The 40,824-nt window shown below is 68.7% G+C and carries 27 protein-coding genes (1 of these 27 only partly in view); 6 read left to right on the top strand and 21 right to left on the bottom strand.

What is annotated here, in order from left to right; translation table 11 throughout:
* The 6 genes from ACFVAV_RS19735 to ACFVAV_RS19710 all read right to left on the bottom strand — a co-directional run.
* Positions 1 to 17,654 (bottom strand): T3SS effector HopA1 family protein (locus tag ACFVAV_RS19735; protein WP_379036405.1); only part of this gene is annotated, 17,654 nt, incomplete at its 3' end.
* 15 nt (positions 17,655 to 17,669) lie between these two features.
* On the bottom strand, positions 17,670 to 18,149 hold the full coding sequence (locus ACFVAV_RS19730; protein WP_379036403.1) for a YbaB/EbfC family nucleoid-associated protein: 480 nt from the start codon (positions 18,147 to 18,149) through the stop codon (positions 17,670 to 17,672).
* A gap of 18 nt (positions 18,150 to 18,167) precedes the next feature.
* Positions 18,168 to 18,488, bottom strand: coding sequence for a hypothetical protein (locus ACFVAV_RS19725; protein ID WP_379036402.1), 321 nt, complete (start codon positions 18,486 to 18,488; stop codon positions 18,168 to 18,170).
* Positions 18,489 to 18,629: 141 nt separating this feature from the next.
* Entirely contained in the window at positions 18,630 to 19,169 is a 540-nt protein-coding gene (locus ACFVAV_RS19720) for a hypothetical protein (RefSeq protein WP_379036401.1), read from the bottom strand.
* Positions 19,166 to 19,864, bottom strand: coding sequence for a hypothetical protein (locus ACFVAV_RS19715; protein WP_379036399.1), 699 nt, complete (start codon positions 19,862 to 19,864; stop codon positions 19,166 to 19,168). Before ACFVAV_RS19715 ends, ACFVAV_RS19720 begins: the two co-directional genes overlap by 4 nt.
* Before the next feature lie 47 nt (positions 19,865 to 19,911).
* Positions 19,912 to 20,268 (bottom strand): hypothetical protein, encoded by a 357-nt coding sequence (locus ACFVAV_RS19710; protein ID WP_379036398.1) that lies wholly within the window; start codon positions 20,266 to 20,268, stop codon positions 19,912 to 19,914.
* A gap of 137 nt (positions 20,269 to 20,405) precedes the next feature.
* Here ACFVAV_RS19710 and ACFVAV_RS19705 point away from each other — a divergent pair, with 137 nt between their 5' ends.
* Genes ACFVAV_RS19705 through ACFVAV_RS19695 form a run of 3 tightly spaced genes read left to right on the top strand, consistent with a single transcriptional unit; the run spans position 20,406 to position 25,922 of the window.
* The gene (locus tag ACFVAV_RS19705) at positions 20,406 to 20,720 is read left to right on the top strand and encodes a hypothetical protein (RefSeq protein WP_379036397.1); all 315 of its coding nucleotides are present in this window, start codon (positions 20,406 to 20,408) and stop codon (positions 20,718 to 20,720) included.
* Positions 20,721 to 20,773: 53 nt separating this feature from the next.
* Positions 20,774 to 21,256 (top strand): YbaB/EbfC family nucleoid-associated protein, encoded by a 483-nt coding sequence (locus ACFVAV_RS19700; protein ID WP_379036396.1) that lies wholly within the window; start codon positions 20,774 to 20,776, stop codon positions 21,254 to 21,256.
* 22 nt (positions 21,257 to 21,278) lie between these two features.
* Positions 21,279 to 25,922 (top strand): hypothetical protein, encoded by a 4,644-nt coding sequence (locus ACFVAV_RS19695; protein WP_379036395.1) that lies wholly within the window; start codon positions 21,279 to 21,281, stop codon positions 25,920 to 25,922.
* On the opposite strand, the gene ACFVAV_RS19690 is transcribed toward ACFVAV_RS19695, so the two are convergent.
* Genes ACFVAV_RS19690 through ACFVAV_RS19680 form a run of 3 tightly spaced genes read right to left on the bottom strand, consistent with a single transcriptional unit; the run spans position 25,888 to position 29,811 of the window.
* Positions 25,888 to 27,102 (bottom strand): hypothetical protein, encoded by a 1,215-nt coding sequence (locus ACFVAV_RS19690; RefSeq protein ID WP_379036394.1) that lies wholly within the window; start codon positions 27,100 to 27,102, stop codon positions 25,888 to 25,890. The two genes, ACFVAV_RS19695 and ACFVAV_RS19690, sit on opposite strands and share 35 nt — an antisense overlap.
* Positions 27,095 to 27,892 (bottom strand): ESX secretion-associated protein EspG, encoded by a 798-nt coding sequence (locus ACFVAV_RS19685; protein ID WP_379036393.1) that lies wholly within the window; start codon positions 27,890 to 27,892, stop codon positions 27,095 to 27,097. The genes ACFVAV_RS19690 and ACFVAV_RS19685 overlap by 8 nt, the downstream gene beginning before the upstream one ends.
* A complete protein-coding gene (locus ACFVAV_RS19680; RefSeq protein ID WP_379036392.1) occupies positions 27,889 to 29,811 on the bottom strand; it encodes a hypothetical protein in 1,923 nt (640 codons plus the stop codon). The genes ACFVAV_RS19685 and ACFVAV_RS19680 overlap by 4 nt, the downstream gene beginning before the upstream one ends.
* A 242-nt stretch (positions 29,812 to 30,053) precedes the next feature.
* Here ACFVAV_RS19680 and ACFVAV_RS19675 point away from each other — a divergent pair, with 242 nt between their 5' ends.
* Both ACFVAV_RS19675 and dtd read left to right on the top strand, forming a co-directional pair.
* Entirely contained in the window at positions 30,054 to 31,553 is a 1,500-nt protein-coding gene (locus tag ACFVAV_RS19675) for a hypothetical protein (RefSeq protein ID WP_379036391.1), read from the top strand.
* A 32-nt stretch (positions 31,554 to 31,585) separates the two neighbouring features.
* The gene (gene dtd / locus ACFVAV_RS19670) at positions 31,586 to 32,029 is read left to right on the top strand and encodes a D-aminoacyl-tRNA deacylase (protein WP_379036390.1); all 444 of its coding nucleotides are present in this window, start codon (positions 31,586 to 31,588) and stop codon (positions 32,027 to 32,029) included.
* Positions 32,030 to 32,061: 32 nt separating this feature from the next.
* Here dtd and map read toward each other — a convergent pair whose 3' ends face one another.
* The 10 genes from map to ACFVAV_RS19620 form a co-directional block, all read right to left on the bottom strand.
* Positions 32,062 to 32,859: a type I methionyl aminopeptidase gene (gene map, locus ACFVAV_RS19665; RefSeq protein ID WP_379036389.1), complete on the bottom strand. Its 798-nt coding sequence runs from the start codon at positions 32,857 to 32,859 to the stop codon at positions 32,062 to 32,064.
* Entirely contained in the window at positions 32,859 to 33,404 is a 546-nt protein-coding gene (locus tag ACFVAV_RS19660; protein ID WP_379036388.1) for an adenylate kinase, read from the bottom strand. Before ACFVAV_RS19660 ends, map begins: the two co-directional genes overlap by 1 nt.
* On the bottom strand, positions 33,401 to 34,723 hold the full coding sequence (secY, locus tag ACFVAV_RS19655) for a preprotein translocase subunit SecY (RefSeq protein ID WP_379036387.1): 1,323 nt from the start codon (positions 34,721 to 34,723) through the stop codon (positions 33,401 to 33,403). The genes ACFVAV_RS19660 and secY overlap by 4 nt, the downstream gene beginning before the upstream one ends.
* A gap of 165 nt (positions 34,724 to 34,888) precedes the next feature.
* Positions 34,889 to 35,332 carry a 50S ribosomal protein L15 gene (gene rplO, locus ACFVAV_RS19650; protein WP_019045071.1) on the bottom strand — a complete coding sequence of 148 codons (444 nt, stop codon included), beginning with the start codon at positions 35,330 to 35,332 and terminating at the stop codon, positions 34,889 to 34,891.
* 1 nt (position 35,333) lies between these two features.
* Positions 35,334 to 35,513, bottom strand: coding sequence for a 50S ribosomal protein L30 (gene rpmD, locus ACFVAV_RS19645; protein ID WP_188829836.1), 180 nt, complete (start codon positions 35,511 to 35,513; stop codon positions 35,334 to 35,336).
* Position 35,514: 1 nt separating this feature from the next.
* A complete protein-coding gene (rpsE, locus tag ACFVAV_RS19640) occupies positions 35,515 to 36,162 on the bottom strand; it encodes a 30S ribosomal protein S5 (protein WP_378853423.1) in 648 nt (215 codons plus the stop codon).
* 31 nt (positions 36,163 to 36,193) lie between these two features.
* Positions 36,194 to 36,601, bottom strand: a complete 408-nt coding sequence (gene rplR, locus ACFVAV_RS19635; RefSeq protein ID WP_379036385.1) for a 50S ribosomal protein L18 — start codon at positions 36,599 to 36,601, stop codon at positions 36,194 to 36,196.
* A gap of 2 nt (positions 36,602 to 36,603) precedes the next feature.
* Positions 36,604 to 37,143: a 50S ribosomal protein L6 gene (gene rplF / locus ACFVAV_RS19630; RefSeq protein WP_378853427.1), complete on the bottom strand. Its 540-nt coding sequence runs from the start codon at positions 37,141 to 37,143 to the stop codon at positions 36,604 to 36,606.
* Positions 37,144 to 37,156: 13 nt separating this feature from the next.
* Complete coding sequence (gene rpsH, locus ACFVAV_RS19625; protein ID WP_014981717.1) at positions 37,157 to 37,555, bottom strand: 30S ribosomal protein S8; 399 nt, start codon at positions 37,553 to 37,555, stop codon at positions 37,157 to 37,159.
* Between the two features lie 219 nt (positions 37,556 to 37,774).
* A complete protein-coding gene (locus tag ACFVAV_RS19620) occupies positions 37,775 to 38,443 on the bottom strand; it encodes a YoaK family protein (protein ID WP_379036500.1) in 669 nt (222 codons plus the stop codon).
* Positions 38,444 to 38,839: 396 nt separating this feature from the next.
* On the opposite strand from ACFVAV_RS19620, the gene ACFVAV_RS19615 reads away from it, so the two are divergent.
* Positions 38,840 to 40,414, top strand: coding sequence for an alpha/beta hydrolase (locus tag ACFVAV_RS19615; protein WP_379036384.1), 1,575 nt, complete (start codon positions 38,840 to 38,842; stop codon positions 40,412 to 40,414).
* 18 nt (positions 40,415 to 40,432) lie between these two features.
* Here ACFVAV_RS19615 and ACFVAV_RS19610 read toward each other — a convergent pair whose 3' ends face one another.
* Both ACFVAV_RS19610 and ACFVAV_RS19605 read right to left on the bottom strand, forming a co-directional pair.
* Positions 40,433 to 40,645, bottom strand: a complete 213-nt coding sequence (locus ACFVAV_RS19610; protein ID WP_379036382.1) for a hypothetical protein — start codon at positions 40,643 to 40,645, stop codon at positions 40,433 to 40,435.
* A 162-nt stretch (positions 40,646 to 40,807) separates the two neighbouring features.
* Positions 40,808 to 40,824, bottom strand: the final stretch of a protein-coding gene (locus tag ACFVAV_RS19605) for a hypothetical protein (RefSeq protein ID WP_379036381.1). 235 nt of this gene lie beyond the right edge of the window; only the last 17 of its 252 coding nucleotides appear in the window; the start codon falls outside the window, past its right edge; it ends in the stop codon at positions 40,808 to 40,810.

Genomic DNA, 40,824 nt, shown 5'->3' with positions numbered 1-40,824 from the left:
AGATCCCGCACCGCCGCCACGTATTCGGCGTGGGTCGCGATATCCCCGTCGATCTGGTCCAGATCATCAGCGACCCGATCGTGCTCGGCCGCCGACTTCTCATCGGCGTCGGTGAACGCCTTGTCGAGCGCCGCTGACTCCCGTTCCAATGCCGCGTCGATCTGGGCCAACGGATCCGGCAGCTGGTTGTCCGGCTTCCGACTCGGCTGTGATTCGTCGGGCGCCTCGCCGGGAGGACGTTGATTTCCGCCATCGGCGGACGGATCGGTCGAGCCACTCGGATCGCTGTCCGGTCCCGAATCGGGCTCCTGCGGCGTCGGATCGGGGGCGCCCGGCAACTGGCCGGAGTCGTCTGTGGGCAGCCCCTCGGCACGCATGGCCGAGTCGAGTTCGGCGAGCAGGCGCTCGAGGGTGTCGATCTGGTCGGCGCGCAGACGGATCTCGCCGCGCAGGGCGGCGAGCTCGGCGACCAGCTGCTCGGGGCTCAGGCCCTCGTGCTTCTCGATCCGGCCGTCGCGGTACGCCTCGTACACCTTGCGGAAGGTGGCGTCGTCGGCGTCGGTGATGTCGACACCGACGATTCTGGCCCAGTCCCGGCTCGCGGTCGGGCGCCGCGACGGATCGCTCGGCAGCGGCCCACTGTCGGGCCGGGCCGCGGCCTCGGCCACCACCTGCGCGAAATCGGTGCCGTCCCGTCCACGCATGGCAGCGGCGACCACCTCGCGCAGGCTGTAGACCGCGTCGGGATCGTGCATGGGCAGCCTGCCGTCGACGACACGGGGATCGGCGGATTCGTCCCCGCGCGAGGCCGCCGAATACACGTCGACCTGGTGCAGCGCGGTCGCGTATTCGGTGAGGGCGTCGCGCAGCAGCGCGTGCTGCCCGTCGCGCTCCAGCATCCGGATCAGCTTGCGCAGCTTCTTGGCCGAGAGCTCGCTCTTGCTCACCGCGTAGACGCGCTTGCCGTCGGGAGCGTCGACGTAGCCCGGGGCCAGCAGCGCCATGATCCGGGGATCCATGTTCACGCGGGCGATGAACCGCTTCGGCACCAGTCTGCGGGCGGTGTCCTCGGAGACCAGTCGCAGGGCCAACTGGTCGCGGGCGGCGTCGACCGCGGCGGGGTTGATCTCGCGCAACTGCTTGGCGTAGGCGACAAGATCGGCGACCTGCTGCGTACGCAGCGCTCTCGCCGTCGAGGTGTCGGTGAGCGCGGCGGCCAGCGTGTCCGGTGTGAGCTCGGCCTGGGTGAGACCGAGCCGGGTGGCGAGGTGACTGCGCGCGTCACTGACGTCGTGGAAGGTCTGGATGTCGTTGGCTGAGCGGGTGAAATCGCTCAATGCCTCGATCTGGGTCGCGCGCACCGCGTTGTCGAGCCGCAGGTCTGGTATCAGCTCGGCGAGCTGATCCGGGTTCAGTGCGAGCGGGTTCAGGCCGAGGTCGCGCACTGCCTGCACCAGGTCGGTCAGCACGGCGGCGGGCGAGCGCGGCGGGGTGTCGGGATCGGCCTGCGGCGTGGGAGCGACCTCGTCGGCGTTGAGCACCGGGCGCCACGGCCCGTCGCCGTCGCGCAGCAGCGTGACGGCCAGTTCCCGCCCGTCGACGACCTCGCGCCGGAACCGCACCTCGGGCGTCTCGACCGGTTCGATCCGCACCTGACCGGACCAATCGGTCTGTGCCACACCGTAGTTGAGGACCAGCTCACCCCCGTCCAGCTGCCGAGCGAGGTCGGGATCGTCCGCGAGCAGACCAGCGAGCACGTGGTCGCGGGAGGACAGCCCGTCGACGATGATCAACCGCTCCGGACCGTTCGCGAACGGCACCCGCACCGCCTGATCGCCGAGCCTGGCGCCGGCCGGCGAACTCTCGTCGCTGTCCGGGAAGAACATTCGCTCGGCCATCGCCGCGAACTCGGCGACCCTGGCCGTTCGGGCGATGCTCTCGGCGCGCAGCCGCTCCAGGAGCGCATCGGCAGCCGCCCTCGTCGCCACCTCATCGATGCCGACATCGCGGCTGGCCGCCCACGTGGCCAGCTCGTCGCGCAGCTGATCGCGACGCAAAGCGTGCTCGAAAAACTTGCGCAGCCCGTCGTCCCGGCCGAGCTCGTCCGCGTCGCCGAACTCCGGCAGTGGCTCGGCGCCGTTACCGATCGGGACGGTGTTGAGCAGCCCGGGATCGTGGCCGAAGGCGCGAAGGAACTCGTCTCGGAGGCGGCCGAGCGGGTTCTGGTCGGTGAAGCTGACCGAGCCGCCGATCGGCACCGGCCGGCCAGTGGGGTCGGGATCGTCGTATCTGCCCGGCCGTCGCGTCGTCCCGGTGGAGTCCTCGTCGTCGAAATAGTCGTCGTCGTCGAGGAACTCGTCGTCACGACGACCGCCCGGCTCGTCGATGGCGGCGGGCTCCGGCCGCCCCGGCAGACCGTTCGAATCCGGTCTTTCGATGAAATCAACCCTGCCATACGGCATCGTCTGCTCTTCGATGAACCGCTGCACCGCGGCCGCGAGACCTTCGATCGAGCCGACCATCCGCATCGCGCGGTACTGCTGCTCGTCGATGACGCGCTGCACCGCGGGCAGCGACTCGTCGGTGAGCTCGATCCCGAGCAGCCGCTGAGCTGCCTCGGCCAGCGTCTCCCCTTCGGGCCGCGGCCCGGCGGGTTCGGGCAGCTGCGGCGTGGCCGGCGGTTCGTCGGCGAGCCGATCCGCGTCGTCGGGCGAGATCAGGTCGTGCTCGAGCAGCGCCTCGATGATCCGCTCCCGTTGTCCGCCATCGGCATTGGCGAAGGCGAGCAGCAGTGCTTCGCGCGCCTCGTCGGGTGTCGTACGGTCGACTTCGAGATCTCCGGTGACCTGGGTCCGGACATCGTCGGCGTTCACATCGGAGTACCAGGGCTGATACTCCGAGCCGTCCGGCAGGCGCATCGGCAGGTGTTCGCCCGCCGAGTCGCGCATCCGGGCGGAGAGCCTGCCGAGGAGCGGGATCTTCTCGCGGTTGGCGATCCAGATCGGCAGCTGCTGCGCGATCCGGAGGAAGGTGGGATCCGGTCCGCCCGCTTCCGGCGGAGCCTGGATCACCGGCGTATCCGGCGATGTCGGCGGCGTGGGGTTGACCGGCGCGGCGGGCGGAGCGCCGGACGACTCGACGAGATCGGTGACGCCGCCGATGCCGTCGGCGATCGCGGCCTGGCCCTTGCTGTCACCGACGGGCGAGCCGGACGGGTACTTGATCTGCTCCACGTGCTGGGGCCACGACTCGCGGATGAACTGCATTTCCCGGCGCAGCCGTGAGGTCGGCGCCGCGTCGGCCAGCGGCGCGTTCTCGTCGACGACCTCCCAGCGGTCATCGCCGTCCGGGCGCACGTTCAACGGCACCTGTTCGCCGTCGACATCGATGGTCACCCGCGGCGGGTGGCCGACGGCGGTCGGCTCGATCGGGTCGTCCGGGTCGCGGCCGGCCGTTTCGTCCGGCGACCGCGATGGCTCGCCCTGTGGCTTCTTCGCGCCACTGTCCGGGTCGGACTCGTCGCCGAGGCGATCGAACGGCGCTTCGGCGAGATCGCTTCGCACGTCAGGGTTACCGTCGCGGTTCCGGTCGGCGGACGTGGTCGGGTCGAGATCGGCGGCGGTGTCGAGTTCCGGGTTCTCGCGGTATTTCATCAGCAGGTCGTGCAGGGCGCGAACGGGCTTGCTCACGCCGTCGGTGCCCAGCATGACCGTCTGGGCGAACGCCTCCGCCAGTGCCTCGCCGGGATCGAGCATGCCGTCGTCGAGGCTGTAGTTGCTGAGCTGATCCAGCCAGTCGCCGTAACTCTGATCCGGGTCGAGCCTGCTCGATCGGAGCAGCTGCGCTTCGGCGACGAGCCTGGCTTTGAACTGGCCCGTGGCGTCGAGCACATGACCGAATTCGTGCACCGCGATGTAGTACACCGGCCGCGTCAGCGCGACCGGGTAGAAGTGTCCGCCGTCGACCGAATCGCGAACCTGCCCGTGGAAACCGCCGGCGCTGGTCGCCTGGTCGTAGTTGAGCATGACTTCACTGCTGTACCCGCCGGTGTCGAGCAGGCGGCTCTCGGTGCGGGCGAGAATGGTCCACGGCAGCGGCCTGATCGAGACCGTGCGCAGATCGACCTCGGGATGCAGGGTCGCCATATCCACCATGCTCCTGGCGAATTCCTGCACGATCTGCCAGTTGAGGCCCGGCAGGTCGAACCCGATCGTCTCCATGTCGGGGTAGTCGAGGATCCGGGCGAGTTCGTCGCGCAGGCGGGCGCCGACCTGGTCCGGGCTCAGCCCGGTCCATTCATCGCGGCCGGGTACCCCGAGCAACCGTTCGTTCTCGGCGTCGAAGGAGTCGACATCCTCGTCCGGCGGCCGCAGCTGGAATCCGTCGCCCATCCGATCGAAACCTGGTCCGCCCGCTTCCGGTTCGATCGCCGCGATCCGGTCGACGACGGGTTCGGCGCGATCGGGGGACGACCCGAACGGCAGCCGCTCGATGAACCTCCCGAAGCGTCCACGCGGCTGACTACGGTCGTTCAGATCGGCAGCCGGGTCCTCGAGCATCCGCGCTATGCGGTTGACGAGCTGCACCGGATCACCGTCGGTCAAACCCTGGAAACGGGTGGCGAGCACGTCGGCGACCGACGCGTCCCCGCGTGGGGCGGGCACGCGCCAGCGGCCATGACCGTCGGGCTCGAGCTGGACAGCCATCCGGACGGGGCCGACGGTGACCAGGTGCCGGCGGAAGTGCGGCGGATACTCCCCCGCCGACGGCAACAGCGGAATGCGGCGGGTGGCCAGGCGATGGGCCACCTCAGCCGGATGCGGCGGCGCGGGCACCGGACCGTCAGGCGTGGCGGCGGCACGAACACCGTCGTAGTACAAGTCTCCCCGGTAGCGCACGACCGAGTCGCGGTGCTCGGGCTGTGCCTGTCGGCGCCTACGGTCGGTCTGCTCCGGGTTGTCGAAATGCTGCGGACCGAGCTGATCGAACCAGTCGCCGAAGCCCAGGTTCGTCGAACCTTCCTGCCGGTACCGCAGATAGTGGCCGAGCATCTGCGCGAGGGCCTCGTCGCCCTCCGGGCGGCGGAGCGCGCCGAGGGCTTCGCTCTGGGGGATGTAGCGGAGCGCCGGTTCCCCACCTGGCCCCCGCTCCGGCACCGCGAATTGGGCCTCGTGGTCGAGATAGTTCCACACCGCGGTCGCGTACTCGGGCCTCGTCGCCGCCAGCTCGTGCAGTGCGTCCATATGCCCGCCGGGCTCGGCGACGACGTGCAGGCAGCGCCAGGTGAACAGACCTCGCTGGCGGAACTCGGCGACCTGGGGGGTGAGGCGCACACCGTCGGGATCGAGGTCCAGGTACCTGGCCAACGCGCGATCGGCGAATTCTCTGCTCGTGGTGTCGGTGTCGCGGACGCTCGGCGACTCCACCCGATCCGTCACCGCGGGCCTGCCCCAGTGCGGATTCGTGCTGTCCCCACCGGCACGCGCCACGTCGAGCACGATCTCGGCATGCTCGGGACCAACCCGATTCAGATACCGCCGCAACGCATCTCGGCCCGCCTCGGCCGCGACCCGCTCGGGCGGCGGCGCGTCGGCATCGCGCTGCTGCGCCCGCTCGGCCTTGGTGTGCGCCTTGTCGTAGGCATCGGTGTACGCGCGTTCGGCGGGGCTGACCGGAACGTAGTCGCCCATGTCCCGGATCGATCGCAGGGATTCGATCTCCATGGCGAGGAACGGTGCCCGCGCGTCCTTCCGTCCCGTCGGCGCCGGGGTGCGATCCGACGGGGCATCGACGGCCGGTTCAGGCGGCGTGATGCCGCGGGCACGATCCCATTCGGCGCCGAAGTGGTCGTGATAGTCGCGGCCACCGATGAACGGTCCCTGGTCGGCGAGTGCGGCGCGCACGGCCCGCACACCTGCTCGATGCGCGGCGGCGTGGAACAGGTCGTCGGTGGCGACCGTCCCGAGCTTGGCGTAGGCCTTCGTCGCCGTCCGCAGCCCGTCCCGGTAGGCCTCGTCGTAGACGCGCCGCAGCGGCGTCTCGTCCACCGTGGGGACGACCTCGCTACGATCGGCGTCGTAGCGGAACGACAGCGCGAGCGCGTCGGCCACCCGGTCCGCCATCCGATCGGCGTATTCGTCCCGGCTGAGGGTGAGCCACTCGGGCAGCCCATCGACGTCGGCCAGCAGGTCCGCCATTCTCGCGGCGAAGACCATCTGCTTGGCCTGCTGGTCTGTGGACGAGTCACGATCCAGCACCAGGGTGTTCGTCACCGGGTCGTACGGGGGAGCAGCGCCCCGGCCGGGACCCGACCCCGGCCTGGTCCGCAAACCGGGCTCGATGGTGAAACGCACCGACACACCGCGCGCGGCCACCTGCTCCGCCGCCCACCGGCCGAACCCCGCCAACGGCGTCACCGGCACCCAGCCGGTCAGTTCCCCGAACGGCTTCAGGTACAGGCGGTTGGCGTGGTCGACCAAGGCGGCATGGTCGGCTCTCGCCCGGGCGAGAGCTTCGCGAGTGAGGTCGGGATCGGACAACCAGGACGCGGGCGCGACGTCGACATTCGCCTCGGGACCGGTATCGGTGTCCCGGATGACGCGCAGTACACCGGATTCGTCACCGTGCACCTGGACCCGACCGATATCGACGGGCGCGTTCTCCTGCTGTGCGAGGTCGCGCCGGACGGTGTCGGCGATCTCGTCGACGAGGCGAGCGCGATCGACGGTTGCCCTGGTGTGCTGGGCGGTCAGCTCGTTGAGCAGCAGCGCGTTGTCCATGCCGTGCCAGATGTCGATGTCCATCGCGCGGCGCAGCAGCGTGTCGCTGATCTCGCGCCTGGTGCTCGGCAGTTCGTCGGCGGGCAGGTTGAAGCCGCGCACCAGGCGATGACAAACCCGGTCCCAATCGGCTTCGACGCGCATCAGTGCCCGCGAGGCCGCGGCCTGCTCGCGCATCAGGCGGTCGAGGTCACGGGCCGTGTCGCGGTTCGACGGCACGTACTCGTCGAGTCCGGCGCGCAGTGCCGGATCACGATGCGCGTCCCATTCCGCGGCGGCCTCGTCCCGGCGGCTGAAACCATCCGGAGTATCGAACAATTCGTGTTCGAGCAGCCGGGCGACACCCGCTTCCCTACCGATGCCGCGCAACTGCTCGGGGCTCGGCGCGGGATCCTGCCCGACGGCGGCGTCGACCGCCGCGTCGTAGGCCGCGAGGTAGGCCTCGTCCAGCGCCCGTCGCATCGCGGTATCCACCGGATCGCGGGTGGTGCCGCTGAGCGGATCGTGGCCCGCGGCGTCGACTTCGCGATGGAATTCGGCTTGCCTGCCGAATGCCTCGGCCTCGGCCCGCACGCGGGCGGTGATGTGGTCGTCCCGGTCGAGCGCACGGATCTGCGACGGCGTCGTCTCGACCCGGCCGGCGATCACCGCGTCGGCGAGCGCGCCCACCCGCACCACCGCGTCGGCCTGTGCGACGCGATCGTGGCCGTCGGCGCCGACGAATACGTCCATCGCCCGACCGTCGAACGAGGTGGGCGCCGGATCGTCGAGCTCACCGACCCGCAGCCTCGCGTCGACGGCGTCGAGCACGCCGAGCGCCTCGCCACCGATGACGGTGCGCGCGAGCAGATCTCGCACCTCGATGGTCGCCCGATCCGGCGCGCTGAGCAGCCAGCCGTACGGTTGCCCGTCTCGTGGCAGCGGAACCTCGTCGCCGGGGTCGCCGAGATAGTGGATGACCTCGTCGTCGGCGCCCATGGTGTCCAGCTGGGCGATAGGCAGTGGAACATCGGCGAGGATATTGACTCCGTCGCGCTCGAGCAGCAGCTCGGTCACCGTGACCTCACCGCGAGCAGACGCGTGCACCAGGTGGTATTCGACCCGCAGCGTCCCGTCGCGCTGCGCCTCGCGGAGCTCGCGCACCGCGTCGATCAGCGCCCGGCCCGCCTCGCTGTCCGGGTCGAGACCCCGCGCGGCCATCTCGGCCGGGGTCTCGTTGAGGATCACCCGCAGATTGCGGTCCATCTCCAGGGTCCGCCGCAGGTACTCCGGCGAACCCTGTTCCGCCCGGGCCTTCTTCGATCCACCCAGTGTCGAGCCGACACCCTTGGCCTCGACGACGACCAGCGTCGGCGGCTGACCGTCGACAGCGCGCACCATCGAGGCGATGTCGACGGTTCCCGCACCGTCGAAAGCGCCGACATACGGTGACAGCAGGACGGCGCCCGGCCGGACCTGCGGATCGAGCGCGAACGCCCGGCCCGCCAGCTCACCGAGTTGTTTGGACGCGTCGACCAGCTTCGGGCCGAGGTCGTTGTACTTGGTCGCCGCCGCTTCCAGGTCGGCGAGCTTGGTGAGCTTGTCGATCAGGTCTGCCTCGCTGAGCGTGGGATCGGCTTCGACCCTGGCCTGCTGGCGCTGGATCTCGGGGCCGAGGCGCTCGGCCGCCAGATCGGCGATGCGCTCGATGTCGAAGTCGGCCATGAGGCGTTTGACCGTGTCGCCGATCGGGTCCCGTTCGGCTTGCAGCTCCAGCCGGAGGATGGAGGCGTCGCGCAGTTGCTGGGCGAGGTCGGGATCGATGACCGTGTACTTGGCCGAGTCACCCTTCTGCACGTGGAACTCGTACTCCGCGGCACTGAGGTGATCACGCAGGAACCAGTGCGTGTCGGCATCGTGGTAGCCGAAGCCCTTGTCACGGTAGGTGTTCGGGGCGTCGTCGACCTGGTGCCAGGTGCCGTCGGGGTCGCGGTAGCTGTCCGGGCGATCGCCGGGACGATGCAACAGCCCGTCCTCGCCGCGGAACATCCCGGCGGGCACCGGATCCTGGTTCGGCACGGTTGGCGAGGTCGGGTCGGCGCCCGCATCCACCGAATCGTCGTCGCCCATCCGATCGAACGACGGCGGGGCGGCCGGTTCCCGCAACGCCTGGCCGGGCGCGGCCGGGGGCCGCGACGGCGGAGTCTCGGCGGGCACACCGCCGGTGGCCTCCGGTCCTTCTTCCCCCGGCTCGATCTGGTTCGGTCCCGGCTCGGAGACGAGGGGTCGTATCCCCGCGGAGTTGTCCGGCGTGCTCCGCAGCGGCGGTTCGTACCGGATGTCCGCGCGCCATTCGGTGAGCGGTCCCCGGTTGCCCTCCCAGTGGTCGCCCGGCAGCCGCGACACCTGGTTCTGGATCTCCTCCCAGGTGAGAATGTCGAACCGCCGCTGGTTGGCAGTGACGTCGTCGCTCTGCGGCCGCGATACCAAATCCTGGAACTCGTCCCAGGTGCGGGTGAAGTCGTTGGTCTCGTAGCTGGCGCGCAGCCGCTGCGACCACTCCCAGGCATCGCTGATCAGCAACAGATCGCCGGGCTCCGGCTCGCCGCGGGTCAATCGGTTCCAGGCCTCGGCGACGTGTGCGAGCCGATCCAGCGGGCGCCAGCGGCGTTGACCGGAATCCGGGTCGGTCATCAGCAACGAGTCCTGCATGAGCAGGCGCTTGATCTGCTGGATGTTCTCGGGTGTGAGCTCGGGCAGGCGGGACGTCATCTGGTCGGCGATCGAATCGGCGATGACGTGCGGGTGGACGCCCGAGTCGAGCCAGTCGAACACCTGCCGCACACGCTCGCGGCGGGCGTCGGCCTCCGCGTCGTTGCGGCTGAAGCGGACGTCGGGGTCGGCGAGGATCTCCTTGACCTGGTCGATCAGCCCGCGTCGGTGGGTATCGGCATCGCCGTCGCCGGGCAGTTGCGCGGCGGCCTCGTCCAGCGCGCGCTTGACGGCGTCGACCATCTCCCGCGCCCGGGTGCGCTGATCGTCGGCGCGCTGCTGACGCAGGGTGTCGGCGATCGCCGCGACGTCGCTGTCGTCGCGCAGGAACGTCTCGTACTGCTCGTCGGCCCAGCGCTGCACCCGGGTCCACTCGGCCCGGCGCTCGGCCTGCGCGTTCCACGTCCGCACGGCCTCGGCGGGATTCCGGCCGACGATGTCATCGCCGGCCGGCGGGTTGACGAACGGCTGCTGTTCCGCGGTGAACCGGCGGATGAGTCGTTTCGGTTTGAACCCGGGCTTGATCCGTTCGGGATTGCTGGGGTCCTGGAACAACGACCAGCCGGCGAACTTCATCACTTCCAGCGTGATCCGCAGCAGCATGGACGCCGCTTCGGGAACCGGGTCCGCGTGACTGTCCATGCCGGGATTCAGCGGCGACAGACCACCGGGAAGTTTCGGCAGGAACGCCTCGTTGATGCCGGGCCCGGACGAACCGCTGATCGCGTCGACGACGGCCGCCTGCGTCGGCGAGACACCGACACTGCTCACACCCTCCGGCAGTGGCCTGCCTTCGAAATGGGCGGGCGTGCGGTCGGAGCCGCGGCGGTTCTCCCATTGCGTGCGATCCGGATTGACGTCGTGCCACGTCCCGTCGGCGGAGCGCCAGCGCGCGATGTCGAGACGCACGTTGCCGCCGAAGTTGTCGGAGATCGTGTAATCGACTGTCCTGCGCTGGAACTGCAGGCCGTTGTCCGGCACGGGGTCGACCTGGAAGTTGCCTTCACGGTCGGCGGTGATCCGGCGGAACTCCACTGTCGCGTGGTCCCGGGTGAATGCCCTGACCACCGCGTCGGAGGTGGTCAGCGCGTGCCGCAGGGCGTGCTCGTGATCGGAGAGCCCGTCCTCGCGCGGCATGTAGCCGGGTTGATCGCGCGGTCCGTAGACGATGATCCGCGGCGGATCGCCGTTGGCGACACCGACATCCCTGGTCGCCATCCGACCGCCGTCGGCCTCGATGTCGGTCCTGGCGGCGCCTGCCGCTCGGGCCATCTCGTCCTGGAGGCGGCCGATCCGGTTGTGCGCCTCGTTCACCTCCCTGGCCGCGAGGGCGAGGGCGTCGATCTCCGCGGTGCGGCCGTCGGGATGGTCATTGCGCAGCTGATCGATCGTCGCGGCGAGGTTCTCCGGGGAGAGCGCGGCCTCGTCGATCACCCCGTCGTCGTCGATCAGCCCGAAACGGTCGGCCAGATCGTCGCGCATGCCACGGCGCGCCTTGATCCGCAACAGCTCGTTGGCCCGCTGACGCGCCAGCTTGTCCAGTTCGGCGGCGGCGTCGGCACTGGGCGGCCTGCCGTCGAGGGCGCCGCTGACCTCCAGTTCGGCGATCCGCCGATCGAGAGCCGCGAGGTCTTCGCGCATCTCGATGACCCGGCGCGCGGCCTCTTCCAGCTTGGCCGCAATCTCCCGCCGGTGGGCCGCGTCGGCCTGCGACCGTCGCTCATTGACCTGCCCGCCGGCCTCCTCGCCGATCGGCGCGACCCTGGTCGACTGCGAGGCCTCCTCGGACGCCAGGCGCCGCATCGTGTTCGCGAGGTCGGCGCGGGTACCGAGCGACTCTTCCGGGTCGACGATCCCCATCAACCGGTTGATCCGATCGTCACGCTTGGCGCGCCAGAACTCCATCTCCCGCGCCAACCGGTTGCGCTCTTCCATCATCCGGTCGTACTCGGCCTTGGCCCAGTCGTCGGCTGCCGAGAGATCGGGCCGCGGTCCCTGCGAGCCCGGATCCGGTTGCCCGGAATCGGCATCGCGATCCATCATCCAGGCGGCTCGCGGATCCGGTGTCGACGGATCAGGCTGCGAGGCAGGCGGATCCATCATCCAAGCCACGCGCGGATCAGGGCCAGAGGGCTCCGGCGAATTCGTCGGGCCCTCGGTCATCCACCCGACCCGCGGGTCCGGCGTCGTCGGATCAGGCTGCGAGGCAGGCGGATCCATCATCCAAGCGGCTCGGGGATCCGGGCCCGAAGGTTTCGGCGCTGCCTCAGGCCCGTCCGAGGCGGGCGTGACATGCAGATCCGAAATCGCCGAATCCGGCTGCGAAGTAGCCGGATCCATCATCCAACCAACGCGCGGGTCCGGGCCCGAAGGCTCGGGTGAAGTCGTAGGACCGTCGGTCGTGGGACCGCCCCGCCGATCCGAGGTCGAGGAATCCGACTGCGAGGCAGCGGGATCCATCATCCACGCCGCTCGCGGATCCGGGCTCGACGGATCCGGCGACGTCGTCGGAGCATCGGCCATCCAGCCGGCTCGCGGGTCCGGCGCCGACGGATCCGGGGTGACCGTGGGTCCTTCGGCCGTCGGACCGACCTGCGGGTCCGGTGTCGGCGCCAGGGCATCCGGGCGACCACCGGCGGAGGTCCACAGCAGGTCGGCGTCGGCTCTGAGCTGGCGGGTGTTCCAGTCGGCCTGCCAGGCGCGGCCGCGCGCGGAGTCGACCGACTCGCCTTCGCGGGCGATCGGGTCCGACTGGGCTACCGAATCGGCGAGCCCGTGCAGGAATTCCGCCCGGTTCGCTTCGACGTCGGCGCGCAGGTCGGCCAGTTCGGCGCGGATCCGGGCGGCCCGCTGGGCGGGGGTCTCGTCGTCGCCGCGGCCGGTGCGGTCGTCGGGCGGCGTCCGGCCCGAGTCGCCGTCATCGTCGGCGTCCGGTCGGGCGGGTTCGTCCTCGCCCATCCGATCGAAACCGTCGCGTCGATCCGGCCATGCCTGTTGCGGGGGTTCCGTGGCGCGCAGATGCGGAGTGTTCGGGTCGACGCCCGCGGCGGGCAGTTGGCGCTGAACTTCGGCCAGGAAGTCGGCGAAGTCCCCGCCGTTGGCTTGTACCGCGTCCAGCGCCCTCTGGATCGCGACCGCCCGCACGTGGCCGAAGCTCTTGCCCTTGGGGTGGGCACCGACACCGACGCCCTCCATCACCTGCTGCGTCATCGGTGGCGCGTCGAAGAGGAAGACGTCACCGGCCCGGTCGCGATAGTCGCTCAGCCATCGGGTCACCTGCTGCACGTCGTCGAGATCGCGCACGTAGACCACGATCGCGTCGGACCGTTCCGCCGTCGGCGTCGTGATCTTCGCCGTGCGAACACCGGGGAAAGCGTCGGGACGGTCGATGATGTCGTGCACCAGATCTCGCATCAACGCGGGCGCGGCATCGATCCTGGGGTTCACGTACACCCGGTACCCGACCTCGATGGTGCCCGCGTCGCCCGTGCGCTGGAAGTGCACGAAGTGCCACGGAAGCAACCCGAGCGCGTCGCTTTGGCCCGGCTCCATCGGAAAGCTGCTGGCGGCCTGCAGCATCGCCTTGCGGGCCTCCGACGGCGTGTCCACGATGTCGCCGACCGCGCGGGTGTACGCGGCGGGATCGCTCGCGACATTGGGTTCCGGGGCCCCCGAGTAGAGGTTGTAGACATCCATGGGGTCGTGCACCGAGTCACGGTTGGCCCAGACTTCGCGCAGGAGATTGTCGAGGCTCTCCCGCGACAGCGGTGGCGGCTCGATCCCCGCATCCCGATACGACGCGTCGCGCAGGTCGAGCAGATCGTCGAACGTCAGATCTGGATCCGCGCGGCGCAACTCTTCGAGCGTGCGCGGCGGCCCCGCACCGTCCGGCAGGTTGAGGGGCCCGTCGGCATCGACCGCAGGCCCGAACGGCGCGTCACGCTCCAGGTCGGGATTGCGACCCGTCTCGTAGGCGTCGACGGGATCGTAGAACCGGATCGGTGGCTCGGCGATGTCCGTTGAGTCGTTGCGCGCCAACGGCTCCCATGCGCTGTGGTCACGCACGGTGCCCTGGATCGCGTCCCGTACGGCATCGGGCGAGGTCCGCGCGAGGAGCTGGTCGACCGCGTCGGCGATGATCGCCCGGCGGGTCGTGGCATCGGTCGGCGCGAGCCGGTCGCCGAGCTCGCCGTCGAGCCGGGCGATCAGCCCGTCCACCTGGTTGCGTAGACTCGCCAGGTCACCGCGCGGATCGATCGCACCGGGCTCGGACAGCGTCCGGCGGATGTGGTCGACGACGTCACCCGCCCGATTCGACTGTTCGGCCATGCGTCGCGGATCAGTTTGCTGCGCAGGCGCTTCCGCGCGGTTGCGCGGATCTGGAGCCGAGTCGCCGGGCCGAAGCCCGTCACCGGCAACCTGCTCCGGAGACCTACCCAGTGCGTACGCCTCGTCGGGGTCGAGCAGCCGGACACCATCACGGTCGGCACCCGCCACCGGATCACCGCGGTCAGCGCCCGCCACCGGACCGCTCTGGTCGGCCGCCGACACCGGACCATTGCGGTCGGCGGCGAGCAGCAATCGCGGGTCGGCGGCCGGGGACCGAGGGTCGCTCGGCGCAGCGGACTGATCGGGCGCAACCGGGGACCGCGGGTCGCCGGGCCCAGCCGACTGATCGGGCGCAACCGGGGCCTGCGGCGCCGCATCCCGGTCGGCACCCCACGACTGTCGCGGGTCCGCGCCGCGCGGTGGCACCGCATTGCCCTGGGAATCCATCAGGACCGCCGAAACGGTGTGCAGATCACGCGGTGTCGGCATCGGATACGGATGGCGCGTGCCGGTGTTCGGGTCGAGGATGTCGACGCGATGCTGCCCGGTCGCGGGATCGAGCCCGACGACCATGGCGTAGGGCTTGCCACCGACGACCAGTCCCTGACCGGGGCTCACGAACTGGTCGACGACGAAGGCACGTGGACCGGCGCCACGGGCGATGTCGCGTGGGTCCGTATCCCTGGCCATGTGCATCAGCTCGTCGACGATCCCCTGGTGGCGGGGCAGGTCGCCGCCGGGGTCAGGGAATTCATGCAGCGGGCCACCGAGTGCTGCCTCCAGGTCGGCTCGCGACCTGCCCTGCTCACCCATCAGGTCGTTGTCGACGAGATCACCGAAATCTCTCGGCGGCCAGGCGGAATCAGCCGAATTCGGCACACCGTCACTTGCGGCGATCCCGGCGGCGCCCTCGACCAGTCCGAAGGTCTCCCATTTACCGCCGACCAGTTGCGCGGGCTGGTCGGGGAGGTTCGTCGTGCCGACTTCCCGGGTCGGTGCCTGCACCGGCGCGCCGATCAGATCGGACAGTTGCTTTGCCCAGCTGCCGTCGGCACCGGCGTGGCAGGATATCAGCCGGATGGGGGTACCGGGCACGTAGTCGGGATTATCCCGGATCGCCTGGGCGATCACCTCCGGATCGACGCGGTCGCTGCGGCCAGGGATCGGATGCCCCGACCTGCTGCCGTGCACGATGACGTCGTGTGCGCCCTCGTTGCGAAGGTTGTTGCGGACATTGTGGGTACTGGTGTCGTTACCGATGGACGTGGCGGTCGGCGTGTAGACAACGCCCTGACCGTTCGGCAGGAAGTGGTCGTAATCCGGTGTGCTGCGGTCTGTTCCGGCATCGGAGTCAGAGCTCTGATCAGCGCGTCCGGTGCCGCGATCGGCGTCGCCGGCACCGACCGGGCCCGGATCGTTGAGCGGGACACCCGCCCGCCGCCGGGGCCGGTGCGGCGGCGCGCCCTCACCCACGCCGACCGGCAGAACCGGCGCCACAGCGCCGTCGAGATCGCCCGTAACCGGCTCGGCGCCACGGGTTTCCCCGGCCTGGGCGACGTCGCGGGCGCTCGCCGCCTCGCTGTCGGCATGCTCGGCGCGCACCGTCGGCTGACTGTCCGCGCCGGCCCGGCCCGCGTCGGCGAGACCTGCGCGGCTGTCACCGGCAGACGGCGCGACGGCGTCGGCCGTACCAGCACGTGACGATTCGGCCGAGGACTCATCGGTTGCATCGACGGTCGCATCAGAGGTCGAGTCCGCCGCAGAGTCCCTCGCGGAGTCCGTGGTCGAGTCTGCGGCAGAGTCGGCCACCGAGTCGATGACACCATCGCCGGACGGCAGCGCCGAGGACATGTCCGGCCCTACAGCTTGTCGCAAGTCTGGGGTGACACCACGCGTGGCACCGGAAGCGGCTGGGGCACCACGTGTTTCGCCACCCACCGGGGCATTCGTCGCGGGCGCAGGATTGGCGGCCGCTGGAGCCGCGTGCGCGACAACCGGCGCCGCACCAGCGGCCGCGGCATTGGTCGCGTCGCTGTCCGCGACAGCCGACACCGGCGCGCCGGTATCCGCGCTCCCCCGGACACCGAGGTCGGCGCCCTGCAACCCATCGGCACCGAGCGGAACCCCCGCCCGCTGGCCGCCATTCGCGTCGCCCCGCGCCAACGGCGAATCTGCCGCTCCATCAGCACGATTCGCTGCTGGCGATTCGTCGGCGGATCGGCCGCCGTTGTCCGCCCGCACGCCGTCAGCGCTCGAATCATCGGTGCGCGAATCCTCGCCGGTGCGCTGGGAGCCCGCGGCGTCGTTCGCCCGCCCGCCATCGGTCGCGTCGTCGCCCTCGGCAGTGGCCTGCTGGTTCCCGCCGTCACCGGCCTCGCTGCGTCCCGACCCGGAATCACCACCGGCCCCACTCGCGGAAGCCGGCCGCATCGCCGACCCGTCGCTACCACCGGAACCGAGCCCCGCGCCACCGGCTCGGGTCGACCCCTCGTTACGGGAGTCGGTGGAGGTGCTCTCACCATCCCGCGTTCCGTCACCGGCGCGGCTCTCGCCCTGCCCAGCCTCGTCGCCGGACCGGGTGCCCGCACCCTCCCCCGCGCCATCGTCGGTGCGTGTCGCCCCGCCCTCACCAGTACCTTCCCCCGCACCGTCGTCGGTCCGGGTGCCCCTGCCCTCTCCAGCGCCGTCGTCGGTCCGAGTGCCCCCGCCGTCCCCTTCACCCTCACCGCCGTCGGGCCGGTTGATGCCGACGATCGCATCGATCTGCTCGCTCAGGCTCGGGGCACTCATCGTGTCGACGCCCGGCGTGGTGATCCCGCGGTTCTTGAACGCGTGCGCGCCGGTTCCGCTCAAGCTGGACAGCAGGCCGTTGGAGGCGCCCGCGGTGAACATCAGCGGATCGTGATTGCCGAGGCTCTTCGTCGCGTTGTCCCACGCCTTGTCGAAACCCTGGTCGTGCAGGTCGATTCCGAACTGGGTGCCGATCGCGGCCAGGTTGCCCGCCTCGGCGCCCATCAACCCGGCGGCGGGCCCGGTGATGGCGGCCTTGAGCCACTTGTTCATCCGGTCTTTGATGATCCGGTCGCCGAGCAGACCGGCGAACGGCCCCGCCGCCGCACCACCCGCGGCCGAACTGATCATGGTGACCAGCAGCTGCCGGTGATTGATCTGGTCGCGGTGGCCCTGGCCGACCTGCCAGGCCTGCGTACCGAGCTCCTGCAGGGTGCCGAGGGTGAGGTCGATGGCCACGTGCCTGGCCAGGAACTTCAGGATCGTCTTGATGACGGCCTGGCGGGCGATGCGGACGAGGGCTCGCGTCAACGTCTGCCCGAGGAGCCGAACCGCGACGCGGGTCATCGCGATCGCGAAGGCCTGCAACCCCGGTGACGCGGGCGTCGGCGGTATCCAGCACAGCGCGATCTCGGCCGCCAGCAGCGCCAGCGACGAGACGAACATGATCTTCGTGTATTCGATCTCGGTGCCGGCGTCGTAGGCAGACTTGCCGACCGCCTCGAAGTATTCGGCCAGCTTCTCCAGCGACTGATCTTTCTCCGACCCGTCGCCGCTGCGCATGGAGTCGAAGCCCTTGATCATCTCCTCGACGCCCTTGCCGACCGGATACGCGGTCAGCGAGGCGGCTTTCGCCGCATCGATGTCGTCGAGGATCTCGCGCAGCTCGGCGGCCGCCTGCTTCCAGTCGCCGGCCAGCCCCCACAGCTGCTCTTCTTCACCCTCGGGCCACTCCATGCCCGCGGGATACTTCAGCCAGGCGAGTTCTGCAGGAAGTTCTGCCATGCGTGATTACTCGAGTCACCAGCTCGAGTCGGTCGCCGCACCGGGTCGATGCGCTGGGGGGTACTGCGGTTCGGTGGCCGAATCTTCCAGCCGCTCGGGCGCGTTCGGGGCAGCCAGCGAGGCCTCCACCGCTTCCGGAATGCGGAGGTCGGGCATGTCACCGACCAGGTCGTCGAGCTTCGGTAGCCGGGCGTGGTTCTGCTGGATCGGCGACATCATCACCGCGGTCTGCCGCGCGACCTCCGCGCAGGCCTGCTGCGCCGCTTCGGTCACCGCCCTGGCGATCTCGGGGTAGGTGAGGTCGTCGATATCGGTGCTGAACTTGGTCTCGATGACCTTGTAGTCGGCGTTCACCGACACGGTGACGCGCTTGCGAACCGTCGCGGTGGCAACAATTTTCGCGCGTTCCTGCTGCACGTGTGCGATGGCACGCATCTGCTCCTGCACACCCTCGAGGATGTCGGCGAGCTGTGCCTTGGCATGTTCGTTCGTCATGCGAGAGCGGGCTCCTGATCAGTGCATGCCGTCATAGTTGCCCTTTTCCATCTTCTCCAGCAACTGCGCGCTCTCGATCTGCCCGGTGGAGAACGAGTTCATGTTCTCCGCCATGGCGCGGGCGCTGTCGGTGGTGTTCGCCTTGGAGGTCTTGTAGCCGTTGTCGGCGTCACCGTTGTAGAAGTTGTTGCCGAACGTGTCGTTGCCCCAGCAGGTGCCACGCGCGTTCGTCGCCGCCTCCAGCCGATTGATCACACCGTTGATCTGGTCACGCACCGAACCGGTCTTGGCGGCAGCCCGCCGGAAGAGCAGCGGCTCGTACTGGAACTTCTCCGCCATCGCGCTCCCCATTCCTCCGCCGTCGGTGCACCGACCACACCACAACTCGTTTGCCTGCGCAACAGAATGGCAGTGGTGAGCGAATCCCTCGTTACGACAACATGAATGGTGAGTATTCGACGCCGCCGCGACGACGTCGGCTCACCGTCGCGCGAGCTGCTCGCTGTAGTGCGTGCGCACGGCTTCGAGCCGGTCACGGTCGAAACTGCCTGGTTCGGCGGCGAATATCGCCTGTCCCGCGTCGGCGAAGAAGGCCGCCGCAGGCACCGCCGACGCGGAGTCAGGGATGAACTTCACCACTTCCTCGACGGCAGCCAGCGCCGTCGCCAGGGCGTGCCGCGCCGCGGCGGATTGCGCGTCGTCGCCGGGCCCGGCCTGGTCGGCGCAGATACGCGAATAGTGCAGCCATTCACCGGGGTCGAGCAGCTGCGAGGCCTGCGCGCCGCCGAATCGCACCCGGCCTGCGGGCGGCGGCAGAATCTGCTCGGGCAGCCGGAACACATACTCCCGATGCGCGCCGCACGACTCGCACTGTCCCGCATACCTGCTCGCAGGCCCGTCAGCGGCGATGACCGAGCTCCGGAACTCGCACCGCCGCGCACCACACGCTGCGCACGGACGCAGCCGGAGGAACAGGCGTGCCTCGGCATTCGTCCGCGCCAGTGGCAACGCCGTCGTCATGATGGGTCCTCTCCCGCTGATCCGTCGGCGAGCTGTGGGTACATGGCCCGTTCGACTGGGCGCAACCGCGCTACCTGCAACTGCCCCGCACCGCGGCAGATCGGGCAGACCCGCTGCTCGCGGCATTCCGGGCACGGTTGCCGCAGTCCCGCGTCATCGAGTACCCAGCCGTTGCCACCACACGCCGGGCACCAGCCGAGTCCGCCGCATTCGTAACAGAGCACGTGACCCGGCTCGACGGTGCCTGCGGTGCGGACCGGGTCGGGCAGCTCCTGCGCTCGCGGTGTCCGCAGCGCGAGCATCGGGGTGACACCGGCATAGACGACGTCACCGGTCTCCGGCCACACCCGCACCTCGATCCGGAATCCGTCCCGGCTTCCGGTCACCACGATGCGGGAGGCGACGGTGCCCGCACGCCGATCCTCGACGATGTCGAAACCACCGGCCGCGAACGCCTCAGCGCTTCGATGCACGGCTGCTGCCGCGGATTCCCCGGCAGCCAGGGCGGTCTGGACGCGCAGGCTGTACCGATAGCGCAGCGGCTCGGTCCATTCGGCGACCTCGGGAGCGTCGGGCAGCGCGGAGTCCGGTATCACCGCGTCCGGTGTGACGTGCGCGGCAACGACCCGCACCTGCTCGAGCAGATACACACCGAGCCTGCGCAGCTCCTGTTCGGCTCCGGGAACCTCAGCCATTCATCCTCCGACCACGCACCCTAGCACCGCCGGCGGCGGTCCCCACCTCACTCGATGGTCGACTCTGCGCCGATCGCGGAGCCCTCGGCGTCGGCCTCGGCGTAGTCGATGGAGCAGTCGATTCCGGCAGCCCGGCAGGCGCCTGCGAGCACGGCGAGCCGCTGCGCGGCTGTGGCCGGCTCGGCCTCGACGACGCCCTCGAGCAGGTAGAAGGAGTCGCCGGTTCCCGGAACGGTCGCCTCGTGGCAGTACACCTCGATGGTGTCGTCGCGGTAGGTCGTCTCGTAGCCGGTCCGGCGCAAAGTCATCGACAGCTGTGGTTGCGCGAGCCAGTCACGCACGAGCGCTATCACCACCTCGTGGCCGGCCGACTCGATGTCGCCGTGGAACGTTGTGCGAGCCATGCACCGAGCATGCCATGCCGTCACACACCGTCGCAGCGGCCCGGTAGTCGCCGACAGTTCAGATCCCGTTACCGTTGGCATGGTTCAGAATTCATGTAATGATCGAAACTGATTCACCCAGAAGAGCGAGGTGCGACATGGCTGATCCGGTCGAGGTCTACATCAGCAATCTGCGCGGCACGGGTGGCGATCTCGATGGCCTCGCGACCCGGATCGACGAGATCCTCAACCATGTGTCCGCGGCCTCGCGGGCGCACTGGGGACGCTGGGGAGCCGACGAGTTCGGCAAGAACTTCGCCGAGGGCGAGCAGGGTTACAGCGCATCGGATACGAACCTCCAGGCGGTCGTGTCATCGAAAGTCGAGCTACTGCAGTCCTATTCGCGTGCTCTGGTCGAGGCCGCGAACCGGTTCCAGACCGCCGAACGCGCCAACGAAGACGGACTCAGCTGACCTACCGACACCGAACACGGCACCGCAGCGGACGGGGTAGGTAGGAGGAACCGATGGCGAACGAAGTGGCACACAGCCAGCTCGAAGATCTGGCCGACACCGTGCGCGCGGGAATGGCCGCCATCGCCCGCACCCAGCAGGAGCAGTCGCAGCTGACCGCGACCGCGACCGCGGCGGCGGGCCGGGTCAGCGTGGTGGTCAACGCGGAGAATGTCGTGATCCAGGTTCGCTTCTCGGACAACATCGATGACCTGAGCTTCCCGGAGATCGCCCGTGCCGTCACCACGGCGTCCCAGGACGCCGCGGCCGCCATGCACCGCAAGACCAAAGAGCTGCTCGACACACTGCGCGCCGACACCGCGCGCATCCCCCGGCTCTCGGAGTACCTGCCCGGGATGCCCGACGTTCAGGACATGATTCCCGAACCCCCGCGAGCCCCGGTCACACCACCCAGCGCACGCAAGCGCGACGACGAACCTTCCGACGGCACAGTGCGGTTCACCGCGCTGTCGGAGACGGCCGAGTCCGCCTGGTGATCGCCATCAGCGGAGGTGACTCATGTCGGGTCTAGCCTCGGTTTTCGATCTCGTCCCCGGCTGGATCCTGCAGGCGCTCAATTTCGGCACGGCGTATCCGAAGGGCGACGAGGACGACCTGTTCGCCCTCGGGGACGCGTGGAAGCAGGCCGCCGAAGAACTGCGCCGGCTCGAGCCGGATCTGCGCGCCGTCACCGACGCCACGGCGAAGTTCTACAGCGGCGATGGCGCGGTCGCGGTCAAGCAGGAGTTCGACAAACTGTTCGCCGGGCCGCATTCCGTGGACGAGCTGGCCAAGGCGCTGGAGGAGCTGGGCACCTATACCCGCAACGGCGGCACCCAGCTCGAATACACCAAGATCATGGAGGGCAGCTTCGCCCTCATCACCGCCTACGCGATCTACGCGCTGATCGCCGCCTGGCCGTGGGGGTCGGCCGGGGTGCCGCTGGCGTTGGCCGCGGGCCGAACCGCCATCGGGACGGCCGCCAATCGCGGCCTCCAGCAGCTGGCACTGGAGGCGGGCCGGGTCGGCCTGCGCAATCTGCTCAAGCCCTATCTGAAGCAGATCGCCATCGCGGGCCTGAAGGCGGGCGGCATGGGTTTGGGCCTTGACGGCCTTATCCAGGCCGATCAGCTCCGTAGGGGTCACCGTGATTCGTTCGACATCGGCCAGAACCTGCGCACCGGATTCGAATGGGGCGCAGGCGGTTTGCTCGGCGCCCCGGTCGGCATGGGCATGCACAAGCTGCTCGGCCGGACCAGTTTGAGCCCGGCCATGCGTGGACTGACCAGCGGCGTGACCGGCGGCGCCGCGGGCGGGCTCGGCATGTACGGCGCCGGCCTCGCCTGGCAGGTCGGCGACCAGCTCACCCACGGCTACTTCGACGCCGACAAGATCGACACCACCTTCGACCCGAAGCTGGTCGTCGTCGGTGCGGCACTCGGCGGCGCGCACGGTGTGCGGCACGGCGCGGGACTCGGGAACGCGCCGACCATGGATTCGCCCAGGATGTCACCGGCCGGCGCGTCGGCGGCGAAGGCGCCCATCGTCACCGAAGCTTCCGTGCGCGAAGGCAAGCAGCTCTACAACGATCTGGTCAAGCAGACCCATCCCGACCGCGTCGGGACGGGGCCCGAGCAGAAGCGGGCCGAGGAGATCACTCGACAGGCGAACGGCGTCAAGACGGATTCGAAGGGCCAGTACAGCGACCAGCATGTCGCGCGGCTCGAGCAACTGCACGAGAAGTGGAACAGCTCCGGTTCCGCGTCCCGTGACGGCAGTGCGGTGCGACCGTCCGAGGCGGCGATGCGGGCCGAGTCCCAGGGCCGCACCGACTCCGGCGCCCGGGCCGAGGGCACCGCGCGGCCCGCCGAATCCGGTGTGCGTACAACGGATTCGGGTGCCCGGCCCGCTCCCGCCGAACGTCCGGGTACCACGGCGCCGGAATCGCGAGCCGGTGAACGTCCGGCCGCCAAGGACGCTGCGGGACAGGGCGACGCGAAGAGCAACACCAGAGCCGGGCTCGCCGAACAAAGTGGCGCCAAATCGAACGTCACGGCGACGTCGAAGGACCGCGCGGCCGAAGTCGCGGGCGCGAGCGAGCAGCGCCGGACCGAGTCCGGTGCCGAACAGGTCCGTGTCACCGCCGAGGCGCCGGCGAGCGCGGGCGAGCACAGTACGCCGAAGGAACCGGCGGTACCGGAACGAGCGCGGGCCGGGGAACCCGAACCCGGCCGCAGCGAGCCGACAACTAGCGAACCGTCCCGCAGCGAGCCGACGAACAAAGAGCCGTCCCGCGCCGAGCCGACGACCAGCGAACCGTCCCGCGCCGAGCTCGCCGTCCCCGAGCAGGGTCGCGGCGAACCCGTCCCCGCCGACCCCATCGCCGCGAACGTGCGCGCCTGGATCGCCGAACGCCCCGGCAAATTCGAGCTCACCTACTCCGAGGCGGAGCTGGCCACGATCATCGGCGAGGGGCGCAAACTCGGACTCGACCAGCGGACCATCCAGGACATGGTGCAGGTCGGCTCCCGGACCGCCAAGCCGATCACCGCACCCGAACTCACCGAGCAGATGCACAACTGGGTCGAGGTCGTCACCGAACGCGGCTACCCGTACAAGTTCACCGACGCCGCGGAGTTCCGGAAGTTCAGCAGTGACCTGGTCGGCGGCCTCCGGGAGGCGGGCCTGCCGGTCGGTGACGTCGTGATCCAGGGGTCGTCGCTGCGCACGCCGCGGGCCAACGATGTCGATCTCGCGGTCTTCACCGACCAGGGCACCTTCGATCGGATGCTGGTCGACCGGTTCGACGGCAAGGTCGCGCTCAAGCCGGTCGGTGAAACCCCGCGCGTGCTGGTGCCGTTGCGTGAGCTGTCCCATCCGCAACTGGTCGAACTCGCCGACCACATCATGGCGAACCGCCCGCTGTACAACAGCGAGGCGAAGACCTTCGCCAACGCCACCCTCAACGGCATCATCAGTTCCAAGTCCGACATCAGCATGCCGCTGAAGTCGGTGAGCAAGAACATCCAGGAGCACTACCCCGGCCAGAACATCGAGTCGATCTCGATCCTGGTGCGCGACGGCCTCTTCGATACCCGGCCCGCGCTGCCGGTCGTCGAGCCGGGTACGCGGCCCGGTACCACGCTGGATCCGCACCACGGAGCCGCCGCGAGCGTCGGGGAGTTCCATGGTGATGCGCGCCCACCCAACCAGCCGAATCTGACCACCCGCGAAGTCGTCCATGTGGTGGAGGACAACCTCGCGCTCGTCACGCCGGAGGACGTGGCCTGGAACCGCGACACCAAGCATTTCCGCCTGCCCGACGGCCGCACTATCAGCGTCCAGGTCGAACCGACGACCGGCGGCGCTGTCGCCGAATTCCGGAGCCGTCCCGACGGCACGGGCTACGACGTGCACGTCTCACCGCGCGCACGAGACCAGGATGTCGTGCGTGGCATCGCGCACGAGATCGCCGAGATCCGGCTCGCGCAGGAACCCGAGATCATCATCGATCCCGTGGCGGAGCGTCCCGATCGGCTGACCGATCACCTCGGCGGCCGGTTCGCCGAAGTTCGCGTGCTGCTCAACAAGATCGACGCGGCCACCATCGATCCCGCACGGGCGGAACAACTCCCGGGGCTGCGCCGCGATCTCGCCGATCTCGCCGGGCGCATCGACCTGCGTCCGGGCAGCACCGCCGAACACCTGCTCACCAGCCACGATCCGGTTCTCGCGCACCGCTATTCGCTCGAGCGCTCGGGCCTGACCGAGCAGCGCCCGATCTTCGGCGAATCGCTCACCGCGGCCGAATACGATCGTGGCAGTGCCGCTCACCTGGCGACGCTGAGCGAGCTGGCGGCGGGCGAACACGTGCGCGACCTGGTCACCAACGAACGCCGTGGACTCGACGCGCGCATGCGCGAGGAGCTTGCCCGGCGCATCTTCGACCCGATTTTCGAGAACCCGAATTTCCGCGAAGCCCGTCAGCACGTGCCGACCAAACACCTGATGGCGGCCATGGACCCGCTCAATATCGCCATCAACGATCCGAATCCGGCTGCGGCACAGCGCGTGCGCGATCTGCACGAAGCCATCGACCGATTCCACACGGCGATGCCGGAACCGTTCCGTGCCGCCATGGGTCCCGAGGCGTTCCAGCGCATGTACGACGCGGCGGAAACACTGGCCACCTCGCCGAACCGGTTCGCGGCCGTCCTCGAGCACGGCACCGGCCGCCTCGAGGTCGACGGTGTCGCAGGCTCGATGAGCGAACTCCTGCACAGCGTCGACCGGGCGAACCGCACCGCCGCCGAGAACGGGATCAATATCGAGTACACCGTGATGATCCACGACCCGGTGCACGGCGTCTCGGCCGTGGAGATCATTCCCCGGCCCCAGCCGCTGCATCGACTTCCCTTGGAGCAGAACGTCTTCGGCACAAACAACGAGAGGGTGGAGCTCGTCCACCGGCCACCGACCGGGGTGCCGAACGGGCACACCGTCGACGTGGGTGTCGGGCGCAGCGCGTTCGGTGTCGAGATGACGCCACCCGCCGACCGCGCCGGCGGCGGGCTGGTCGTGAAAACCGAACTGGCCGAATCCTTCGCGATTCCGAGCCAGCGCAGGCGCAGCCTCGGGATTCTCGATCCCGGCCCGCTGACCGAAGCCGGGACCGTGCTGGTCTTCGGCGACATGCTCGGCGGCGGACACATTCTGGGCGACGGCACCACCGGGGGTGTCGGCCGGATCTTCGTCAACAATGTCAGCGCCAAGCTCCCGCCCGAGGCCTACCTGTCCATCGCGGCGAATCTGGAGCACACCCTCGCCCCCGGCGGCCGGATCGAATTGCAGTGGGACATGAAGTCCGAGGCCGCCGACCCGAGCAAGGGCACCCCCGGCGATCGTGGCCACATCGACGGCGACCAGCTGTGGACGGCCCTGCTCGACCACTACGACAACCGGCCGCCGTTCCGCATCGAGGAGTACACGGAGTTCCCCGGCGCGGGCAACAACGATTACGACTACACCATCGACGCCGGCGCCAGCAATGTCCTGAACAAGGACAAGATGGACTCCTTCTCCGCGCCGCGGCCGGACCATCGGATGGTCATCGTGTACGACCCGACGCTCAGAGGGCTGCCCGCCCCGCCCCGGCCTCGGTGACGCCGGCCAGGGTCAGCTGGTACATCGCGGCGTCGACATCGAAAGTGCCGTCGTCACCGAATATCTCGACGATCGCCTCGCGGGTCGCGACGCCGCGCTCCGCAGCGTCGACCAGCGCGCGGGCGGCCGCTCGCTGCCGGTCGCTCGCCTCGGCGTCGAGCAAGCCGGCGACCACCTGCGCCGCGGTGTCGGCCGTCCAGATTCCCGGCACGGCTTCGGCGAGATGATCGGCGGCGGGAGACTCGCCGCGATACCAGGCGCCGTCCTCCCACCAGTAGCAGAACGACAGCAGACCGTGCCCGGCCCTGGTGTTGACCACCGGATCCGCCACCCACTCGGGCGCACCCGCGTACAGCGCGGGCAGTTCGGCGTCCTCGTTGTAGGCGGCATCGAGCGCCATCGCATTCCACACGCCGCCGGAGAGCACCGCGCGGCCACCCGGCACCTCGTACAGCGTCGAGCCACTGCGGGAACCGCCCTCGAACCAACCGAGGGCAGGCAGCATCCGCGGGCCCCGAGCGGAACCGGCAGCCACGAACGCGGCCGCGATCACCGCCCAGCGCGCACGCATGATCGGGTACGCCGGAAAGTCGAACTCCGACACAGTGGCTCGCACTTCTGCCACGACATCGAGCCGCGCCCGCTGCGCCGCCGCACCCGGTGAGCGCAGCTGCCTGCCGCCATGGTGCAGATAGGCGGCCAGCCACACCGGCAGCCGGCGTCGTGGATAGACCTCGAGGTCGGCCAGGTAGGCCCGCGGCGCGAAAAGCTGATCATCCGGGAACGGCTCGTCGCCGTAGTCGTGGTCGACGTCGAGTTCGCCGGTGCTGCTCATCGTCACCACGAGCCGCCACCACGGTCCGTCGCCGTAGCCTGCCGACAGCTTCCGGTGCTCGCGCACCGCGTCGACGATGTCGGCGTTCGGCAGCGCCCGGACCGTCGCACCGTGCGCGTCCTCGAACAGCAGATGGGCTACCTCTGCCTCGACGGTCAACGCGAACACGGCGGTCAGGTTCCGCCAGCCCGCCGGGCCGAGTGCCGCGGTCTCCCTGGCGATCCGGTACGCCAGTTCGGTGATCTCCTCGGCCGGATCCGGCGCCGCGGACTCGCGCACCCGAGGGCCGAGCGAGAACGGCACATCGGGCTCGACGTTCTCGCCGAATCCACCCAGGCTAGGCACTTGCCTCCCAATGTGATTCGACGCGGGCCATCATCCGGGCGATGGAGGCGTCGATGGCCGCGAGCAGGTCGGGACGGGCCATCGGCACGGCGGTGGGCTCGTCGGAGGGCAGGGCGATCACATAGCGGCCGTCGTCCGGGAGATCACGCCACAGCAGAATGTCGCGGTGCATACCGCGCGAGCCGAACATGGATTGGTTCTGCAGGATCTCCACGAGCCCGGTCCGCTGGGCCTCGATGTCGAAGAAGGCGGCGCTGCGGGCGGCGATCCCGGTGTCGGCCTCCTCGAAGATCATCGACGGACGCGACTCGAAATCGGGCTGCCCGGTCGGTTGCCCACCGACCAGCGGAATGATTCCCGACTTGCCCGCACCCAGCTCGGGCATGTGCCCGACGATCGCCTCGGCCACCCCGTGCGGACCGCACTCGACCACGGTGTAGCCGGAGCTGTGCCACGACGTGATACCCGGCTTCTGGTACAGCAGATATCCCTGTGCCCCGGAACGAGCGGCCCGCGCCTTGATCATGTACTTCGGATCCTCCGACGCGCGGTCATGCCACCCGCGCAGCCGCACATAGACCTCCGGCCGAGCCAATACGTCGATGGCGGCATGCAATTCGCCGTCGATCGTCTCGCGGAGCCGCTGCCACGCCTCGTGTGCCAACCGCTCGAATTCGAGCGCGTCCTGCACCTCGGTCACGAAGGAGAGCGGCCGCGGCATGGTCGTACCCACCAGCCGCTGCCAGAGCACGTGGAATTCGACATCGGTGAATTCCCAGGTGCGGGTCACGACCTGCTCTCCACGTGCGCGCCGTCGACCTCGGTGGCGATCTCGGCGGGTTCCGGGAGCACGGGCGCGGCGACGCCGGTGCTCGCCGCGACAATGGGCGAGACAAAGTCGGCGAGGGATCCCAGATTGCTGAAATCCGGCAGTGCGGCGCGGGGGAACGCGGCCGCGCCGACCGACGCTGTCGTCGGCTCGCTCGTCGCCGGCCCGGCCGCCGGTGCCACCCCGGCGGTCGGCACCGCGACAGCGGTCGGGGTGTCCACCGTCAGCCCGATGGTTTGGGCGGCGGGCACCAGTTCGGGATGCTCGGCCATCAGCGTGGCGAACTCCGGCGAATCCGAGATCGCCGCCCGCAGGTCGGGGAACTGGCTCAGCGCCTGTGTCAATTGCGTCAAGTCCGGCGTGAGCGCGCTCGTGTCGATCGAGGACAGTGCCGCGATGACCGACGGCAGGGCCTGCGTGACCGTGGAGACGACCCCCGAAATCGCGGAGACCAGCGAAGAGATGCCGTCGGAGCCGCTACTGGAACCGGTCCCGGAGCTGACGGTTCCCGTGCTGCCGGTACTCCCCGAACCTTTGCTGCCGCCGGAACCGGTCAGGCCACCGCCGGTCTGATTCTGCCCGGCCGCGTTCTGGAGTTGCGTCGCCTGATCGGTGAGTTGCTGCTTCTGCTTGTCCAGCGCCTGCTGCTGGCCGGCCAGATCCGCACGCTGCTGTTGCAGGGCATCCTGTTGCTGCTGGGAACCGGTCTGCTGGCTGCCGCCGCCGCCCTGGCTTCCGGCGCCGCCCTGGCTTCCGGCACCGCTGCCGCCGGAACCGCCGCCGGTGTTCCCCCCGCCCTGGCCTCCGGTGCTGCCCCCGGTGTCGTCGCGCTTGCCCGGGTCCTCTTTCCTCTTCTCCGGCGGCGGACCGAGCGCGCCCTGGGGCGCCGTGGGTTCGGCGGCCACCGGGAACATGTTCTGCACGTCATCGAAGCCGACGTAGTAATGCTTGCGATACAGCTCTTGCACCTCACCGACATCGTCACAGGTCTCGCCGTTGGCGGGCACCGGCATCGACGCCGCGGTCGCGTGCAGGAAGTCGGCGGTGTACTGCAGGGCCGAGTGCATCATCAAGAAGCCGTCACGCAGCGAGCCGAGGGACCCGACGAACCCCTGCACGGCGGCGAAGGCGGCGTCACCGCCATTGCTTTCCCAGTTCGTCGTGGTGATCGTGCGGACCGCCGTCTGGAAGTTCGTGCCGACCGACTCCACCTGATCGGCCAGCACCTTCCAGGTCGGTATCTCCGCCGACACGTGGGACCATTGGATTCGGCGGCCGAGGTCCTGCAGATCCGTCCACCCCATGCTCGATGGTCCGCGCGCGTGATGCTTGAACACATCGGCGCCCTCGGCCCTGGCGAGCGCTGTCTTCACGGACGGCTTCTTGGCCACCTCGATGTCGTCGTCGTGCACCGTGTAATTGCCGGTCACCGCCTGGTAATGCGGCGGCAGGTACACCGGGGACTTGGCGACAGCGTCTTTCAGATTCGCCGCGCCCGGCGAGGTCGATACGCCGCTGAGATCCTTCTTCAACGCGGCGAGGTCGCTGGCGGACACGCCGTCACTACCGGTGTACTCCGCACCGGCCGCCTTGAACATGTCGCCCATGTCGTGCAGCGCGTCGATGAACCGACCGACCGAATCCGACGCCTGCTTTGTCTCCTCGATGAACCGCGTCCGCAGCGGTTGCGCGTGCACCTCGGTGCCGCCGATCGCGGCGACGGAGAAGTTGTTGATTTTACCGGGTGCGAGCAGCTCCTGGCACCCTTTCAGCACCGCGATGACGTCACGGCAGGCATTGGCGGCCTGGAGCGCGGCGCCGGTCTCGACCCGGATGCTCGCCTTTCCGGCCGCCCCATCCCACGGAGTCTTCTCTCCCACACCAGCTCCTCGACGCACGTCAACGCGGCCCGTCTCCCTCGGACCGGAATGCCCCGAAGCTTAGCCACCGCAATGGAATCTGCACAGCCCCAGAGTCTTCCGGCAACGACAACTTTCCCCCACCGTCAGCCGGGCGGCTCGCACCGATCTGTGACAGACTCGATCGAGCAGCAACCGCCGCGTCGCTGCACTAGCACCAACGATTGATGGGGTCGGAGATTGACGTCGCGATGGAACTGCTCATGACCGACCTGAGCGGCCTCGAACGGCGCGTCGCGACCGACCGCACTACTACCAGGAGCCAGCACCCCGAGGATTACCTGCGGCTGGCCGGCTCACTCACCGAGCTCGCCCAGGGCCTGCTCACCACCCGCGACGACCCATCGGGTCGCGACCGCACCGCCGAGGCGCTGGAGCCGGCGCAGGAAGCGGTGGCGATCCGGTTGCACTGGCTCGTCGGCGGCTTTGTCAGCTACGAATACGCCGGTGCGCTGCAGGATTCGCTACGCCTGTTCGAGCAGGCGACCCGGCTGGTCGGGCACCGGCAGCTCGCCACCAACACCATTCGCAGTGCCTGTCAGGCGTACCGGCAGGTCGCGCGGGACTATCCCGACGTGTCGCCGATGTGTGCCGACGGGCTGTCCAAGTGCGGCGTCTGGCTGATGCGGCTCGATCACGACGCGGCGGTGGCGGCGACCGAGGACGCGGTACGGATCAGGGCGGCCAGGTACGCGCGCGATCCCGAGCAGCCGGGTAAGTACCTGGCGAGCCTGAGCACCTTGCTGCGCACCATGATGGTCGGCCGCTCACGCAAGCAGGCCATCGCGAGTTATCGCGCGCTGTATTCGGAGGTGACCTCGGCCGCCAGTACCGCGCGTTTGCGCGAAACCCGGGTCGAGGAACTCGATCTCACCGTCAAGACCACGCAGGCCCTGGTGAAGCTGGGAGCGTCGACGCTCGAGCGCGCCGGCAGGCTCACCCAGCAGCAGATCCTCTATCAGTCGGGTGGCGACCTGGCCACGATCGACGAGATCAACTGGCGGCTCGCCCTCGTCGGGCTCAAGCCTCTCGCGGCAGGCGCGATGCCGGAGCCGCCCTCGCGACCGGTGGAGATCTCGGCGACCTACGGCGCGCTCGCGGTGCGCTGTTCGGCGCCGGACGCGCTCGACCAGGTGCGGGCCGCGATCGTGGCGGCCTACGCACGCGACGGCGCCGAACCGGTGGATGCGGGCAGGTTCGCCGGTGTGCACGAAAAGCACTGGGGTGTGAAGGAACCCGTCACCAACACCGCGACCGAACTCGCCGCGGACGTAGTTCTGGTCGAAAAGTCTTCCGGCAGCTGGATTTCGGTGAAGAGCCTGAACTGGGAGATCGGCGGGCTCGGCAACCATCCCCTCGCCGTTCGCCTCTCGGAGAAGTGGCCGGTGCTCACCGTCGCCACCATCGAGAACATCTCCTACGAACTGTGCCTCTACGACAACGGCGTCGCCACCCAGTACGCCGCACTCGGCAGGCCGAGCGGCCAGGCGCCGCTCGACGCACCACTGGCCCCACTGGATTTCGCGACGCTGGCCGACTACGGCGCCGACTACGCCTCCGAAACCCAGGTCCGCGCGGCCTTCGGCAACGCGGAGATGTTCGCCAAGGTCACCGAACTGCCCGGCAGCGGTATCCGCCAGGCCGCCGAGAACCGCCCGCTCACCGAGTACGGCCCCGACATCCTGTTCTTCGGCAAATCCTGACCCGGATCCGGCGCCTGGCATGATCGGGTGCTGTGCGAGTACTGCTGCAGCGGGTGACCAGTGCCCAGGTGACTGTCGACGACAAGGTCGTCGGCCGGATCGATCCGGCCGAGGCGGGGGTGCCGCACGGCCTGCTCGCCCTGGTCGGCGCCACCCACACCGATACCGAGGCGACGGCGAAAGCCCTCGCCGACAAGGCGTGGCGACTGCGCATTCTCGACGGCGAGCGCTCCGCCGCCGATCTCGGCGCACCGATTCTGGTCGTCAGTCAGTTCACGCTCTACGCGAATACCGCCAAAGGCAGGCGCCCGTCCTGGAACGCGGCCGCTCCCGGTGAGCTCGCCGAACCACTCGTCGACACCTTCGCCGATACGCTGCGCGAACTCGGCGCGACCGTGGCCACCGGGCACTTCGGGGCCCATATGCGGATCGAGCTGACGAACGACGGCCCGGTCACCATCCTGCTGGAAGGCTGACCGGGCCGTCGGCGGAAACTTGTGCGCGCGAACTACTCCGGGCGCAAGGTGAGGATGCGCGGGCCGTCCTCGGTGACGGCGACGCTGTGCTCCCAGTGCGCGGCGCGGGAGCCGTCAGTCGTGACGACAGTCCAGTCGTCATCGAGGGTCCTGGTCTCGGTGGTGCCGAGGGTGAGCATCGGCTCGATAGCCAGCACCGAGCCGACGACCAGGCGCGGCCCCTTGCCGGGGGCGCCTTCGTTCGGCAGGAACGGGTCCATGTGCATCTCGCGGCCGATGGCGTGGCCACCGTAACCGTCGACGATGCCGTAGGCGCGGCCGTGCTCGCGCTCGGCGGCGCGGGTACCGAGCTCGATGGCGTGCGAGACGTCGGTGAGGCGGTTGTCGGGCAGCATCGCGGCGATGCCCATTTCCATCGACAGCCTGGTCGCCTCGCTCAGCAACCGGTCGGCCTCGATGATGGTGCCGACGCCGAAGGTCCAGGCCGAGTCACCGTGCCAGCCGTCGAGGATGGCACCGCAGTCGATGGACACGAGATCACCCTCGGCGAGGATGTCCGTCGCCGAGGGGATGCCGTGGACCACACGGTCGTTGACCGAAGAACAGATCGAGCCGGGGAAGCCGTGATAACCCTTGAACGACGGGACGGCGCCCGCGTCACGGATCGTCTGCTCGGCGACCTCGTCCAGTTCCAGCGTCGACACGCCGGGCTTGGCCGCGGCGCGGACGGCGACGAGCGTCCGTCCGACGATCGCGCCGGCTGCCGCCATGGCATCCAGCTCGCCCGCCGAACGGAACGGCACGACCTTCTTCTTACGGCTGAAGACCATCAGCGTCCGAGCGCCTGCAGCGCCCGCGCGTTGACGTCGTCGACCTCGCCGACGCCTTCGACCGTCACGACCAGACCGTCGTAGTACTCGAGCAGCGGCTCGGTCTCCTCGCGGTAGACGCGCAGGCGGTTGTCGATCACCTCTTCGGTGTCGTCGGCGCGGCCACGGGCGAGCATCCGGTCCTTGAGCAGCGACTCGGGCACCACGAAGCACAGCACGGCGTCGAGTTCCTTGCCGTGGTTCTCGAGGATCTTCTTCAGCGCATCGCCCTGATCGACCGTGCGCGGGTAGCCGTCGAGCACGAAGCCGTTCGCGGCGTCCGGCTCGGCCACGCGGGCCTCGACCATGCGGTTCGTGACGTCGCTGGGGACGAGGTCGCCCGCGTCCATGTACTTCTGCGCTTCACGACCGAGGGCGGTCTGCTGGCTGATGTTCGCGCGGAAGAGGTCTCCGGTGGAGATGTGCGGAACGCCCAGCTTTTCCGACAGCAGGACGGCCTGAGTACCTTTGCCGGCACCCGGCGGACCGAGCAGAACAACTCTCACTTGAGGAACCCTTCGTAATTTCGATTCATCAGCTGGCTCTCGATCTGCTTGACCGTGTCGAGACCAACACTGACCATGATGAGCACCGCGGCACCGCCGAAGGCCATGTTCGCCGACTGGCCAGTGCTGCCCGCGCCGAGGAACAAGCTCGGGAGGACGGTGACCGCGCCGAGGTAGATCGAGCCAGGCAGGGTGATGCGGCTCAGAACAAAATTCAGGTAGTCGGCGGTCGGCTTACCCGGACGATAGCCCGGAATGAAGCCACCGAACTTCTTCATCTCGTCGGCGCGTTCCTCCGGATTGAAGGTGATCGCGACGTAGAAGTAGGTGAAGAACACGATCAGACCGAAGTAGATGGCGATGTAGACCGGGTTGGTCGGGTCGACCAGATACTTCTGGATGATCTCCTGCCACCAGCTCGGCTCCGTCGCCGTGCTCGACCCGGTCAGCTGCGCGACCAGGTTGGGCAGGTACAGCAGTGAGGACGCGAAGATCACCGGGATGACACCGGCTTGGTTGACCTTCAACGGCAGGTAGGTCGACGAACCGCCGTACATCTTGCGGCCGACGACGCGCTTGGCGTACTGCACCGGAATCCGGCGCTGACCCTGCTCGACGAAGATCACCGCCACGATGATCGCCAGCACGGCGACACACACCAGACCGAAGACCAGACCACCGCGGGTGTCCAGGATCGCCTTGCCGTCGAGCGGGATGCGCGCGGCGATACCGGAGAAGATGAGCAGCGACATGCCGTTACCGACACCGCGCTCGGTGATCTGCTCGCCGAACCACATCACCAACGCCGCACCGGCGGTCATCACCAAGACGATGATGATCATGCCGAAGATGCTGGTGTCAGCCAGGATGTCCTGCTGGCAGCCCTGTAGCAGCTGACCGCGGGCGGCAAGCGCGACGAGACCCGTTGCCTGCAGGATCGCCAGGGCGATCGACAGATAGCGGGTGTACTGCGTCATCTTGGTCTGGCCGGACTGGCCTTCCTTGCGCAACTCCTCGAAGCGCGGGATGACGACGGTGAGCAGCTGGATGATGATGCTCGCGGTGATGTACGGCATGATGCCGATCGCGAACACCGAAAGCTGCAGCAGCGCACCACCGGAGAACAGGTTGATGAGCTGGTATATCCCGGCGGACTCGCCACCGGAAACCAGCTTCACGCATTCCTGGACTGCTTGGTAGTCGACGCCGGGGGACGGCAGCGCGGCACCCAACCGGTACAACGCGATCAACCCCAGCGTGAAGAGAATCTTCCGCCGTAAGTCCGGAGTCCGGAAGGCCGATACGAAGGCGGAAAGCACAGATCCTCCTGGCGAACGACATGGTCATGCCATGCGACTGAACCAACACCGCATCGTGTGGGATACGTCAGCCGATGACGAGCTTGGCAGACAACACTTGAACTCTAACAGTGACACCGGACGAGCTCTCGACTCGTCCGGTGTCCACTGCTAACTACAGTACCGTCAGGCCAGTTCGGTGACGGTGCCACCGGCGGCGGCGATCTTCTCCTTGGCGGAGCCGGTCACCTTGTCGGCGGTCACCTGGACCGCCACACCGATTTCACCATCGCCGAGGACCTTGACCAGCTCGTTCTTGCGAACGGCGCCGGCCGCGACGAGCTCGGCCTTACCGACCGTGCCGCCCTCGGGGAACAGCTCCGCAATGCGGCCCACGTTCACAACCTGGTACTCCACGCGGAAGCGGTTGGTGAAGCCCTTGAGCTTCGGCAGGCGCATGTGCAGCGGCATCTGGCCACCCTCGAACGCCGGGGAGACGTTCTTGCGGGCCTTGGTGCCCTTGGTACCACGACCAGCGGTCTTACCCTTGGAACCCTCACCGCGACCCACACGGGTCTTCTCGGTCTTGGAACCCGGCGCAGGACGCAGGTGGTGCAACTTGATGGTCATGTCAGACCTCCTCAACTGTTACGAGGTGGCGCACGACGTTGATCAGACCGCGGTTCTGAGCGTTGTCCTCACGGACAACCGTCTGGCGGATCTTGCGGAGGCCGAGCGTACGCAGGGACTCCTTCTGATTCGCCTTGGCGCCGATGGTGCTCTTGATCTGGGTCACCTTGAGATCAGCCATGTCAGGCTCCCTGTCCTGCACGCGCACGCAGCATGCCCGCCGGAGCGACATCCTCGATCGGCAGACCGCGACGCGCGGCAACCTCTTCGGGACGCTGGAGCATCTTGAGCGCGGCAACCGTCGCGTGAACGACGTTGATCGCATTGTCGCTACCGAGCGACTTGGCCAGAATGTCGTGAATGCCAGCGCATTCGAGCACGGCACGCGCCGCGCCACCGGCGATCACACCGGTACCGGGCGAAGCCGGACGCAGCATGACGACACCGGCCGCCGCCTCACCCTGAACCGGGTGAGTGATGGTCGAGCCGATCATCGGGACGCGGAAGAAGCCCTTGCGAGCCTCCTCGACACCCTTCTGGATGGCCGCGGGAACTTCCTTGGCCTTGCCGTAGCCGACGCCGACCAGACCGTTGCCGTCACCGACGATCACGAGGGCGGTGAAGCTGAAGCGACGACCACCCTTCACGACCTTGGAGACGCGGTTGATCGCGACTACGCGCTCGAGCTGGTTCTTCTCGGCGGCCTGGTCCCGACGGTCACCGCCACGACGGTCGCCGCCACCGCGACGATCGCCACGGCCGCCCTCGGGGGCATTGGGGTTCTGTCCGGCGGGTCCGCTGCCGCCGTCACGCCGCTGACGTCCCGGCATCAGACGTTCCTTCCGTTCGAAATAACAGTCATCAGAACTTCAACCCGCCTTCACGAGCGGCATCGGCCAGCGCCGCGATACGGCCGTGGTAGTCGTGACCACCACGGTCGAACACGACCGCCTCGATACCGGCAGCCTTGGCACGTTCGGCGATCAGCTGACCGACCTTGGCGCCCTTGGCGGACTTGTCGCCCTCCAGCGCACGCACATCGGCCTCGATCGAGGACGCGGCGGCGATGGTCTTGCCGACCGAGTCGTCGACGAGCTGGGCGTGCAGGTGCCGCGAGGAGCGGTTGACCACCAGGCGCGGACGCTCGGTGGTGCCGACGACCTTCTTGCGCAGACGGAAGTGACGGCGGGTCTTCGACAGACGACGCTTCGTGGAAACGTCCTTGCCCAGCGGAACCCGCTTGGCCTTCTGGTTTTCGGTTTGCGCCATGATCACTTACCCGTCTTTCCGACCTTGCGGCGAACGACCTCGCCGGCGTAGCGGATGCCCTTGCCCTTGTACGGGTCGGGCTTACGCAGTCCGTGGATGACAGCGGAGATCTGGCCGACCTTCTGCTTGTCGATTCCGGACACGGAGAACTTGGTGGGCGATTCCACCGCGAAGGTGATGCCCTCCGGGGCCTCGATCGGCACCGGGTGGCTGTAACCCAGGGCGAACTCGAGGTTCGAGCCCTTGGCGGCCACACGGTAACCGACACCGAAGATTTCCATCTTCTTCTCGTAGCCCTTGGTGACACCCTCGATCATGTTGGCGATCAGGGTGCGGCTCAGGCCGTGCAGCGAGCGGTTTGCGCGCTCGTCGTTCGGACGCTGGACCTCGAGCTCGTTGCCCTCGCCCTTGGCGACGGTGATCGGCTCGGCCACGGAGTGCGACAGGGTGCCCTTGGGACCCTTCACCGTGACGACCTGGCCGTCGATGGTGACGTCGACGCCGGCCGGAATCTCGATGGGCTTCTTACCAATACGCGACATTAGTAGTCCTCCCTTACCAGACGTAGGCGAGGACTTCGCCGCCCACGCCCTGCTTGGCCGCCTGACGGTCGGTGAGCAGACCGGTCGACGTGGAAATGATCGCCACGCCGAGGCCGCCGAGGACCTTGGGCAGGTTGGTGGACTTCGCGTACACACGCAGACCCGGCTTCGAGACGCGACGCAGGCCCTGCAGGCTGCGCTCACGGCTGGGGCCGTACTTCAGATCGACGACGAGGGACTTGCCCACGGTCGCGTCCTCGGTGCGGTAGTCGGCGATGTAGCCCTCACGCTTCAAGATCTCGGCGATGTTCGCCTTGAGCTTGGAGTGGGGCGCCTTCACCTGATCGTGGTACGCCGAGTTGGCGTTGCGCAGACGTGTCAAGAAGTCTGCGATCGGATCAGTCATGGTCATGGTTAGACCTCGACACCTTTCTCGCTGCGGTTCCCATGCAGCATCTCCCCGCTTGCGCGAGGTGACCGTGGGCCTACAACAATTCGGCTGGTCCGGACGGCACTTACCGACCGGATGAGTTCTCTGACGAGCTCTCGGTGCCTGGACCGTCCGCCTACGCGAGGCGCCAGCGGACACAGAGGTGCCCAGGCAACCGCTCTAGTGTAGGCAATGCCGTGGTCAGGACAAAATCTGGGGCTCGGTCGCGGCCTTGGCTGTGAGCAGGATCGCCACGGCCGAGACGACGGTGGCCACGATCAGCATCATCTCGCCGCCGACCAGCACGCTCAGCACGCCGCCGAGGAAGGCGCCCCCAGCGAAGGATCCGTACTGCAGCGCGTAGCCGAGCCAATCACGGGAACTGCCGCCGCTGACATGGCTTTCGATGCCCTGACTCAGCTTCACCACCGTCCCGGTGGCGTAGCTCAGCGGAACGCTGGTCTCGCCGTTCTTGACGAAGGCGGTGTTGAGCGCGCCGACCGCGAACGCGACGAAGGCGATGGGGATGAACCCCACCTCCTGCCCGCCCGTGCGGTCGAGGACCCAGTCGACGACGGCTGCCACGGCCAGGGCCGCCGTGGTCACCACGGCCGCGCCGTGGCGGCTGTCGCGCCACACGCGTCGCCGCAGCAGCGAGGCCACGAACACGCCGAGACCGAAGGAGAAGAGCAGTGTGATGGCACCGGTGGCCAAGACCACGTCATTGTCGAACCAGCCGAGGACGGCTCGCTCGGTATTTCCGGTCATGAATGTCACGAAATATCCGGCGGAATGCGTGTAGGCGGCAGCACCGATAAATCCGGCCAATACCGAAAGAAAGGCGACCATCGGCATCGCGCCGGTCGGCATCCCCCGGAACGAGGGGCGGTGGTCCAGGTCACGCCGGGTTTTCTCTGTGGTTACCGTCACAATCCCACTTCCTCCACTTGTCCTGGAATTAGGGATCGTCGTCGACACCCGGTTGCGCCACATTTCCGCGCAACAACCCCGACAGTAGCGACGAAGTAGCGCGCCGACCACCTCGGCACGGAAATTATCGGGAAAAACACAGAGTCTGCCGAAATAGGCAACTCCGCGTTAACCGAACAATACGAAATAAATTCAGGAACGGGCGGTGCGGAACGGGGTCGCCGCAACGGGTAACCTGGGCGGATGGGCGAATTCCGTTCCGCGCCAACTAGTTTCCTGAAGTAAGCATGTGATAGCTTCGCGAGGTTCATCCGATCTGCGCAGGAGGCTCGGCAGTTGTATTCGCGCTCTTGGCGCCGTGGAACTCGCCGCGGCTGGACCCGCGTTCTCGCTGTGCTGCTCGGCATCGGCGCTCTCACCGTCCCGTCCCCCGCCGGCGCGGCCGATCCGTACGTCGATCAGCTCGCCGAGACCGCGAGCACGCCGGGGCTGCAGTGGTCGGACTGCGAGGACGGCTTCTCCTGCACGTGGGCGCGGGTGCCGCTGGACTACCACAGCCCGCAGGGCGAGCAGATCGAGCTGGCGGTGATCAAGCTGCCCGCGACCGATCCCGGTCGCCGGATCGGCACCCTGTTCGTGAACTTCGGCGGGCCGGGACCGTCGGGCGTCGACCGGCTCCGCGAGCGGGCGCGGTGGCCGTGGTTGTTCTCCGCGGAACTGCGGGCCCGGTTCGATCTGGTGTCGTGGGATCCGCGTTCGGTCTCACGCAGCGCTCCGACCCTCTGTTTTCCCTCGACCGCCGAGCAAGAGGCCTACTTCGCGACCTTCCCCGGCATACCGGCGGGTCCCGGCGAGGAACCGGAGTTCTTCGCCCGCTCCGCCGATATCGCCGCCCGCTGCGGCGCGTCCGCGGGCCCGATCCTGGCGCACGCTTCGACCACGAATACCGCCCGTGACCTGGAGTTGCTGCGACGCGCGGTGGGCGACGCGGCGCTGACCTATCACGGCATCTCCTACGGCACGCAGGTCGGCGCGGTCTACGCCAACATGTTCCCGGGCCGGGTGCGGGCGATGGCGCTGGACGGGTCACTGGACTTCGAGGGCAATGCGAACGGGCACGGCGCCGACGGCGCGAACCTGCCGCTCGACACCAGGCAGGGCGTGGCCGACGCCGTCGCCGAGACCTTCGACGTCTTCCTGCGTGACTGCTCGGCCGCGGGTCCGGCCTGCGCGTTCTCGGCGGGTGACCCGAAACTCAAGTGGATCGCGCTCGCCGAACGAGCGCGGCTCGCCCCCATCGTGGTCGACGGCACGTCGTGGACCTACGGGCAGATCGTGGCCGCCGCGGGCAGCCTCGCGCGCCCGGATACCTACCCCGACCTGGCGATCCTGCTACAGCAACTCTTCGACGCGGGAACCTCGCTGCTCCCGGCCGTCACGCACGACGCGGTCTTCGCGAAAGAGCACCCCGCCAACCGCGTCGAGGCGTTCTATTCGATCCAGTGCACCGACAGCGCCGTCCCGACCGACCCCGCCGTCTACAGCCGGGTCGGCGCTGTCGAAGACCTGCGCGTCCCCTATTTCGGCCGCACCGCCGTCTTCAACGCCACCCCCTGCGCCTTCTGGCCCGCCCGTGACGCCGACCGCTACACCGGCCCGTGGAATCGCGAGACAGCTGCCCCGATCCTGGTCCTGAACAGCAGGTACGACCCGGCGACGCCCCTGGGTGGCGCCGTCGCCGGCGCCACCCAATTGGCCAACGCCCGCGTGGTCGTCGTGGAAGGCGCGGGTCACTCCAGCATGTACGTGCCCAGCACCTGCGCCGAGCAGGTCAAACGCGACTATCTGTTCACCGGCCAGCTCCCCCCGGCCGACCTCCGCTGCGGGATCGACCGGCCCCCTTTCGGCTGACCTGCGGGGACGCGATGGTCAGCGGGTCACGCACACCATGCTGAGCAGTGGGCCGTAAGGATTCTCAGCGCTGCCCGCAAGGACGAGCAGGCCACCGACCGGGCTGCAGAGGACATCCAGGCTCGACGAGCCGCTGCCCGCGACCGGCGTCTGGGCATGCGCGGTGGTTGCCGTGACGGCGGGGGCGAGGAGGAACAGTGCGAGGGCGGAGGTTACGGCGAGCTTCTTCATGGCTCCACTGTGCCCGACCACCTGCGCGCCGAGCACGCCCCAAGTTGCTGTGGCACCAAACCTCAGGCTCTGCGAGAGTTCGTCAGCCGACCGAGCCGAGGACGACGCCAGGGGGTGCGGAAAGGCCTCGGCTACCTGCTCAAAGACCGCTTCTCCGACATCTCAGCTCAGCAGGCAGA

The organism is Nocardia sp. NPDC057663, assembly GCF_042799895.1.
Taxonomy (GTDB): Bacteria; Actinomycetota; Actinomycetes; order Mycobacteriales; family Mycobacteriaceae; genus Nocardia.
The sequence above is the reverse complement of the archived record's forward strand: the minus strand, read 5'-3'. Positions and strand labels throughout refer to the sequence as shown.

Excerpts from the sequence above, each read along its gene's own strand:
- ACFVAV_RS19710 (WP_379036398.1), bottom strand. The coding sequence starts at position 20,268 with ATGGCTCGCACAACGTTCCACGGCGACATCGAGTCGGCCGGCCACGAG.
- ACFVAV_RS19675 (WP_379036391.1), top strand. The coding sequence starts at position 30,054 with ATGACCGACCTGAGCGGCCTCGAACGGCGCGTCGCGACCGACCGCACT.
- rplO (WP_019045071.1), bottom strand. The coding sequence starts at position 35,332 with ATGACCATCAAGTTGCACCACCTGCGTCCTGCGCCGGGTTCCAAGACC.
- ACFVAV_RS19610 (WP_379036382.1), bottom strand. The coding sequence starts at position 40,645 with ATGAAGAAGCTCGCCGTAACCTCCGCCCTCGCACTGTTCCTCCTCGCC.
- ACFVAV_RS19715 (WP_379036399.1), bottom strand. The coding sequence starts at position 19,864 with ATGGCTGAGGTTCCCGGAGCCGAACAGGAGCTGCGCAGGCTCGGTGTG.
- ACFVAV_RS19700 (WP_379036396.1), top strand. The coding sequence starts at position 20,774 with ATGGCGAACGAAGTGGCACACAGCCAGCTCGAAGATCTGGCCGACACC.
- rpsH (WP_014981717.1), bottom strand. The coding sequence starts at position 37,555 with ATGACCATGACTGATCCGATCGCAGACTTCTTGACACGTCTGCGCAAC.
- ACFVAV_RS19725 (WP_379036402.1), bottom strand. The coding sequence starts at position 18,488 with ATGGCGGAGAAGTTCCAGTACGAGCCGCTGCTCTTCCGGCGGGCTGCC.
- rpmD (WP_188829836.1), bottom strand. The coding sequence starts at position 35,513 with ATGGCTGATCTCAAGGTGACCCAGATCAAGAGCACCATCGGCGCCAAG.
- rplR (WP_379036385.1), bottom strand. The coding sequence starts at position 36,601 with ATGGCGCAAACCGAAAACCAGAAGGCCAAGCGGGTTCCGCTGGGCAAG.
- ACFVAV_RS19695 (WP_379036395.1), top strand. The coding sequence starts at position 21,279 with ATGTCGGGTCTAGCCTCGGTTTTCGATCTCGTCCCCGGCTGGATCCTG.
- rpsE (WP_378853423.1), bottom strand. The coding sequence starts at position 36,162 with ATGCCGGGACGTCAGCGGCGTGACGGCGGCAGCGGACCCGCCGGACAG.
- ACFVAV_RS19730 (WP_379036403.1), bottom strand. The coding sequence starts at position 18,149 with ATGACGAACGAACATGCCAAGGCACAGCTCGCCGACATCCTCGAGGGT.
- map (WP_379036389.1), bottom strand. The coding sequence starts at position 32,859 with ATGGTCTTCAGCCGTAAGAAGAAGGTCGTGCCGTTCCGTTCGGCGGGC.
- ACFVAV_RS19705 (WP_379036397.1), top strand. The coding sequence starts at position 20,406 with ATGGCTGATCCGGTCGAGGTCTACATCAGCAATCTGCGCGGCACGGGT.
- ACFVAV_RS19720 (WP_379036401.1), bottom strand. The coding sequence starts at position 19,169 with ATGACGACGGCGTTGCCACTGGCGCGGACGAATGCCGAGGCACGCCTG.
- ACFVAV_RS19620 (WP_379036500.1), bottom strand. The coding sequence starts at position 38,443 with ATGCCGACCGGCGCGATGCCGATGGTCGCCTTTCTTTCGGTATTGGCC.
- rplF (WP_378853427.1), bottom strand. The coding sequence starts at position 37,143 with ATGTCGCGTATTGGTAAGAAGCCCATCGAGATTCCGGCCGGCGTCGAC.